51 protein-coding genes (1 of these 51 only partly in view) are annotated in these 57,204 nt (G+C 62.1%); 40 read left to right on the top strand and 11 right to left on the bottom strand.

The features are described 5' to 3' along the window. Positions 1-1,124: part of a MacB family efflux pump subunit coding region (locus ACK59L_RS09550; protein ID WP_409273220.1), annotated on the bottom strand (this coding region is incomplete at its 3' end). Its footprint begins 817 nt before the window's first position; the window shows 1,124 of its 1,941 annotated nt. Further along, a complete protein-coding gene (locus tag ACK59L_RS09545) occupies positions 1,125-2,291 on the bottom strand; it encodes an efflux RND transporter periplasmic adaptor subunit (protein WP_409273218.1) in 1,167 nt (388 codons plus the stop codon). It lies immediately after the preceding gene. Positions 2,292-2,502: 211 nt separating this feature from the next. Between ACK59L_RS09545 and ACK59L_RS09540 the strand changes: the two genes are divergently transcribed. The 3 genes from ACK59L_RS09540 (at position 2,503) to ACK59L_RS09530 (ending at position 5,000) form a co-directional block, all read left to right on the top strand. After that, positions 2,503-2,979 (top strand): sigma-70 family RNA polymerase sigma factor, encoded by a 477-nt coding sequence (locus ACK59L_RS09540; protein ID WP_058602651.1) that lies wholly within the window; start codon positions 2,503-2,505, stop codon positions 2,977-2,979. Between the two features lie 153 nt (positions 2,980-3,132). After that, a complete protein-coding gene (locus ACK59L_RS09535; protein ID WP_058639751.1) occupies positions 3,133-3,606 on the top strand; it encodes a response regulator in 474 nt (157 codons plus the stop codon). 74 nt (positions 3,607-3,680) lie between these two features. After that, positions 3,681-5,000, top strand: coding sequence for an MFS transporter (locus tag ACK59L_RS09530; RefSeq protein ID WP_409273215.1), 1,320 nt, complete (start codon positions 3,681-3,683; stop codon positions 4,998-5,000). Between the two features lie 99 nt (positions 5,001-5,099). Here ACK59L_RS09530 and ACK59L_RS09525 read toward each other — a convergent pair whose 3' ends face one another. Further along, positions 5,100-6,764: an electron transfer flavoprotein-ubiquinone oxidoreductase gene (locus tag ACK59L_RS09525; RefSeq protein ID WP_409273213.1), complete on the bottom strand. Its 1,665-nt coding sequence runs from the start codon at positions 6,762-6,764 to the stop codon at positions 5,100-5,102. Positions 6,765-7,349: 585 nt separating this feature from the next. Here ACK59L_RS09525 and ACK59L_RS09520 point away from each other — a divergent pair. The 9 genes from ACK59L_RS09520 to ACK59L_RS09480 all read left to right on the top strand — a co-directional run bounded on the left by ACK59L_RS09520 (position 7,350) and on the right by ACK59L_RS09480 (position 14,382). Further along, positions 7,350-8,099 (top strand): electron transfer flavoprotein subunit beta/FixA family protein, encoded by a 750-nt coding sequence (locus tag ACK59L_RS09520; protein ID WP_023533596.1) that lies wholly within the window; start codon positions 7,350-7,352, stop codon positions 8,097-8,099. Continuing rightward, a complete protein-coding gene (locus tag ACK59L_RS09515) occupies positions 8,100-9,029 on the top strand; it encodes an electron transfer flavoprotein subunit alpha/FixB family protein (protein WP_058602655.1) in 930 nt (309 codons plus the stop codon). It abuts the gene before it with no gap. Positions 9,030-9,103: 74 nt separating this feature from the next. After that, positions 9,104-9,925 (top strand): substrate-binding periplasmic protein, encoded by an 822-nt coding sequence (locus ACK59L_RS09510; RefSeq protein WP_409273211.1) that lies wholly within the window; start codon positions 9,104-9,106, stop codon positions 9,923-9,925. A gap of 9 nt (positions 9,926-9,934) precedes the next feature. Then, positions 9,935-10,288, top strand: coding sequence for a DUF4398 domain-containing protein (locus ACK59L_RS09505; RefSeq protein WP_409273209.1), 354 nt, complete (start codon positions 9,935-9,937; stop codon positions 10,286-10,288). Further along, positions 10,288-11,097, top strand: a complete 810-nt coding sequence (locus tag ACK59L_RS09500) for an OmpA family protein (protein WP_409273207.1) — start codon at positions 10,288-10,290, stop codon at positions 11,095-11,097. The genes ACK59L_RS09505 and ACK59L_RS09500 overlap by 1 nt, the downstream gene beginning before the upstream one ends. Before the next feature lie 293 nt (positions 11,098-11,390). Continuing rightward, entirely contained in the window at positions 11,391-12,833 is a 1,443-nt protein-coding gene (locus ACK59L_RS09495; protein WP_058602659.1) for a PLP-dependent aminotransferase family protein, read from the top strand. A gap of 64 nt (positions 12,834-12,897) precedes the next feature. Next, positions 12,898-13,362 carry a hypothetical protein gene (locus ACK59L_RS09490; RefSeq protein WP_100851929.1) on the top strand — a complete coding sequence of 155 codons (465 nt, stop codon included), beginning with the start codon at positions 12,898-12,900 and terminating at the stop codon, positions 13,360-13,362. 126 nt (positions 13,363-13,488) lie between these two features. Then, positions 13,489-13,743, top strand: coding sequence for a YkgJ family cysteine cluster protein (locus tag ACK59L_RS09485; RefSeq protein ID WP_027916297.1), 255 nt, complete (start codon positions 13,489-13,491; stop codon positions 13,741-13,743). Positions 13,744-13,776: 33 nt separating this feature from the next. Further along, positions 13,777-14,382 carry an START domain-containing protein gene (locus ACK59L_RS09480; protein ID WP_409273222.1) on the top strand — a complete coding sequence of 202 codons (606 nt, stop codon included), beginning with the start codon at positions 13,777-13,779 and terminating at the stop codon, positions 14,380-14,382. Positions 14,383-14,490: 108 nt separating this feature from the next. On the opposite strand, the gene gltA is transcribed toward ACK59L_RS09480, so the two are convergent. Then, positions 14,491-15,780, bottom strand: coding sequence for a citrate synthase (gene gltA / locus ACK59L_RS09475; protein WP_409273204.1), 1,290 nt, complete (start codon positions 15,778-15,780; stop codon positions 14,491-14,493). Positions 15,781-16,132: 352 nt separating this feature from the next. On the opposite strand from gltA, the gene sdhC reads away from it, so the two are divergent. From sdhC to ACK59L_RS09420, 11 genes are all read left to right on the top strand, one after another. Then, positions 16,133-16,519 (top strand): succinate dehydrogenase, cytochrome b556 subunit, encoded by a 387-nt coding sequence (gene sdhC, locus ACK59L_RS09470; RefSeq protein ID WP_088523617.1) that lies wholly within the window; start codon positions 16,133-16,135, stop codon positions 16,517-16,519. Next, positions 16,513-16,881, top strand: coding sequence for a succinate dehydrogenase, hydrophobic membrane anchor protein (sdhD, locus tag ACK59L_RS09465; protein WP_023533603.1), 369 nt, complete (start codon positions 16,513-16,515; stop codon positions 16,879-16,881). Before sdhC ends, sdhD begins: the two co-directional genes overlap by 7 nt. A 3-nt stretch (positions 16,882-16,884) precedes the next feature. Then, positions 16,885-18,657, top strand: coding sequence for a succinate dehydrogenase flavoprotein subunit (sdhA, locus tag ACK59L_RS09460; protein WP_058602663.1), 1,773 nt, complete (start codon positions 16,885-16,887; stop codon positions 18,655-18,657). A gap of 11 nt (positions 18,658-18,668) precedes the next feature. Beyond that, entirely contained in the window at positions 18,669-19,373 is a 705-nt protein-coding gene (locus ACK59L_RS09455; RefSeq protein WP_023533615.1) for a succinate dehydrogenase iron-sulfur subunit, read from the top strand. A gap of 239 nt (positions 19,374-19,612) precedes the next feature. Continuing rightward, the gene (locus tag ACK59L_RS09450) at positions 19,613-22,444 is read left to right on the top strand and encodes a 2-oxoglutarate dehydrogenase E1 component (protein ID WP_058602664.1); all 2,832 of its coding nucleotides are present in this window, start codon (positions 19,613-19,615) and stop codon (positions 22,442-22,444) included. A gap of 42 nt (positions 22,445-22,486) precedes the next feature. Next, positions 22,487-23,707, top strand: coding sequence for a 2-oxoglutarate dehydrogenase complex dihydrolipoyllysine-residue succinyltransferase (gene odhB / locus ACK59L_RS09445; RefSeq protein WP_078478823.1), 1,221 nt, complete (start codon positions 22,487-22,489; stop codon positions 23,705-23,707). A 94-nt stretch (positions 23,708-23,801) separates the two neighbouring features. After that, the gene (gene lpdA / locus ACK59L_RS09440) at positions 23,802-25,238 is read left to right on the top strand and encodes a dihydrolipoyl dehydrogenase (protein ID WP_058602666.1); all 1,437 of its coding nucleotides are present in this window, start codon (positions 23,802-23,804) and stop codon (positions 25,236-25,238) included. Between the two features lie 172 nt (positions 25,239-25,410). Continuing rightward, positions 25,411-26,577 carry an ADP-forming succinate--CoA ligase subunit beta gene (gene sucC, locus ACK59L_RS09435; RefSeq protein ID WP_023533614.1) on the top strand — a complete coding sequence of 389 codons (1,167 nt, stop codon included), beginning with the start codon at positions 25,411-25,413 and terminating at the stop codon, positions 26,575-26,577. Beyond that, positions 26,577-27,461 carry a succinate--CoA ligase subunit alpha gene (sucD, locus tag ACK59L_RS09430; RefSeq protein WP_004376004.1) on the top strand — a complete coding sequence of 295 codons (885 nt, stop codon included), beginning with the start codon at positions 26,577-26,579 and terminating at the stop codon, positions 27,459-27,461. The genes sucC and sucD overlap by 1 nt, the downstream gene beginning before the upstream one ends. A gap of 408 nt (positions 27,462-27,869) precedes the next feature. Next, positions 27,870-29,183 carry a branched-chain amino acid transport system II carrier protein gene (gene brnQ, locus ACK59L_RS09425; RefSeq protein ID WP_058602667.1) on the top strand — a complete coding sequence of 438 codons (1,314 nt, stop codon included), beginning with the start codon at positions 27,870-27,872 and terminating at the stop codon, positions 29,181-29,183. Between the two features lie 236 nt (positions 29,184-29,419). Then, a complete protein-coding gene (locus tag ACK59L_RS09420) occupies positions 29,420-30,169 on the top strand; it encodes a DUF599 domain-containing protein (RefSeq protein ID WP_058602668.1) in 750 nt (249 codons plus the stop codon). Between the two features lie 67 nt (positions 30,170-30,236). Here ACK59L_RS09420 and ACK59L_RS09415 read toward each other — a convergent pair whose 3' ends face one another. Then, complete coding sequence (locus ACK59L_RS09415) at positions 30,237-30,512, bottom strand: hypothetical protein (RefSeq protein ID WP_058602669.1); 276 nt, start codon at positions 30,510-30,512, stop codon at positions 30,237-30,239. 433 nt (positions 30,513-30,945) lie between these two features. Between ACK59L_RS09415 and htpG the strand changes: the two genes are divergently transcribed. From htpG to ACK59L_RS09400, 3 genes are all read left to right on the top strand, one after another. Next, positions 30,946-32,850 carry a molecular chaperone HtpG gene (htpG, locus tag ACK59L_RS09410; protein WP_409273198.1) on the top strand — a complete coding sequence of 635 codons (1,905 nt, stop codon included), beginning with the start codon at positions 30,946-30,948 and terminating at the stop codon, positions 32,848-32,850. A 65-nt stretch (positions 32,851-32,915) separates the two neighbouring features. Beyond that, complete coding sequence (locus tag ACK59L_RS09405) at positions 32,916-33,641, top strand: dienelactone hydrolase family protein (RefSeq protein WP_409273196.1); 726 nt, start codon at positions 32,916-32,918, stop codon at positions 33,639-33,641. 108 nt (positions 33,642-33,749) lie between these two features. Next, on the top strand, positions 33,750-34,754 hold the full coding sequence (locus ACK59L_RS09400) for an amidohydrolase family protein (protein WP_409273194.1): 1,005 nt from the start codon (positions 33,750-33,752) through the stop codon (positions 34,752-34,754). A gap of 94 nt (positions 34,755-34,848) precedes the next feature. Here ACK59L_RS09400 and fabB read toward each other — a convergent pair whose 3' ends face one another. From fabB to ACK59L_RS09375, 5 genes are all read right to left on the bottom strand, one after another. Next, positions 34,849-36,069: a beta-ketoacyl-ACP synthase I gene (gene fabB, locus ACK59L_RS09395; protein WP_058639738.1), complete on the bottom strand. Its 1,221-nt coding sequence runs from the start codon at positions 36,067-36,069 to the stop codon at positions 34,849-34,851. A gap of 11 nt (positions 36,070-36,080) precedes the next feature. Then, the gene (gene fabA, locus ACK59L_RS09390) at positions 36,081-36,596 is read right to left on the bottom strand and encodes a 3-hydroxyacyl-[acyl-carrier-protein] dehydratase FabA (protein ID WP_023533607.1); all 516 of its coding nucleotides are present in this window, start codon (positions 36,594-36,596) and stop codon (positions 36,081-36,083) included. A gap of 207 nt (positions 36,597-36,803) precedes the next feature. Then, positions 36,804-38,735, bottom strand: a complete 1,932-nt coding sequence (locus tag ACK59L_RS09385) for an ATP-binding protein (protein ID WP_196136675.1) — start codon at positions 38,733-38,735, stop codon at positions 36,804-36,806. Next, positions 38,732-39,622, bottom strand: coding sequence for an ABC transporter substrate-binding protein (locus tag ACK59L_RS09380; protein WP_409273191.1), 891 nt, complete (start codon positions 39,620-39,622; stop codon positions 38,732-38,734). The genes ACK59L_RS09385 and ACK59L_RS09380 overlap by 4 nt, the downstream gene beginning before the upstream one ends. Beyond that, positions 39,622-41,736, bottom strand: a complete 2,115-nt coding sequence (locus ACK59L_RS09375) for a TonB-dependent receptor plug domain-containing protein (protein ID WP_409273189.1) — start codon at positions 41,734-41,736, stop codon at positions 39,622-39,624. Before ACK59L_RS09375 ends, ACK59L_RS09380 begins: the two co-directional genes overlap by 1 nt. Before the next feature lie 201 nt (positions 41,737-41,937). On the opposite strand from ACK59L_RS09375, the gene ACK59L_RS09370 reads away from it, so the two are divergent. The 14 genes from ACK59L_RS09370 (at position 41,938) to ACK59L_RS09305 (ending at position 55,942) form a co-directional block, all read left to right on the top strand. Beyond that, positions 41,938-42,963 carry an NAD(P)H-dependent glycerol-3-phosphate dehydrogenase gene (locus tag ACK59L_RS09370; RefSeq protein ID WP_409273188.1) on the top strand — a complete coding sequence of 342 codons (1,026 nt, stop codon included), beginning with the start codon at positions 41,938-41,940 and terminating at the stop codon, positions 42,961-42,963. 36 nt (positions 42,964-42,999) lie between these two features. Then, the gene (locus ACK59L_RS09365; RefSeq protein ID WP_058602678.1) at positions 43,000-43,347 is read left to right on the top strand and encodes a DUF4389 domain-containing protein; all 348 of its coding nucleotides are present in this window, start codon (positions 43,000-43,002) and stop codon (positions 43,345-43,347) included. Next, complete coding sequence (sixA, locus tag ACK59L_RS09360; RefSeq protein ID WP_058602679.1) at positions 43,344-43,802, top strand: phosphohistidine phosphatase SixA; 459 nt, start codon at positions 43,344-43,346, stop codon at positions 43,800-43,802. The genes ACK59L_RS09365 and sixA overlap by 4 nt, the downstream gene beginning before the upstream one ends. 130 nt (positions 43,803-43,932) lie before the next feature. Then, positions 43,933-44,307, top strand: coding sequence for a hypothetical protein (locus ACK59L_RS09355; protein ID WP_167338825.1), 375 nt, complete (start codon positions 43,933-43,935; stop codon positions 44,305-44,307). 91 nt (positions 44,308-44,398) lie between these two features. After that, positions 44,399-45,187 carry an alpha/beta fold hydrolase gene (locus tag ACK59L_RS09350; RefSeq protein ID WP_409273185.1) on the top strand — a complete coding sequence of 263 codons (789 nt, stop codon included), beginning with the start codon at positions 44,399-44,401 and terminating at the stop codon, positions 45,185-45,187. Then, complete coding sequence (locus ACK59L_RS09345) at positions 45,184-46,038, top strand: alpha/beta fold hydrolase (RefSeq protein WP_409273183.1); 855 nt, start codon at positions 45,184-45,186, stop codon at positions 46,036-46,038. Before ACK59L_RS09350 ends, ACK59L_RS09345 begins: the two co-directional genes overlap by 4 nt. Positions 46,039-46,147: 109 nt before the next feature. Further along, a complete protein-coding gene (locus tag ACK59L_RS09340; protein WP_409273181.1) occupies positions 46,148-46,942 on the top strand; it encodes a DUF4892 domain-containing protein in 795 nt (264 codons plus the stop codon). A gap of 11 nt (positions 46,943-46,953) precedes the next feature. Further along, complete coding sequence (locus ACK59L_RS09335) at positions 46,954-48,003, top strand: AI-2E family transporter (RefSeq protein WP_196136683.1); 1,050 nt, start codon at positions 46,954-46,956, stop codon at positions 48,001-48,003. Positions 48,004-48,137: 134 nt separating this feature from the next. Then, a complete protein-coding gene (kdpF, locus tag ACK59L_RS09330) occupies positions 48,138-48,227 on the top strand; it encodes a K(+)-transporting ATPase subunit F (protein WP_058639621.1) in 90 nt (29 codons plus the stop codon). Between the two features lie 10 nt (positions 48,228-48,237). Continuing rightward, complete coding sequence (gene kdpA / locus ACK59L_RS09325) at positions 48,238-49,932, top strand: potassium-transporting ATPase subunit KdpA (RefSeq protein WP_409273178.1); 1,695 nt, start codon at positions 48,238-48,240, stop codon at positions 49,930-49,932. Positions 49,933-49,941: 9 nt separating this feature from the next. Next, positions 49,942-51,996 carry a potassium-transporting ATPase subunit KdpB gene (gene kdpB, locus ACK59L_RS09320; protein WP_409273176.1) on the top strand — a complete coding sequence of 685 codons (2,055 nt, stop codon included), beginning with the start codon at positions 49,942-49,944 and terminating at the stop codon, positions 51,994-51,996. 10 nt (positions 51,997-52,006) lie between these two features. Further along, positions 52,007-52,573: a potassium-transporting ATPase subunit KdpC gene (gene kdpC, locus ACK59L_RS09315; RefSeq protein ID WP_409273174.1), complete on the top strand. Its 567-nt coding sequence runs from the start codon at positions 52,007-52,009 to the stop codon at positions 52,571-52,573. Positions 52,574-52,595: 22 nt separating this feature from the next. Continuing rightward, positions 52,596-55,250 (top strand): DUF4118 domain-containing protein, encoded by a 2,655-nt coding sequence (locus ACK59L_RS09310; protein WP_409273172.1) that lies wholly within the window; start codon positions 52,596-52,598, stop codon positions 55,248-55,250. Beyond that, positions 55,247-55,942 carry a response regulator gene (locus ACK59L_RS09305; protein ID WP_409273170.1) on the top strand — a complete coding sequence of 232 codons (696 nt, stop codon included), beginning with the start codon at positions 55,247-55,249 and terminating at the stop codon, positions 55,940-55,942. The genes ACK59L_RS09310 and ACK59L_RS09305 overlap by 4 nt, the downstream gene beginning before the upstream one ends. 10 nt (positions 55,943-55,952) lie before the next feature. On the opposite strand, the gene ACK59L_RS09300 is transcribed toward ACK59L_RS09305, so the two are convergent. After that, positions 55,953-56,858, bottom strand: coding sequence for a LysR family transcriptional regulator (locus ACK59L_RS09300; RefSeq protein ID WP_144965122.1), 906 nt, complete (start codon positions 56,856-56,858; stop codon positions 55,953-55,955). Between the last annotated feature and the right edge of the window lie 346 nt (positions 56,859-57,204).

Here is a 57,204-nt window from a genome sequence, read left to right as displayed (position 1 = left end):
ACGTAGAACATCTGGCTGGTGTTGTTCTGGCGCACCATGAGCTTTTCCCCGATAACGGGCATGACGTGCTTGACCTGCGGCAATTGGCCGATGGCGGCGACATCGTCCAGGGTGACGGTACCTGCCGGCTCGCCGAGTGTCGCCGGCTTGCCGTTGAGATAAAGGATGTTGGAGCCGAACGCGGCCATCTGCGCCATCACCTGGCGCTTGCTGCCTTCGCCCACGGCCAGCATGACCACCACCGAGGCTACGCCGATGACGATGCCCAGCAAGGTGAGCGCGGTGCGAAAGCGATTGATCCACATGATGCGCCAAGCTGCCTGGAGTGCTTCGACCAGCTCGCCTTTCCAGGCACCGCGCAACTGCGCCCCCTGGCCCAGGCGCTGACGCAGATCATCGGCCTGCAGGCCGGGGTGGCGGGCTGCGCCGTCGCGCTGGTCGGCCGAGTCGCTGATCATGAGGCCGTCGCGAATTTCGATGACCCGGTGCGCGCGGGCCGCGACATCGCGGTCGTGGGTGATCAGGATGATCACATGGCCTTGGCTGGCCAACTCGTCCAGCAGTGCCATGACTTCCTTGCCGCTGTGGCTGTCCAGGGCACCGGTGGGCTCGTCGGCGAGGATGATGTGGCCACCGTTCATCAATGCGCGGGCAATCGACACCCGCTGCTGCTGTCCACCCGAGAGTTGATGCGGGCGGTTGGCAGTGCGGCTTGCCAAGCCTAGCCGGTCCAACAGGGCCGCGGCGCGCACCTGGCGCTCCTGGGCCGGGATGCCTGCGTAAATGGCGGGCATTTCGACGTTTTCCAGCGCAGAGCCGGAAGGGATCAGGTGGTAACCCTGAAAGACGAATCCGAACGCCTCGCGGCGCAGCCACGCCAGTTCATCGTTGCCCAGCTCGGCCACGTCCATCCCCGCGAAGTGATAGCTGCCGCGGGTGGGACGGTCCAGGCAACCGAGGATGTTCATCAGGGTCGACTTTCCGGAGCCCGAAGCGCCAACGATGGCAACGAATTCACCGGGATGAATACGCAAGCTGATACCCCGCAGCACGTCCACCCTGGGGGTGCCGAAGCCGCCGTAAGCCTTGCAGATGTCGCGCAGTTCGATCAGGGGCGTGGTCATCTAGCCTCCACTGCCTTGGCCGATCAGTAACCGCTCACCTTCGCCCAGGCCATCGAGCACCTGCACACGCAGGCGATCGCTAAGCCCTGTTCGTACCTGACGCGGTTGCACCCGACCATCGGGGGCGAGTACCTGGGCGATGTGCATGCCATCGCGTTCGTCCAGCGCGGCCAGGGGTACGGTCAGTACACCGCTGGCCTGCCCGGCGACGAAGAACACTTGCGTGGTCATTTCGGCCATCAGCGCACCGTCAGGGTTCTCCACATCCAGCAAGACGGTGTACTGCACCACCTGAGTACCGGTGGCGCCATTGGTCGCGCTCGCCGGGCTACCGCCACCGCTGCTGGTTTGCTCCAGCGGCTTGGGTGGAATCGGCAGGATCTGCCTGACGCGGCTGCTCCAGCGGCGCTTGCCGCCTGCCAGTGTCGTGAAATAGGCCGTCATGCCGGGCTTGACCTTGCCGATGTCGGCCTCCGATACCTGCGCCCACACCGTCATCGGCGAGAGCTTGGCGATGCGCAGAATCAACGGGGTTTGCTGCTGGGCATTGAGTGTCTGGCCTTCACGGGCATCCACCGCGACCACGGTGCCGTCCATCGGGGCGTAGATGCGGGTGTAGCCCAATTCGGCTTCGTCACTGCGCAGGCTCGCCTGGGCCTGACGGATCTGCGCCTGATACATGTCGATACGCGCCTGGGTGACGCTGAGCTGCGCATTGGCCGCCTGCACATCCTCTTCGCGGGTGGCGCCGGCATCGGCCAGGCTGCGCTGGCGGGCGAGCTGCTGCTTGGCCAGTTTGAACTGGGCGCGCTGCTCGGCGAGCTGCGCCTTGAGATTGTCGATGGAAAAGCGCCCGGCATCCACGCGCGCCTGCTGTGTTGACGGGTCAATCTCCACCAGCAGTTGTCCCTTGCGCACGGTATCGCCGGCTTCGACGTGAAGCGTGCGAATCTGCCCGGAGGCTTGTGCGCCAACATCCACATAGCGCCTGGGTTGCAGCGTGCCCAGCGCGGTGACGCTGCTTTCGATGTCTGCACGCGTCACGGTGACGGTATTGGCCGGTACCGCGCCCAGGGGCAGGGTGCTCCAGGCCAGAAGACTGCCCAGGCTCAGCAGGGCGAAGCCGCCCAGAAGCAGGCGGTGGCGAGTAGCGGGTGCACGTCTCATGGGGACTTCCAGCCGAAGTGGGCCTGAGCGCAAGCAATGCCTGTGCGCAGGCAGGTCCCCGTTAAACGAAGGTCATGGTGTTGAATTTAGCCTTGGCAGGCGACCGACGTCGGTTGCTGCGGGTAATGATAATTTGTAAGATTCCAATTTGATATCACCTGCGACCCTCTGGGCTGCGCGGGGCCGTCATCGGGCGATTCAGGGTGCCGCCGTGGAACACTATTATCGCGAGTTGGTCAATTTTCTGAGCGCACGCCTTGGCAGCCGCCAGGCTGCCGAAGATGTGGCCCATGACGCCTACGTTCGGGTACTGGAGCGTGTCGATGCGCAAGTGATCGAGCACCCTCGCGCGTTTCTTTATCGCACCGCGCTCAACCTGGTGGTGGATCGACATCGGCGCCACTTGATTCGCCAGACCGAACCGCTGGAAGTGCTCGACGAGGGCGTTCAGTGGCAGCACACGGTCTGGTCCCAGGACATGCACCACGCCCAGCGGCTGGACCTGCTCAAGCGCGCCTTGGACGAATTGCCCAAGCCATGCCGTGACAGCTTTCTGCTGCGCAAGCTCGAAGGCTTGTCCCACCCGCAGATCGCCGAGCGGCTGGGCCTGTCGCGTAGCCTAGTGGAAAAGCACATCGTCAATGCCATGAAACACTGCCGGCAACGCATGCGCCAGTGGGAGTCCTGACGGCACGCCGCGCAAACTGCACATTCTGTTGGGCCGCCGCTTGCTTTCCGAGGGTTTCCCGGCTTGTATCTAGGGGTATCAATGCCGGACCTGGCATGGGCTTGACGGGCTCGGCCAGGTCTTGGGCGCTCCTACCACTGTCCAGGTTCGACCATGGCCAACAAGTCCTTGCGTATCCTGATTGCCGATGCCCACCCGCACCAACGCCTGCAACTGGAGCGTATGCTCAATGGCCTGGGGTATTACCGTATTGCCCCTGTCGACAGTTTCGAGGAGCTGCAGCGCCTGGTACTCGGTGCCCTGCAGCCCTTCCACCTGCTGCTGGGCAACATCGAATTGGCCAGCCACGCAGGCGTAGACCTGGTACGGTTTTGCCGGGTCAGCACGCAGATCCAGCATGCCCTGCTTTACCATTGCGCCCAGCTGAAGGTGCCTGCGGTGCCCCAGGCCGAGCGCCAGGCGGTCAGCCTGAGCCTGCCCCACGTACCTGACGATGACGCCCTGGCGTCGTTCATGTCCATCATCGACGCACCTGTGGTGGTGGGCACCTTGCCTATGCCGGACGGGCTACGCAGGGCGGGCCCCAGAGCGCCCGGCAACTTGGCCCAGACGGTCTTTCATCGCTGAGCCGGGCAGGGTAGGGGGCAACCGGGTCGCTATTTGCTATCCTCCGGCCTTTGACCATTGCTGCGAAACCTGCCATGACTGCCACCGATACTGCTCGTCCACCCCGGTTCACCCGCCGTGACCACCGGACGCTGGGCCTGGCTGCGCTGGGCGGCGCGCTGGAAATCTACGATTTCATCATCTTCGTCTTTTTTGCCCTGACCCTCAGCCAGCTATTCTTCCCGCCCGAAATGCCTCAATGGCTGCGGCTGCTGCAAAGTTTCGGCATCTTCGTCACCGGTTACCTGGCCCGGCCGTTGGGTGGCATCCTGATGGCGCATTTCGCGGATCACCTGGGCCGCAAGCGCGTTTTCAGCCTCAGCATTCTGATGATGGCGCTGCCTTGCCTGCTCATCGGCGTCATGCCGACGTATGCCGACATCGGCTACGCGGCGCCGTTGCTGCTGCTGGCTCTGCGCATTCTGCAGGGGGCTGCAGTCGGCGGTGAAGTGCCCAGTGCCTGGACCTTCGTTGCCGAACATGCACCGCCCGGGCGACGCGGCTATGCCTTGGGTTTTCTGCAGGCTGGGCTCACGTTCGGCTATCTGCTGGGCGCCCTGACGGCAACCTTGCTGGCCCACGTGTTCTCGCCCGAGGAAATACTCAGCTACGCCTGGCGTTATCCGTTCCTGCTGGGGGGCGTGTTCGGGGTCATCGGCGTGTGGTTGCGCCGCTGGCTGAGTGAAACACCGGTTTTTGTGGCCTTGCGCAGCCAGCAGGCCCCGGTGAAGTTTCCCTTGCGACAGGTGCTTGGCGAACATAAACGTGCCTTGGCGCCAGCGGCGTTGCTGACCTGCGTGCTGACCTCGGCAGTGGTGGTGCTGGTGGTGATCACCCCGACGGTCATGCAGCAGCGCTTTGGCATGAGTGCCGGGGATACCTTTGCCCTGAGCAGCGTGGGCATCGTGTTTCTGAATCTGGGCTGTGTGCTTGCCGGGTTGCTGGTCGACCGCGTGGGCGCGTGGCGGGCGCTGCTGCTGTACAGCGTGCTGCTACCCCTGGGGGTCGGCGTGCTCTATGCCAGCCTGATCGGGCACTGGGGCATGACATGGGTGGCCTATGCCCTGGCGGGCTTGTCGTGCGGCGTGGTGGGCGTGGTGCCCTCGGTCATGGTCGGGCTGTTCCCCGCGCAGATTCGCGTATCGGGCATTTCGTTCACCTACAACGTGGCCTATGCGCTGTGGGCCAGTATCACGCCCTTGGCGCTTATCGCACTGATGCCATGGAGCCCTTGGGTATGTGTGGGTTTCTGTCTGGTGATGGGCGGGGTGGGGGTAATGACTGCGGTGTACTTCGGGCGACGAGAGCCCTTGGCGGCGGGTGAACCTGGGCTTGAGCTCTCGCGCACGGCCTGACACGTGTGACCCTGCCGTTTCCGAGCACGCCCTGGCCGATATAAAAAGCCCCCGGTTCGAGAGAACCGGGGGCTTCTTGTATCGGCCAGGGCGAGGTGACTACATGTTCGGGTAGTTGGGCCCGCCAGCGCCTTCGGGCGTGACCCAGGTGATGTTCTGGGCCGGGTCCTTGATGTCGCACGTCTTGCAGTGCACGCAGTTCTGCGCGTTGATCTGGAAACGCTTGCTGCCATCTTCCTGAGTGACTACTTCGTAGACGCCTGCCGGGCAATAACGCTGGGCAGGTTCGTCATACAGCGGCAGGTTGCTGGCGATCGGAATGGTCGGGTCGGCCAGCTTCAGGTGGCAGGGCTGCTCTTCTTCATGGTTGGTGCTGGACAGGAACACCGAGCTGAGCTTGTCGAAGCTGAGCTTGCCGTCAGGCTTGGGGTACTCGATCTTTTGCGAATCTGCGGCCAGCTTCAGGCAGGCATAGTCAGGCTTGGTGTCGCGCAGCGTGAAGGGCAGCTTGCCGGCGAACCAGTTCTGGTCGATGTAGTTGAACGCAGCACCCAGCAACGGGCCGAACTTGTGCATGGCCGGGCCGAAGTTGCGGCTGGCGAACAGCTCTTCATGCAGCCAGCTGGCCTTGAAGGCGCTGACATAGCCGTCTAGCTGGTCACCGCCCTCACTGCCGGCGATCAGGGCGTCAGCGACGGCCTCTGCAGCGAGCATGCCCGACTTCATGGCCGTATGGCTGCCCTTGATCTTGGCAACGTTCATGGTACCCAGGTCGCAACCGATCAGGGCGCCGCCCTTGAATACCATCTTGGGCAGCGAGTTGATGCCGCCCTTGGCCAGCGCGCGCGCACCGTAGCTGATGCGTTTGCCGCCTTCGAGGTACTGGCTGATCACCGGGTGGTGCTTCAGGCGCTGGAACTCGTCGAAGGGCGACAGGTAGGGGTTGGCATAGGACAGGTCGACGATCAGCCCGACGACCACCTGGTTGTTCTCCAGATGGTAGAGGAACGAGCCACCGGTGTTGTCCTTGGCCATGACGTCCAGCGGCCAGCCGGCGGTGTGCACCACCAGGCCTTGCTGGTGTTTGGCTGGGTCGATTTCCCACAGTTCCTTGAGCCCGATGCCGTAGTGCTGCACGTCCGAATCGCTGTCCAGTTTGAAGCGCTTGATCAGTTGCTTGCCGATGTGGCCACGGCAGCCTTCGGCGAACAAGGTGTATTTGGCGCGCAATTCCATGCCTGGCGTGTACAAGCCTTCCTTGGGCTGGCCTTCGCGATCAACCCCCAGGTCGCCCGTGACGATGCCGCGTACGACGCCGTCTTCGTCGAACAGCGCTTCCTGGGCTGCGAAGCCTGGGTAGATCTCGACACCCAGGTTCTCGGCCTGCTGGGCCAGCCAGCGGCACAGGTTGCCCAGCGAGATGATGTAGTTGCCCTGGTTGTGCATGGTCTTGGGCACGAACAGGTCAGGTACCTTGGTGGCGCTGCCGGCATCCTTGAGCACGTAGATGTCGTCACGCTTGACCTTGGTGTTCAGCGGCGCGCCCAGCGCCTTCCAGTCCGGGAACAGCTCGTTCAGGGCGCGTGGCTCAAACACGGCGCCGGAGAGAATATGGGCACCGACTTCGGAGCCTTTTTCCACCACGCAGACGCTGATTTCGCTACCGGCTTCGGCGGCCTTCTGCTTCAGGCGGCAGGCGGCGGACAGGCCCGCCGGGCCGGCGCCGACGATGACCACGTCGAATTCCATGTATTCGCGTTCCACAGGTTCTCTCCTACTCATCAAGGCTCATAGCTGTTGCTTTGTCTTATGGGTGCGCGGGCATTCGCAGCGGTGGCCAGGCCACCAGGTTGTAGCTGGGCAAATGACGAACTACACCGTTTTGTCTTGGACGCGCATTATATCTACACCACTTGACCGGTCCAATACAAACGTTTGTTTGAATTTGCCGCAGCCCAGTAAAATCAAAGGAAGGCGGCTGGAAGGTGACCGATTTGCCGTATTGACCGGATGGGGTGATACGGTCAAGATACGAGCGGTTTTACGTTCGCCGTAGGCTTGCAGCCGGGCGCAGGTACACCTCTAAAGACCAGGTGTGGAGCAGGGTTTTCAAGCGTTCAAGCGGTTTGTAGTGAAGTCTACACGCCACGACAGCAAATGACCCGCGTGCATTTTTGCCCCAGGCATGTGCACATCAGTGATGGGTCGGCGAACGCCGGGGCGCACTGGGTTGCGTTCACCATGAAAACTTCGTCTGCGGCTTGTTTCCAGAGGTGCCCTTGTACCCACGCGTATCGCAGGGCCTAGTCCCAGGCGACTATCTATTCACCGGAGAGTAACGAGGAATCCATGAAGGTTCTTGTAGCTGTCAAACGAGTGGTCGACTACAACGTCAAGGTTCGCGTCAAGGCGGACAACTCCGGCGTCGACCTTGCTAACGTCAAGATGTCCATGAACCCCTTCTGCGAAATTGCCGTGGAAGAGGCCGTTCGCCTGAAAGAAAAAGGCGTTGCGACCGAGATCGTCGTCGTATCCGTCGGCCCGACTACCGCCCAGGAGCAGTTGCGTACCGCCCTGGCGCTGGGTGCCGACCGCGCCATCCTGGTCGAAGCAGCCGACGAACTGAACTCCCTGGCAGTGGCCAAGGCGCTCAAGGCCGTGGTCGACAAGGAGCAGCCGCAGCTGGTCATCCTCGGCAAGCAGGCCATCGACAGTGACAACAACCAGACTGGCCAGATGCTCGCCGCACTGACCGGTTACGCCCAGGGCACTTTCGCGTCCAAGGTCGAAGTCGCTGGCGACAAGCTCAACGTCACCCGTGAAATCGACGGCGGCCTGCAAACCGTCGCGCTCAACCTGCCGGCCATCGTCACCACCGACCTGCGCCTGAACGAGCCGCGCTACGCGTCGTTGCCCAACATCATGAAGGCCAAGAAGAAGCCGCTCGAGACCCTGACGCCGGATGCGCTGGGCGTTTCCCTGGCCTCTACCAACAAGACCCTGAAAGTGGAAGCACCCGCTGCCCGTGGCGCTGGCATCAAGGTCAAATCGGTGGCCGAACTGGTCGAGAAGCTGAAGAACGAAGCGAAGGTAATCTAAATGACTATCCTGGTTGTCGCTGAATACGAGAACGGTGCCGTAGCGCCGTCCACCCTCAATACCGTTGCTGCTGCCGCCAAAATTGGTGGTGATGTGCACGTACTGGTCGCCGGTCACAATGTAGGTGCCATTGGCGAATCCGCCGCCAAGATCGCCGGCGTGGCCAAGGTTCTGGTCGCCGATAATGCCGCTTACGCCCATGCGCTGCCCGAGAACGTTGCGCCGTTGATCGTCGAGCTTGCCCAGGGCTACAGCCACGTGCTGGCCCCGGCCACCACCAATGGCAAGAACACCCTGCCGCGCGTTGCAGCGCTGCTGGACGTCGATCAGATCTCCGAAATCATCTCGGTCGAATCTGCCGACACCTTCAAGCGCCCGATCTACGCGGGTAACGCCATCGCGACCGTGCAGTCGAGCGCCAGCGTGAAGGTCATCACCGTGCGCACGACCGGCTTTGATGCCGTGGCTGCCGAGGGTGGCGCCGCCGCTGTCGAGGCAGTGGGTGCTGCCCACGATGCTGGCATCTCGGCGTTCGTTTCCGAAGAGCTGGCCAAGTCCGATCGTCCCGAGCTGACTGCTGCCAAAATCGTCGTTTCCGGCGGGCGCGGCATGGGTAACGGCGATAACTTCAGCCACCTGTACAGCCTGGCCGATAAACTGGGTGCCGCTGTTGGCGCTTCCCGTGCAGCGGTCGATGCGGGCTTCGTGCCCAACGACATGCAGGTCGGCCAGACCGGCAAGATCGTCGCTCCGCAGTTGTACATCGCCGTCGGTATCTCGGGCGCCATCCAGCACCTGGCCGGTATGAAGGATTCCAAGGTGATCGTGGCGATCAACAAGGACGAAGAGGCACCGATCTTCCAGGTGGCCGACTACGGCCTGGTTGCCGACCTGTTCGAAGCCGTGCCGGAGCTGGAAAAGCTGGTCTGATCCGCTGGCTTCACTTATAAAGAACCCGGCCCTCTTGTTGAGGGCCGGGTTTTTTTATGGTCGAGGAGTGTGGGATGAGGTTGGGTGCAACGGGCAGGGCGCTGGCCTGCATGACAGTTCTGGTATCGCCACTGGCGATGGCGGCAGGCAAGTGCGAACGCCTGGTGGCCACCGGCAGCCCCGACGCGCCGCCCTATTCGTGGCAGGATCCTAAAGACCCTAAGCACCTGATTGGCGCCAACGTCGACTTGCTGCGCCAAGTCGCGGGCGAGCTGGGTATCAAGGTGGAAGTGCTCAATGCCGGCCGGCGCGACCAGGCCCTTGAGGAGGTGCGCAGCGGGCGCATGGATCTGCTGCTCGATGCGCCGTTGCAAGTTGAGCAATTGACATCGCTGGACTATATCCACCCGCCGTTGCAGCTCAACGAGTATTTGGTATGGACGCGTCACGACGCCGAGTTGACCTTCGAAGGCCCAGCCGACCTTGCACGGTATCGGGGCAGCCTTTCGGAGCGAGCGCGTTTGACCCCCGCGTTCACTGCGTTTGCCAAAGACCAGTTGAAACCGGTGATGGCGCAGAACCTGACCCAGGCCTTTCAGAAGTTGGTGCTCGGCCAAGTGGACTATGTGCTGGCCGGTCGTTACTCGGGCATGGCCATGGTCCAGAGCCTGTGCATGAACGATGCCCTGATTGCCCGCGGCCTACCCGTTGATCGACCCGGGCTATACGTGGCGCTGTCCCATGACTCGGCGTGCAACGACAGTTGGCTGCGTGGGCATTTGGCGAAAAAACTGACAGAATTGCCCATCTCCGGTACGTCCGATGCTGTGCTGCAGACCAATCTCGAGCGCTGGAAGGCGCAATTGCAGGTGCAGGGCGACGCCCCCAAACACTAGGAAGATCGCGTGAAAACCCAACCTTTGATCCTTGCCATGGCCGTGCTTGCCCTGGCTGGCTGTGCCAACGACCCTGCCCCGGATGAGCAGATGCGCCTCTCCGAACAGGCCCTGGAACAAGCAAAAGCGGTTGGTGCTACCGACCAGGTCGAAGCGTTCAAGCTGGCCGAAGACAAACTGGGACGTGCTCGTACAAACATGCTCACACAGGATTTTCGCGACGCTCGCATGCGCGCCGAACAGGCTGAACTCGATGCTCGGCTGGCCGAGGCACAAGTGTTGAATCAAAAGAGCGATGAGCAGTTGCAACTGCTGCAATCGAAGATCAAGCGCCTGCGCAAACAATTGGAGGTGCAGCCATGATGGCGCGTGGTTCTTTCACGGTACTGACGTTGCTGGCCCTTGCAGCAGGCCTGACCGGTTGCGCCAGCCAGCGCAGCACGGCCGCGCTGGATCAAGCCGCTGCCAGCTTCCAGAAGGTCAAGGATGACTCGGATGTGCTGCGCAGCGCGCCGCGTGATGTGATCCGCGCCGGCGAGTCGCTGTCGCGCGCCGAGCGTTTGTCCAGCTACATGGGTACCGGTGCCGATGTGCGCCATTACGCCTACCTCAGTCAACGCTACAGCGAAATTGCCAGTGAGCACGCCAAGCTTGCGCTGAATCAGGAGCGCCAGGCCAAGCTCGACTTGGAACGCCAACGGCTGCAACTGGCGCTGCGCGAGGCCAAGCTGGCCAGCGTGCAGCAACAGGGCAAATGGGTCGAGTCGCAGATCGTCGCACTGGCGTCGGAGCAGCCCGACCGTGGCTTGGTCATGACGCTGGGTGACGTACTGTTCGATACCGGCAGCGCCGACCTCAAGAACTCGGCCAGCCGGACGGTGCTCAAGCTTGTGCAGTTCCTCCAGCTCAACCCCCGCCGCATAGTGCGCATCGAAGGTTATACCGACAGCACTGGCACGCCTGAAGAGAATCTCAAGCTGTCCCGCGACCGGGCGCAGGCCGTGGCCGATATGCTGGCCGACCTGGGCATCGATGAAAAACGGATGCTAGTCGAGGGCTATGGCGACCAATACCCGGTTGAGGTCAACGCCTCGGAGCGGGGCAGGGCGCAGAATCGACGGGTTGAGATCGTGTTCTCCGACGACAAGGGCAAGCTCGCGCCAGCACGCTGATGGGTGGGTGTCAGGCCCGGGCAATGGGTCATGCTGGCCGTCGAAATGGGCAGTGCATGGCAGCCGTTGCCCCTGCGCGTGAATGACTTTAGGGCGCTTGCCACCTGCCGGATAGGCTCATGACCAGCATGCCCGCACACCGTTTACGTGCCGGTGCTGCAAATCGCTTCCAAGCACGTGTACCGTTGACTATTCTGTCATCTGTCCCAGTACACTTTGCAACTGTTCCGGTATCCTGAACCGCAGTGAGCGACACAAGAATAATGAGCCTGTCCGCGCGTCGAGATCCAGTCATGACCAACCTGCTGTTATACCAGCGTATCGCCCAGCAACTGGCCGAAGACATCCGGCGCGGTGTCTACCAGCCAGGCGAACGGGTGCCTTCGGTGCGCAAGATGAGTGCGCAGCTCAATGTCAGCCATGCCACCGTCCTGCAAGCGTATGCCAACCTGGAGGACCAGGGGTTGATTCGCGCGCGTCCCCAGTCTGGCTACTATGTGCACCAGACCCCGGCGCTAACGGCGCCCACGCCGGACATCGCGCGCGTGGAGCGCCCCGGTCTGGTGACCCGGGCCAGCATCATCCAGCAGGTGCTGACCGAGGCGCGCCGCGATGGCGTATTCGCCTTCGGCGCGGCCGTGCCACATGTCGACTATCTGCCCGTGCGAGCCTTGCACCAGCAACTGGCCAAGGTGACACGCTTTCACAGCCCGCGCGCCTTCAGCTACATGTTCAGCCCAGGCTTCGAGCCCCTGCGTCGGCAGATCGCCATTCGCATGCGCGACGCCGGCGTGCTGGTCGACCCACAGGAGGTGATCGTCACCCATGGCTGTGTCGATGCCTTGCAGATGTCGCTGCGTGTGCTCACCAAGCCCGGCGACCTGATCGCGGCCGAGTCGCCGACCTACTACGGTCTTCTGCAATTGGCGGACTTGCTCGGGTTGAAAGTGATCGAGATCCCCAGCGACCCCTCGACCGGCATCAGTCTCGAGGCCTTGCAGTTGGCCGCCAACCAATGGTCCATCAAGGCGTTGGTGTTAACCGCGCGGTTGAGCAACCCGCTAGGAGGGACCGTTCCTGAAGAGCGGCAAAAGCAGTTGCTGCGCCTGGCATCGGACTACGACATCCAGATCGTCGAAGATGACATCTATGGCGAGTTGATGTTCGAGCAGGGCAAGACCAAGGCTTTGAAAGCGTTCGATCGTCTGGACAGGGTCATCTACTGCTCAAGCTTCTCCAAGACGCTCTCGCCTGGCGTGCGAGTGGGCTGGATGATTGCCGGCCGCTACCAGGACGAGATCCAGCGCTTGCAGACCTTCACCACCCATTCGGCGTGCAGCGTGACCCAGATGGCGGTAGCGGCTTACCTGGAAAACGGTGGTTATGATCGCCATCTTCGCTTCATTCGCCAGGAGTACCGCAAGAACCTCAGTGCGTATCAGTTGGCGGTGCAGCAGCACTTCCCGGAGGGCACGCAGATGACGCGCCCAACGGGCGGCTTCATTCTGTGGGTGAGCTTGCCTGGCCGGGTCAATACCCAGGAGCTGCACGTGCGGGCGCTGGAGCAGGGGATCAGCATCGCGCCGGGGCTGATTTTCAGCAACACCGAGCAGTTCAACCACTGTATCCGCCTGAACTGCGGGATTCCATGGAACAAGGAGGCCGAGCGCGCAGTCATCACCTTGGGACTACTGGCACAACAATTGTGCAGGGAGCCTGCAACCCCACTTTTGTGAGGCTTGCCAGGCGGCTGCAGAACAGGGAGCATACGCATTTTCCATGGGGTTCTGTCCATTTGCCATGAACGCACTGCGCCGGTATCTGATGGTCTTGTGTCTGCTGCCTGTGGTTCTGCCGGGCAGCCCAGCCCAGGCTGCCCAGCCAGCAAGCCAGGCACAGTCCGCTACAGGTAAAGCGCAAGTCAAGCCCAAGGCACAGCAAAGTGCTCGCAAGGCAGTCAGCAAGCGCGCTAAATCGACGCACAAAAAGGTCAGCAAGCAAGTGGCCAAGCCATTGCCGAAAGCCAACCTCGACCTGAGCTTGCCGACCGAGCTGGTGGATAACCTGCAGCCGAATGTGGGTGAGCCATCGCCCATCAAGAAGCGCAAGCCCTTGCTGCCGCCGTTGTTCGTTGAAAAGTCTGAAGCCGACAGTCCGTTTCAACTTAACGGCCGCTTGATCAGCAACGAAATGCAATTGCAGCTTCGCAACGACAGCCGCCGGGATGTCGAAGGCGCCGCCATCGATTTCGAGTACCGTCAGTGAGCGGGGACTGACCGGCCAGTCAGTGGATTTTCATCTGGGTGGCAATTTCAAACGTCTGTTTGAGCGGTTACTATCCGTGTGTGCCGCCCTATCCCGTTCTCTGGAGTCCTGATTCACTTGAATGCCATGAAATGCCGCGAAGGCTGCGGCGCCTGTTGCATTGCGCCATCCATCACCTCAGCCATGCCACTGATGCCCGAGGGCAAGCCGGCAGGGGTGAGGTGTCTGCACCTTACCCCTGCGAACCTGTGCGACCTGTTCGGCAAGCCCGAGCGGCCGGCGGTCTGTGGCGGTTTCAAGGCCGATCCCGAGGTGTGCGGCGCTGACAATGAAGAGGCGATCAGGATTCTGGGCTGGTGGGAGCGGGTAACGGCGGCGTGACAGGCTGGATCTTCGACAACAAGGATAAACATGATGAGATCGTTCAAGCGTATTGCGCTGCTGTGTGGCGTCAGTGTTCTGTTTGCACCTGTTGCCTTGGCTGAAAACTGGCAGGTGGCCAAGGACGAGGAGGGCATCAAGGTTTCTCTCAGTGAAGTGCCGGGTTCCAAGTACAAGGCTTACCGAGGCGTGACCGTCATCAAGGCGCCGCTGATCAAGGTTCAGGCGTTGCAGGAGGATGTGGCCGGGGCTTGTGCCTGGATTCACGAGTGCAAGCTGCAGAAACTGCTCAAGCATGAGGGTGACCAGAGCTGGACCTACACCCAGTTCAATACTCCCTGGCCTGTGACGCCACGCGACTCCGTACTGCGTGTAACCACGGTCAAGAGTGCCGATGGCAGTCTAACGCGCAACCTCGTCGAAGAGCCTGCCTACGTGCCCGAGGAGAAGGGCTTCGTGCGGGTGGCGAAGGTAGACGGTTTCTGGAAGCTGGTGCCCAAGGGTGACAGCACGGAGGTCACGTACCAGGTGCATACCGAGCCAGGCGGCAGTGTGCCGGCGATGGTTGCCAACAAGTTCGTGGTGGAAGCGCCGTTCAATACGCTCAAGGCGCTTCGGGCGCGCGCTGAGAAAAACTGACGTTTCTCTGCCGGAAGGGTGAAGGCCGCCTGTCACAAGAGGCGGTCAGCACTGGACATACGAAAAAGGCTGCCCGAGGGCAGCCTTTTGGCATTGGGCGTTGAACGCTTACTTGCGGTCGCTCAGTGCCACGATGTCGCGCTTCGCCTCGCCAGTGTACAGCTGGCGCGGACGGCCGATCTTGTACGGGCTGGAGAGCATTTCCTTCCAGTGCGAAATCCAGCCTACGGTGCGCGCCAGGGCAAAGATCACGGTGAACATGCTGGTCGGAATGCCGATGGCCTTCAGGATGATGCCCGAGTAGAAGTCGACGTTCGGGTACAGCGAGCGCTCGATGAAGTAAGGATCGGTCAGGGCGATCTCTTCCAGGCGCATGGCCAGTTCGAGCTGCGGGTCGTTCTTGATGCCCAGCTCGCGCAGGACTTCGTCGCAGGTCTGCTTCATCACGGTGGCGCGCGGGTCGCGGTTCTTGTAGACACGATGACCGAAGCCCATGAGCTTGAACGGATCGTTCTTGTCCTTGGCCTTGGCGATGAAGGTGTCGATGTTGGACACATCGCCAATCTCATCGAGCATGGTCAGTACCGCTTCGTTGGCACCGCCGTGGGCCGGGCCCCAGAGTGCCGCGATGCCGGCAGCGATGCAGGCGAACGGGTTGGCACCCGACGAACCTGCCAGGCGCACGGTGGAGGTGGAGGCGTTCTGCTCGTGGTCGGCGTGGAGGATGAAGATCCGGTCCATTGCCTTGGCCAGCACCGGGCTGATCGGTTTGATCTCGCACGGGGTGTTGAACATCATGTGCAGGAAGTTTTCCGCATACGACAGGTCGTTGCGCGGGTACATCATGGGCTGGCCCATGGAGTACTTGTACACCATCGCGGCCAGGGTCGGCATCTTGGCGACCAGGCGCACCGCGGAAATTTCGCGGTGTTGCGGGTTATTGATGTCCAGGGAGTCGTGGTAGAAGGCCGACAGGGCGCCGACCACACCGCACATCACCGCCATCGGGTGAGCGTCGCGGCGGAAGCCGTTGAAGAACGTCTTGAGCTGTTCGTGAACCATGGTGTGGTTCTTGACGGTGCTGACGAACTGGGCTTTCTGCTCGGCATTGGGGAGTTCGCCGTTGAGCAGCAGGTAGCAGGTCTCGAGGTAGTCGGACTGTTCGGCCAGTTGTTCGATGGGATAGCCGCGATGCAGCAGGATACCCTTGTCGCCGTCGATGTAGGTGATCTTCGACTCGCACGAGGCGGTTGCCATGAAACCAGGGTCGAAGGTGAAGTGACCAGTGGTCCCCAACCCGCGGACGTCGATTACATCAGGACCAACCGTGCCGGTTAAAATGGGCAGCTCGACGGGGGCAGTGCCCTCGATGACCAACTGCGCTTTTTTGTCAGCCATGTGGCCTCCTATTAATGCTTGAAATCATCAGACAGACCCCCCACGCAGGGCCCGCACCACTATAGAGGGATAAATTCAGATGTCAATTTGCCTAAAGGCTTGTTGAATCAGCTGTTCAAGCCTGATTTTTCCCGAAATTCTCGCCCATTTACGCCTTTTCCTCCTTAAAGGCAATGCGCTATTCGGGCTACCCCCTCACGTTGTCATGAGCAGCCTAACTGTCTATACTCGGCACCCGACCGCCAGGGGCTTGCAAGCCCGACCTGCTGGGGGTCGCCGTTCCCTGGGTGGTGGGTACCTGACCAGTACACTTACCAACAACTTTGCCCTGATTCGCTAGGGGCTCTTCAGTGTGAAAAAAGCCGTGAAAAGCCAACGACCTGTAAACCTAGACCTAAGGACCATCAAGCTTCCTGTCACCGCGTACACGTCCATCCTGCACCGTATCTCCGGCGTCATTCTGTTCATCGGCCTTGCCATCATGCTGTATGCACTGGGCAAGTCGCTGGGTTCGGAGGAAGGCTTCGGTGAAGTGAAGGCGTGTCTGACCAGCCCGCTGGCCAAGTTCGTGACCTGGGGCCTGTTGTCCGCCCTGCTTTATCACCTCGTGGCAGGTGTTCGTCACCTGATCATGGACATGGGTGTCGGCGAGACGCTGGAAGGCGGCAAGCTGGGCTCGAAAATCGTGATCGTCATCTCCGTGGTGCTGATCGTTCTGGTGGGAGTTTGGGTATGGTAACCAACGTCACGAACCTGTCGCGTTCGGGCCTCTATGACTGGATGGCGCAGCGCGTCTCGGCGGTCGTTCTCGCGGCTTACTTCATCTTCCTGATCGGCTACGTGGTCGCCCACCCAGGCATCGACTATGCCCAGTGGCATGCCCTGTTCTCCAACAACGCGATGCGGATCTTCAGTCTGCTGGCCCTCGTTGCCCTGGGCGCTCACGCCTGGGTTGGCATGTGGACCATTGCTACCGACTACCTGACGCCTATGTCGTTCGGCAAGTCGGCAACTGCGATTCGTTTCCTGTTCCAGGCGGTATGCGGCGTTGCGATGTTCGCTTACTTCGTCTGGGGTGTGCAGATTCTCTGGGGTATCTGATCCATGGCTAGCATTCCAACCATTTCCTTCGACGCCATCATCATCGGTGGCGGCGGCGCCGGCATGCGCGCAGCGCTGCAGCTGGCCCAGGGCGGTCACAAGACTGCCGTGGTCACCAAGGTCTTCCCGACCCGTTCGCACACCGTATCCGCCCAGGGCGGCATCACCTGCGCCATTGCTTCGGCCGACCCGAACGACGACTGGCGCTGGCACATGTACGATACCGTCAAGGGCTCAGACTACATCGGTGACCAGGACGCTATCGAATACATGTGCCAGGAAGGCCCGGCTGCGGTCTTCGAGCTGGACCACATGGGCCTGCCGTTCTCGCGTACCGAAACCGGCCGTATCTACCAGCGTCCGTTCGGCGGCCAGTCCAAGGACTTCGGTAAAGGTGGCCAGGCTGCCCGTACCTGTGCCGCTTCCGACCGTACCGGTCACGCGCTGCTGCACACCCTGTACCAGGGCAACCTGAAAGCCGGTACCACCTTTCTCAACGAATACTATGCCGTTGACCTGGTGAAGAACCAGGAAGGCGCCTTCGTCGGCGTGATCGCGATCTGCATCGAAACCGGCGAAACCATGTACATCAAGTCCAAGGCCACCGTTCTGGCCACTGGCGGTGCTGGTCGTATCTACGCCTCCACCACCAACGCCCTGATCAACACCGGTGACGGCATCGGCATGGCCCTGCGCGCCGGTGTTCCGGTGCAGGACATTGAGATGTGGCAGTTCCACCCAACCGGTATCGCCGGCGCCGGCGTGCTGGTCACCGAGGGCTGCCGCGGTGAGGGTGGTTACCTGATCAACGCCCACGGCGAGCGCTTCATGGAGCGCTACGCACCGAACGCCAAAGACCTGGCCGGCCGCGACGTGGTTGCCCGTTCCATGGTCAAGGAAATCATCGCCGGCAACGGCGTGGGCCCGAACAAGGACCACGTACTGCTGAAGCTGGACCACCTGGGCGAGGAAGTGCTGCACAGCCGTCTGCCAGGCATCTGCGAACTGTCCAAGACCTTCGCCCACGTTGACCCTGTCGTTGCGCCAGTGCCGGTCGTTCCGACCTGCCACTACATGATGGGTGGCGTTGCCACCAACATTCATGGCCAGGCCATCACCATGGACGAAGAAGGCAATGATCACATCATTCCTGGCCTGTTCGCCGTAGGTGAAGTGGCGTGCGTATCGGTTCACGGTGCAAACCGCTTGGGCGGCAACTCGCTGCTCGACCTGGTGGTATTCGGCCGTGCTGCCGGCCTGCACCTGGAGAAGGCGCTGAGCGACGGCATCGAGCACCTCGACGCCAGCGACACCGACATCGACGTTGCCCTGAATCGCCTGAACAAGCTCAACGAACGCTCCACCGGCGAAGACGTAGCCAGCCTCAAGCGCGAATTGCAGAGCTGCATGCAGAACTACTTCGGTGTGTTCCGTACCGGCGAGTACATGCTCAAGGGTATCGAGCAACTGGCTGGCCTGCGTGAACGTATTGCCAACGTCAAGATCAACGACAAGTCCCAGGCCTTCAACACCGCGCGTATCGAAGCGCTGGAGCTGCAGAACCTGCTGGAAGTTGCCGAAGCTACCGCCATCGCGGCCGAAGCCCGTAAAGAGTCGCGCGGCGCTCACGCCCGTGAAGACTTCGAAGACCGTGACGACGAGAACTGGCTGTGCCACACCCTGTACTACCCGGGTGTCAAGCGCGTTGCCAAGCGTGGCGTCAACTTTGCGCCGAAGACCGTGCCGGCCTTCGAACCAAAAATCCGGACCTACTAAGGGTGGCTGCTATGTTGAAAGTCGAAGTTTATCGCTACAACCCCGACACCGACGCGGCCCCCAAGATGGAGTCGTTCGACGTCGATACCGGCGGCAAGGACCTGATGGTTCTGGATGTATTGGCGCTGATCAAGGAAAAGGACGAGGGCTTCTCGTACCGTCGCTCCTGCCGTGAAGGCGTGTGCGGTTCCGATGGCATGAACATGAACGGCAAGAACGGCCTGGCCTGCATCACCCCGCTGTCGGGCGTGGTCAAGGGCAACAAGCTGGTACTGCGTCCGTTGCCTGGCCTGCCGGTCATTCGTGACCTGGTCGTGGACATGAGCATCTTCTACAAGCAGTACGAGAAGGTGAAGCCGTTCCTGCAGAACGATACGCCGCCTCCGGCCATCGAACGTCTGCAGTCGCCGGAAGACCGTGACAAGCTGGACGGCTTGTACGAGTGCATCCTGTGCGCGTGCTGCTCCACGTCCTGCCCGTCGTTCTGGTGGAACCCGGACAAGTTCCTGGGCCCCGCCGCGCTGTTGCAGGCCTACCGTTTCCTGGCCGACAGCCGTGACACCAAAACCCAGGAGCGCCTGGCGTCCCTGGATGACCCGTTCAGCGTATTCCGCTGCCGCGGGATCATGAACTGCGTCAACGTTTGCCCTAAAGGTCTCAATCCGACCAAGGCGATCGGCCACGTACGTAACATGCTGCTGCAAAGCGGCACCTGATACACGTTGTACCTGCAGTACGCCGACGTGCGGGTGTAACACCCGCACCGAGGTAAAACCCGAACGGGGCTCACAAAGCCCCTGTTCATTACCTATGAAGATGAGACCAGCAGGGGCTTTCCGGGCTGGTACCCGGAAAATCAGCAGGATCCAGGTGGCGTGGTTCAGTCGCTGTTTTCGGACCGTTCCAGGTTTTCATGGCTCTCGCCGATCAGTCCCCTAATCGAGGGTGACCAAGCATGCAAGAAAGCGTGATGCAGCGCATGTGGGAAAGCGCCCACCTTTCAGGTGGTAACGCTGCATATGTGGAAGAGCTCTACGAACTCTACCTGCACGACCCTAACGCTGTGCCAGAAGAGTGGCGCACCTACTTCCAGAAGTTGCCCGCCGACGGCAGCACCGCTACCGACGTATCGCACTCCACGATCCGCGATCATTTCGTACTGCTGGCAAAGAACCAGCGCCGCGCCCAGCCGGTATCTGCCGGGAGCGTGAGCAGTGAACACGAGAAGAAGCAGGTTGAAGTGCTGCGACTGATCCAGGCCTATCGTATGCGCGGCCATCAGGCTGCCAAGCTCGACCCCTTGGGGTTGTGGCAGCGCCCTGCGCCCGTAGACCTGTCGATCAATCACTACGGCTTGACCAATGCCGATCTTGATACGACCTTCCGTGCCGGCGACCTGTTCATCGGCAAAGAGGAGGCGAGCCTACGCGACATCCTCGATGCGCTCCAGAAGACATATTGTCGCACCATTGGCGCCGAGTTCACCCACATCGTCGATTCCGAGCAGCGCAGCTGGTTCCAGCAGCGCCTGGAAAGCGTGCGTGGCCGTCCTGAATTCTCCGCCGACGTGCAGTCCCACCTGCTCGAGCGCGTCACCGCAGGCGAAGGCCTGGAGAAATACCTGGGTACCAAGTACCCGGGCACCAAGCGTTTCGGCCTGGAAGGTGGCGAAAGCCTGATCCCGATGCTGGACGAAATGATCCAGCGCTCCGGCTCCTACGGCACCAAAGAAGTCGTCATCGGCATGGCCCACCGTGGTCGCCTGAACGTGCTGGTCAATACCTTCGGCAAGAACCCGCGCGAGCTGTTCGACGAGTTCGAAGGCAAGAAGATGAACGAGCTGGGCTCCGGTGACGTGAAGTATCACCAGGGCTTCTCTTCGAACGTGATGACCCCGGGCGGCGAAGTCCACCTGGCCATGGCGTTCAACCCGTCCCACCTTGAAATCGTGTCGCCTGTGGTCGAAGGCTCGGTGCGCGCCCGTCAGGACCGCCGCAACGACAGCGTTGGCGACAAGGTGCTGCCTATATCCATCCACGGCGACGCGGCCTTCGCAGGCCAGGGCGTGGTGATGGAAACCTTCCAGATGTCGCAGACCCGCGGTTTCAAGACCGGCGGTACCGTGCACATCGTGATCAACAACCAGGTTGGCTTCACCATCAGCAACCCGCTCGATGCGCGCTCGACCGAGTACGCCACCGACGTGGCCAAGATGATTCAGGCGCCGATCCTGCACGTCAATGGCGACGATCCGGAAGCGGTGTTGTTCGTCACCCAGCTGGCCGTCGACTACCGCATGCAGTTCAAGCGTGACGTGGTCATCGACCTGGTTTGCTACCGTCGCCGCGGTCACAACGAGGCCGACGAGCCCAACGGCACCCAGCCGCTGATGTACCAGCAGATCACCAAGCAGCGCACCACCCGCGAGCTGTACGCAGAAGCCCTCATCCAGGCAGGCCGCATCGACGCCGAGCGCGCCCAGTCCAAGATCGACGACTACCGCAGTGCGCTGGACAACGGCCTGCATGTGGTCAAGAGCCTGGTCAAGGAGCCGAACCGCGAGTTGTTCGTGGACTGGCGCCCCTACCTGGGTCACGCCTGGACGGCTCGCCACGACACCCGCTTCGACCTCAAGACTCTGCAGGAGCTGTCGGCAAAACTGCTGGAGCTGCCCGAAGGTTTCGTGGTCCAGCGTCAGGTCGCCAAGATCTACGAAGATCGTCAGAAGATGCAAGCCGGTGGCCTGCCGATCAACTGGGGCTACGCCGAAACCATGGCCTACGCCACGCTGCAGTTCGAAGGGCACCCGATCCGCATGACCGGCCAGGACATCGGGCGCGGCACCTTCTCCCACCGTCACGCGGTGCTGCACAACCAGAAGGACGCCAGCACCTACGTACCGCTGAAGAACCTGTACCCGGGCCAGCCACGCTTCGAACTGTACGACTCCTTCCTGTCCGAGGAAGCGGTGCTGGCATTCGAGTACGGCTACTCCACCACCACGCCGAACGCGTTGGTGATCTGGGAAGCTCAGTTCGGCGACTTCGCCAACGGTGCGCAAGTGGTGATCGACCAGTTCATCACCAGTGGCGAGCACAAGTGGGGCCGTCTGTGCGGCTTGACCATGCTGCTGCCGCACGGTTATGAAGGCCAGGGCCCAGAGCACTCCTCGGCGCGCCTTGAGCGATACCTGCAGCTGTGTGCAGAGCAGAACATCCAGGTCTGTGTGCCGACCACGCCGGCGCAGATCTACCACCTGCTGCGTCGTCAGGTCATTCGCCCACTGCGCAAGCCGCTGATCGTGCTCACGCCCAAGTCGCTGCTGCGTCACAAGCTCGCCGTCTCGACGCTGGAAGACCTGGCGGAAGGTTCGTTCCAGACCGTCATTCCGGAAATCGACACCCTCGATCCGGCCAAGGTCGAGCGCCTGGTGCTGTGCGGTGGCAAGGTCTATTACGACCTGCTGGAAAAACGTCGTGCCGAAGGCCGCGAAGACATTGCGATCGTGCGTATCGAGCAGTTGTATCCGTTCCCGGAAGACGACCTGGTCGAAATCCTGGCGCCGTACACCAACCTCAAGCACGCGGTCTGGTGTCAGGAAGAGCCGATGAACCAGGGCGCCTGGTACAGCAGCCAGCACCACATGCGTCGTATCCTGGGCCGCCACAACAAGGCGCTGAACCTGGAATACGCCGGTCGCGAGGCTTCTGCCGCGCCAGCCTGTGGTTACGCTTCCAAGCACGCCGAACAGCAGGAACGACTGCTGCAAGACGCGTTCACCGTTTAACGCCTTCGCGCATCTGAAACCGAATTTAAGGAAACACTGATAATGGCTATCGAGATCAAAGCCCCAACCTTCCCGGAATCGGTTGCCGACGGCACCGTTGCCACCTGGCACAAGCAGCCAGGCGACGCCGTCAAGCGGGACGAGCTGATCGTCGACATCGAGACCGACAAGGTCGTGCTGGAAGTGCTGGCCACTGCCGACGGCGTGTTGGGTGACATCGTCAAGGGCGAGGGCGATACCGTCCTGTCCGACGAAGTGCTGGGTTCGATCGTGGAGGGCGGCGCTGCTGCCGCTGCACCTGCTGCTGCGCCTGCCCAGGCCGCCGCACCGGCCGCCGCCGCTGCCGACGCCGGTGAAGACGACCCGGTCGCTGCCCCTGCTGCCCGCAAGCTGGCAGAAGAAAATGGCATCGACCTGGCCAGCGTGTCGGGTACCGGTAAAGGCGGTCGCGTGACCAAGGAAGATGTGGTCGCTGCCGTTGCCAATAAAAAGTCGGCGCCTGCCCCGGCGGCCAAGCCTGCTGCTGCAGCACCGGCACCGGTCGTGACCGCCGCTGGCGATCGTACCGAGAAGCGTGTGCCGATGACCCGTCTGCGCGCCAAGATCGCCGAGCGCCTGGTCGAAGCCCAGTCCAACATGGCCATGCTGACCACCTTCAACGAAGTCGACATGACCGAAGTCATGGCCCTGCGTTCGAAGTACAAGGACCTGTTCGAGAAGACCCACAACGGCGTGCGCCTGGGCTTCATGTCGTTCTTCGTCAAGGCTGCGACCGAAGCGCTCAAGCGCTTCCCGGCAGTCAACGCCTCGATCGACGGCAACGACATCGTCTACCATGGTTACGCGGACGTCGGTGTAGCGGTCTCCAGCGACCGTGGCCTGGTGGTCCCGGTACTGCGCAACGCCGAGTCCATGAGCCTGGCCGAAATCGAGAACGGCATCGCCACCTTCGGCAAGAAAGCCCGTGACGGCAAGCTGGCCATCGAAGAAATGACCGGCGGCACCTTCACCATCACCAACGGTGGTACCTTCGGTTCGATGATGTCGACGCCGATCGTCAACCCACCACAAGCCGCGATCCTGGGCATGCACAACATCATCCAGCGCCCGATGGCCATCAATGGCCAAGTGGTGATTCGCCCGATGATGTACCTGGCGCTGTCCTACGATCACCGCCTGATCGACGGCAAGGAAGCGGTGACCTTCCTGGTGACCATCAAGAACCTGCTGGAAGATCCGTCCCGCCTGCTGCTGGACATCTAATCGCGCAGCTGTAAGCTGCGAGCGGCAGGCTTCAGATCGAAGCCTGTCTGTCTTGCGGCTTGCAGCGGCCGCTTGAGCTAACAAGGAATCTTTTATGACCCAGAAATTCGACGTGGTAGTGATTGGTGCCGGTCCTGGCGGCTATGTAGCTGCTATCAAGGCCGCCCAACTTGGTCTGAAGACTGCCTGCATCGAGAAGTACACCGACGCCGAGGGCAAGCTGGCCCTGGGCGGCACTTGCCTCAACGTAGGCTGCATTCCTTCCAAGGCGCTGCTGGACAGCTCCTGGAAATACAAGGAAGCCAAAGAGAGCTTCAACGTCCACGGTATCTCCACTGGCGAAGTGAAGATGGACGTACCAGCGATGGTTGGCCGCAAGGCAGGCATCGTCAAGAACCTGACCGGCGGTGTCGCCACCCTGTTCAAGGCCAACGGCGTGACCTCCATCCAGGGCCACGGCAAGCTGCTGGCGGGCAAGAAGGTCGAAGTGACCAAGGCCGACGGCACCAGCGAAGTCATCGAAGCGGATAACGTCATCCTGGCTTCCGGCTCGCGCCCGATCGACATTCCGCCGGCTCCGGTCGACCAGAACGTGATCGTCGACTCCACCGGCGCCCTGGAATTCCAAGCCGTGCCCAAGCGCCTTGGCGTGATCGGCGCTGGTGTGATCGGCCTGGAACTGGGTTCGGTATGGGCGCGTCTGGGCGCAGAAGTGACCGTACTCGAAGCCCTGGACACCTTCCTGATGGCTGCCGACACCGCCGTCTCCAAGGAAGCCCAGAAGGTTCTGACCAAGCAAGGCCTGGACATCAAGCTGGGTGCGCGCGTCACCGGTTCCAAGGTTAACGGCGACGAAGTCGAAGTGACCTACACCAACGCCGAAGGCGAGCAGAAGATCACCTTCGACAAGCTGATCGTTGCGGTGGGCCGCCGTCCAGTGACCACCGACCTGCTGGCTGCCGACAGCGGTGTGAACATTGACGAGCGTGGCTACATCTACGTCGATGACCAGTGCGCGACCAGCGTGCCGGGCGTCTACGCCATCGGTGACGTGGTGCGTGGCCTGATGCTGGCGCACAAGGCCTCGGAAGAGGGCATCATGGTCGTCGAGCGCATCAAGGGTCACAAGGCCCAGATGAATTACGACCTGATCCCATCGGTCATCTACACCCACCCGGAAATCGCGTGGGTCGGCAAGACCGAACAGTCCTTGAAGGCCGAGGGTGTTGAGGTTAACGTGGGCACCTTCCCGTTCGCGGCCAGCGGCCGTGCGATGGCGGCCAACGACACCGGTGGTTTCGTCAAGGTCATCGCCGATGCCAAGACCGACCGCGTACTGGGTGTGCACGTGATTGGCCCATCGGCTGCCGAACTGGTACAGCAGGGCGCAATCGCAATGGAATTCGGCACCAGTGCCGAGGATCTGGGCATGATGGTCTTCAGCCATCCAACCCTGTCCGAAGCGTTGCATGAAGCAGCGCTGGCGGTGAATGGTGGTGCCATTCACGTCGCCAACCGTAAGAAGCGTTAATCATAAGAAACCACGGCGGGCTGCCCGTCGTGAGTCTTGCGTGCATGACTCACCGCGGAAAGTCCGCCGGACCGGATCACATGGGATAACCCGGGGTCAACGGTCACAGGTGGTGCGGCGCCAGTGATGGCGCAGCGCCGAAGCGCAGTACCTAACGAAGACGGTAAAAAGCATGAATCTTCACGAGTATCAGGGTAAGCAGCTGTTCGCTGAGTACGGCCTGCCAGTTTCCAAGGGTTTCGCGGTCGACACCCCTGAAGAAGCGGCAGAAGCCTGCGACAAGATCGGCGGGAACGAGTGGGTCGTCAAAGCCCAGGTTCACGCTGGCGGTCGCGGCAAAGCGGGCGGCGTCAAGCTGGTTCGCAGCAAGGAAGACGCCAAGGCGTTCGCTGCACAGTGGTTGGGCAAGAATCTGGTCACCTACCAGACCGATGCCAACGGTCAACCCGTCTCCAAGATTCTGGTCGAATCCTGCACCGACATCGCCAAAGAGCTGTACCTGGGCGCTGTGGTCGATCGTTCGAGCCGCCGCATCGTGTTCATGGCCTCCACCGAAGGTGGCGTGGACATCGAGAAAGTCGCTCACGACACACCTGAAAAAATCCTCAAGGCCACTATCGATCCACTGGTCGGCGCTCAGCCGTTCCAAGGTCGCGAGCTGGCGTTCCAGCTGGGTCTGGAAGGCAAGCAAGTGCAACAGTTCGCCAAGATCTTCGTGGGCCTGGCCAAGCTGTTCAAGGATCACGATCTGGCCCTGCTGGAAGTGAACCCGCTGGTGATCAAGGCCGACGGCGACCTGCACTGCCTCGATGCCAAGATCAACATCGATGCCAACGCCATGTACCGTCAGCCGAAGCTGAAAACCTTCCACGACCCGTCCCAGGACGATGCCCGTGAAGCCCACGCTGCCAAGTTCGAACTGAACTACGTTGCCCTGGAAGGCAACATCGGCTGCATGGTCAACGGTGCTGGCCTGGCCATGGGTACCATGGACATCGTCAACCTGCATGGCGGCAAGCCAGCCAACTTCCTCGACGTGGGCGGCGGTGCTACCAAGGAACGCGTTACCGAAGCGTTCAAGATCATTCTGTCCGACAGCAATGTCGCGGCCGTTCTGGTCAACATCTTCGGCGGCATCGTTCGCTGCGACATGATTGCCGAAGGCATCATCGGTGCTGTGAAGGAAGTCGGCGTGAAGGTGCCGGTCGTCGTTCGCCTTGAAGGCAACAACGCCGAACTGGGCGCTAAAGTACTGGCAGAAAGCGGTTTGAACATCATTGCTGCAACCAGCCTGACCGACGCTGCTCAACAAGTTGTCAAAGCTGCGGAGGGCAAGTAATGAGCGTCCTGATCAATAAAGACACCAAAGTCATCTGCCAGGGCTTCACCGGCTCGCAGGGTACTTTCCACTCCGAACAAGCCATCGCCTACGGCACCAAGATGGTCGGCGGCGTCACTCCAGGCAAGGGTGGCACCACCCACCTGGGCCTGCCGGTGTTCAATACCGTCAAGGAAGCCGTTGAGGCGACCGGCGCCGATGCTTCGGTCATCTACGTACCAGCGCCGTTCTGCAAGGACTCGATCCTGGAAGCAGCGTTTGGCGGCATCAAGCTGATCGTGTGCATTACCGAAGGCATTCCGACCCTTGACATGCTGGACGCCAAGGTCAAGTGCGACGAGCTGGGCGTGACCCTGATCGGCCCTAACTGCCCAGGCGTTATCACGCCGGGCGAGTGCAAGATCGGCATCATGCCGGGTCACATTCACTTGCCAGGCAAGGTCGGTATCGTGTCGCGCTCCGGCACCCTGACCTACGAAGCTGTCAAGCAGACCACCGACGCCGGCTTTGGCCAGTCGACCTGTGTCGGCATCGGCGGTGACCCGATCCCGGGCTCCAACTTCATCGACATCCTGAAGCTGTTCCAGGAAGACCCAAAGACTGAAGCGATCGTCATGATCGGTGAGATCGGCGGTTCGGCTGAAGAAGAAGCCGCAGCCTACATCAAGGCCAACGTCACCAAGCCTGTCGTTTCCTACATTGCCGGTGTTACCGCACCTGCGGGCAAGCGCATGGGCCACGCTGGCGCCATCATTTCGGGCGGCAAGGGCACTGCAGACGAGAAGTTCGCAGCCCTGCAGGACGCAGGTGTCAAAACCGTACGTTCGCTGGCTGACATCGGCAAGGCCTTGGCCGAGCTGACCGGTTGGGAAGTGAAGAAGTAATATTGCTGCACCCCCCACGCGCACAGAGGCCACCTTCGGGTGGCCTTTGTCGTATAGAGACGCCGATTAATCTCGTGAAGATGTGCTCGTCAGGTTAGGGGACCAAAGGGATTAGGTTTCTTCGATAGCTGTGATAGGAATTTTCGTACATACACCCTGTTCAACCAGCGGATAATACCGATCGTTCCGTTCACGCAGACGACAATGACGTACGCACATCGGACAACACGCACTGTGCCAGTGCGTTTGAAGGGTAAACCGGTTAATCTACGCGACTATTTTGTGCCCGTGCCCCAAAAGGGAACGACACGCTAAACGGGTCTGGCCTACCAAGCCGGGCAGCATTTCCCTCACCCATGGGGAAATCCCCTCACGAATCCCGATTTCAGCAGTGTGGTACTACCTCAAATGAAAGTTCTCAAAGGCCAGGATATCCTGGCGCTTGGCTTTATGACGTTCGCGCTTTTCGTAGGCGCTGGCAATATCATCTTTCCGCCCATCGTCGGCCTGCAATCCGGCCCGCACGTGTGGATGGCTGCGCTGGGCTTTTTGGTCACGGCGGTGGGGCTGCCTGTGATCACCGTGGTCGCCCTGGCCAAGGTCGGCGGCGGCATGGATGCGCTGAGCAGCCCGATCGGCAAGTTCTTTGGTGGCCTGCTGGCCGCCGTTTGCTACCTGTCGGTCGGCCCCTTGTTCGCAACACCGCGTACCGCCACGGTATCGTTCGAAGTGGGTGTAGCGCCGTTGACGGGTGAAAGCCCGCTGGCGCTGTTCATCTACAGCCTGGTCTACTTCATCGTGGTGTTGGCGGTGTCGATGTACCCTGGCAAGCTGCTGGACACCGTGGGTCGGTTCCTGGCACCGCTCAAGATCATCGCGCTGGCCGTGCTTGGCATCGCGGCCTTCGCCTTGCCAGCGGGCACCATTGGCGAGGCGCAGCCTGCCTATGCTGCTGCCGCGTTCTCCAAGGGCTTCTCCGATGGCTACCTGACCATGGATACGCTCGGGGCGCTGGTATTTGGCATCGTCATCGTCAACGCCATCCGCTCGCGCGGCGTGGAGTCGCCCAAGTTGATCACTCGCTATGCCATCATTGCCGGATTGATTGCCGGTGTTGGCCTGGCGCTGGTGTATATCAGCCTGTTCCGCCTGGGCGCCGGTAGCCACGAAATCGCGGCAGGGGCCAGCAACGGGGCGGCTGTGCTGCACGCCTATGTGCAACATACCTTCGGCTCGTTGGGCAGCGGCTTCCTGGCCGTGTTGATCGCACTGGCGTGCCTGGTGACTGCCGTGGGCTTGACCTGCGCCTGTGCCGAGTACTTCAGCCAGATCCTGCCGTTGTCCTACCGCGCGCTGGTCGTGATCCTGGCAGGCTTCTCGCTGCTGGTGTCCAACCTCGGGCTGACCAAGCTGATCATGTTCTCGATCCCTGTGCTCACCGCCATCTACCCGCCGTGCATCGTCGTGGTGGGGCTGAGCTTCGTGAACGAGCTGTGGAACTCGCCAACGCGCATCCTCGGCCCGGTGATGCTGGTCTCGTTGCTGTTCGGCATGGTAGATGCCGTCAAAGGTAGCGACATTGCCCACGTACTCCCGGACTTCATGGCTCACTTGCCCTTGAGCGATCAGGGCCTGGCTTGGCTGGTGCCGTCGGTGGTGACCTTGGTGGGTGCAGTGGTATGCGATCGCATGCTCGGCAAGCCCCGCCAGGCCATGGCATGAGTTGCTAAGCCCAGGGTGCGGCATCGGCCACAAGCCATGAGATGCTGGACCCACCGCTTGGCACTGCAAGCCCCGCATTCGCAAGGATGCGGGGCTTTTGTTCGTATGCACCTTGGCAAACGGCGCAAGCGAGCCGCCTTGGAAATTATTCGCCGGAGTTCGCGTGCCTTTTGCGGCTTGCCAGCGTCGAAAGACGGTCTTTATGCTTTCGGCACATGGCACCTACGGATCTCTGCATGAACTTCATCCTGAGCAACCTCAATAACCTCATAGCGGCATGCTGGTTCGTGCTGTGCTGGGGCGGCTATACGCGCTATGCCATCTGGAAGGGGCGAGACACCGCATGCCTGGCCAGCGTGTTGCATTTGTACCGTGAAGACTGGATGCGCAGGATGCTGCTGCGTGACAACCGCATTGCCGATGCCAGCGTCATCGGCAACCTGGAACGCAACGCCTCCTTTTTCGCCTCCAGCACCCTGATCATCCTGGCGGGTATCTTGACTGTGCTGGGGGCTTCCGACCGCGCGCTGTCGTTGCTGGCGGATCTGCCGCTGGTGCAGCAGGCATCCCAGGGCATGTCGGAGATCAAGTTGCTGTGCCTGGCCACGGTGTTCGTGTATGCCTTCTTCACGTTCAGCTGGTGCATGCGTCAATACAACTTCGCTGCCGTACTGGTGGGCTCGGCGCCCATGATCGGCGAGCGTCAGGTAAGCGAACTAGAGCGCAAGGCCTTTGCCTTGAGGGCGGCCAGGGTGCTGTCATTGGCGGCCAACCAATTCAACTTCGGGCTGCGCGCTTATTACTTCGGCATGGCCATGTTGAGCTGGTTTATCAACCCCTGGTTGTTCATGGCGGTAAGTGTAGGGGTTGTGCTGATCCTTTATCGCCGCGAGTTCCATTCAGACGTGCTTGACGTCATGGTGTTCACCCCCACCGAAAGTTCGACAGGCGAGTTGCACGCCCCACAGTCCACGTTGCCCAACTGAAACGATTAGTCCACGAATGACAGGCACAAAAAAACCCGACAATGTCGGGTTTTTTTGTTCGGTTCGATTACTGCTTGGCAGGATCGGCCGGAGTAGTGGTGGTCGCTGGCGTGGCTGGGGCAGCCTCTTCGGCAGCCTTGCGATTGGCTTCGGCCTGGTCTTGGGCAGCTTCGGCGTTTTCCTTGGCGGCTTCGTTCATCTTGTCCTGTGCGTCACCCATCTTCTCCTGGGCTTCTTCACGGTGTTCTTGTGCGTCCTGGGCTTTGTCTTCGCTCGCTTTATCGCAAGCAGCCAGGCCCATGGCAGCAGCCAGCATCAGAGCAAAAGCAAATGGTTTACGCATGAGGGTGTCTCTCCTTGGTGGAATAAGTTGACTTGATGCTTCGAGTCGGGCCCTGCTGGATTAGTTCCACCGTCATTACGCAGATATTAAATATCTTGAAACTGAACTTCCGGCCATGGCGAGTGTTTCGCACTAAGGCGGGTTAACGGCCGCGGGCAACTGCAACTACGCCGGTATGGCAGTGCACGGCAGGTACGCACATGCACGTCACTTCGTTGCGTCAGTATCGGCACCCGTCTGAACCTGGAAACGATCTACCGCCTGCGGCCAGCAGGGCGGCTAAGCAGCTCGCCACGACCCGCTCGGATTTGAAGATCGAATCGGGCAAGCCCTTGAAATCAATTCGGCAGCCCCCATCTGCATGACATCCGCCGCCAACGCAGCCATCCATGCCGCTTGGCGACCACTGTCATCTGATCGGAGTTTGAAGAACATGAGCGTGGAGACTCAAAAAGAAACGCTGGGCTTCCAGACCGAGGTAAAGCAACTGCTGCACCTCATGATCCATTCCTTGTACTCGAACAAGGAGATCTTCCTGCGCGAACTGATCTCCAACGCCTCCGACGCCTCCGATAAGCTGCGTTTCGAGGCGCTGGCAAAGCCCGAACTGCTCGAAGGCGATGCGGACCTGAAGATTCGCCTGAGTTTCGACAAGGAGGCCGGTACGGTCACCCTCGAGGACAACGGCATCGGCATGAGCCGCGACGACGTCATCGCTCACCTGGGTACCATTGCCAAATCCGGCACTGCCGACTTCATGAAGAACCTCACCGGCGATCAGAAGAAAGACTCGCACCTGATCGGTCAGTTTGGCGTGGGCTTCTACTCGGCATTCATCGTGGCTGACCAGGTCGATGTCTACAGCCGTCGCGCGGGCCAGCCCGCCAGCGAAGGCGTGCACTGGTCGTCCAAGGGCGAGGGCGAGTTTGAAGTCGCGACCATCGACAAGCCTGAGCGCGGTACCCGCATTGTTCTGCACCTGAAAAAGGACGAGCTGGAATTCGCCGATGGCTGGCGCCTGCGCAACGTGGTCAAGAAGTACTCCGATCACATTGCCCTGCCAATTCAGTTGCCCAAGGAACAGACAGCAGCCGAAGGCGAAGAGCAGCCAGCCCAAGAGTGGGAAACCGTCAACCGTGCAAGCGCCCTGTGGACCCGTCCGCGTACCGAGATCAAGGACGAGGAATATCAGGAGTTCTACAAGCACATCGGCCATGACTTCGAAAACCCGTTGGCCTGGAGCCATAACAAGGTCGAAGGCAAGCTTGAATACAACTCGCTGCTGTACGTGCCTGCCCGCGCCCCGTTCGACCTGTACCAGCGTGAAGCGCCGCGTGGCTTGAAGCTGTACGTTCAGCGCGTGTTCATCATGGATCAGGCCGAGTCGTTCCTGCCGCTTTACCTGCGCTTTATCAAGGGTGTCGTGGACTCCAACGACTTGTCGCTGAACGTGTCGCGGGAAATCCTGCAGAAAGACCCGATCATCGATTCGATGAAGACCGCGTTGACCAAGCGCGTGCTGGACATGCTCGAAAAACTGTCCAAGAACGAGCCAGAGCAGTACAAGAGCTTCTGGAAGAACTTCGGTCAGGTGTTGAAAGAGGGCCCCGCCGAAGACTTTGCCAACAAGGAAAAGATCGCTGGCCTGTTGCGCTTTGCGTCTACCCACGACGAAATCGGCGAGCAGAGCGTGTCGCTGGCCGACTACCTGGCCCGCGCCAAGGAAGGGCAGGACAAGATCTACTACCTCACCGGCGAGTCCTACGCGCAGGTCAAGAACAGCCCGCACCTCGAAGTCTTCCGCAAGAAAGGCATCGAAGTGTTGCTGCTGACCGATCGCATCGACGAGTGGCTGATGAGCTACCTGAACGAATTCGACGGCAAGGCGTTCGTGGATGTGGCCCGTGGCGATCTGGACCTGGGCAAACTGGATACCGAAGAAGACAAAAAGGCCCAGGAAGAAGTCGCCAAGGATAAGGAAGGCCTGGTAGAGCGCCTGAAAAGCGCATTGGGCGAAAACGTCGCCGAGGTCCGCGTCTCCCATCGCCTGACAGATTCGCCAGCCATTCTGGCCATCGGCGAGCAGGACCTGGGGCTGCAGATGCGCCAGATTCTGGAAGCCAGCGGCCAGAAAGTGCCCGATTCCAAGCCCATCTTCGAGTTCAACCCGACTCACCCGCTGATCGAGAAGCTCGATCACGAACAGAGCGAGGACCGCTTCGCCGAGCTGTCGCACATTCTGTTCGACCAGGCCGCGCTGGCAGCCGGTGACAGTCTGAAAGACCCCGCAGCCTACGTGCGGCGCCTGAACAAGCTGTTGGTCGAGTTGTCTGCTTGAATTGACGTATGGCTAAAGCCCGCTTCGGCGGGCTTTTTTCATGGTGCAGCTTTAAGGAGTACAGCATGAGCGAAGTAGTCGTCGAATCACTGGTCCACCACCTGTCCGGCAAGACCTTCGAGAGCCGTTTGGCCTATGAGCCCGGCGCCCTGGATCGGCCTGGCCTGGTGATGGCGCCCAACTGGATGGGCGTGACAGAAGGGGCCGAGCGCATCGCCAAGGAAGTGGCAGCGCAAGGTTATGTGGTGCTGCTCGTCGATCTCTATGGTCAGACCGTTCGCCCGGCGAATGCCGATGAGGCGGGCGCTGCAATGATGCCGCTCAAAAATGACCGCGGCGAGTTGCGCAGGCGCATGGAAGGCGCCCTTGCGCAGTTGCTGGGCCAGTCCAAGGCGCCACTGAGCCCCGGCAAGGTGGCAACCTTCGGGTTCTGCTTCGGGGGGTGCTGTGCGCTCGAACTGGCACGTGCGGGGGCTGATCTGCGTGCAGCGATCTCCTTCCACGGCACACTGGACACGCCTGACCCTGAGGATGCCAAACGCATCAAGGGCTCGGTCCTGGTGCTGCATGGCGCATCCGACCCCTTGGTGCCCCAAGAGCAGCTCCCGGCGTTCGAAAACGAAATGAACGCCGCCAAAGTCGATTGGCAACTGGTGAGCTATGGCGGTGCGGTGCATTCGTTCACTGACCCGGATGCCAACGTGCCTGGCAAGACGCAGTACGACCGGCGCACCTCCGAGCGGGCCTTCCGGGCAATGCACAACCTGCTGGCCGAGGTATTCCAGCGCTAGCGCGCACGTGACCGGAGCGAGTGCCAGCGCTGCGTTGATGGCAGGGCTGGCGAACCGCACGCTGCCCTTGCAGGTCTAGTAGGTTTGCCCCTTACAAGGAAGCCAACCATGATCGCCAGAGCACTGGCCTGCGTAGCGTTCACCGCCTGGCTTGGCCCAGGTGCCGAGGCCCGTGAATACCGCTACAGCGACGCGCACCTGCATTACGTGGATTTCTTCCAGGAATCCGAAGGTATGCCGGCGCTGCTCAAGGCCATGGACGCTGCAGGCATCGATCAGTCGATGATCTCCGGCATCCCCGTTGCCAAGAAATGGCATGAAGACGAGCCCAAGCGCCCCCGCTATTACGCCGGCGACGATGCCGACGCCTATTGGTACAGTGCCACCGACACTTATGTGGCAGCGGCGCTGCAGCAGTTGTCGGGCGAACAGCGCAAGCGATTCCACCCCTTTCTGACCGGCTTCAATCCAGTCGACAAGAATGCCGTGAGCCATATCGAGCGCATGCTCGACCTTTATCCAGGCCTCTGGCAGGGTATCGGCGAGGTATTCACCCGTCACGATGACCTGACGGCGTTGACCAGCGGTGAAACCCCGCGTGCCAACAACGAAGCCATGACCCGGGTCTACCACCTGGCCGCCGAGCGCGACCTGCCGGTGCTGTTGCATTCCAACATCACCTCCAAGCGCGAGCGTAACCCTTTGTACCTGGCCGAGATCGAAGAGCCCCTGCGCAATCATCCGCATACGCGCTTCATCTGGGCACACGCTGGCAGCAGCATGGAAATTCACCGGCATCAGACACAGATGGATTTTCTGCTGCCCGTACTGACGCGATTGCTCGAGGATTACCCGAACCTGTACGTGGACCTGTCGTGGAGTGTGCTCAAGCCCTACCTGCTCGATGAGCAAGGCGTCCCACGCGAAGCCTGGCTGGCGCTGGTAAAGCGGTATCCGACGCGGTTCATGCTGGGCTCGGATATGGTCGGCCGCTTCGATAGCCTGGGGGAGGAGATGGACAGTTTCAGGCCATTTCTGGATGCCCTGCCCGAGGACGTGGCCACGCGCGTGGCCAAGGACAACTTCCTGGCTGTACTGCCCAAGGGGAAATGACACAGGTCACGTCGTGCCCAACGGGATCTTTTTTACAACGTAAATGAAAACGCCCCGAACCAGTCGGGGCGTTTTCTATTGGCGCGTCAGCGAATCACTTGCCTTCCCAGCGCTTGAGCACCAGGGTGGCGTTGGTGCCGCCGAAACCGAAGCTGTTGCTCATGACCGTATCGATCTTGGCATTTTCTTCGGTCTTGCGCAGGATCGGCAAGTCAGCGACCGCCGGGTCCAGCTCGTCGATGTTGGCCGAGCCGGCGATGAAGTTGTTCTCCATCATCAGCAGGCAGTAGATCGCCTCGTGTACACCGGCAGCCCCCAGGGAGTGACCGGACAAGCTCTTGGTCGAGCTGATCTTTGGTGCATTTTCGCCGAACACTTCACGAACGCCCTTCATTTCGGCAACGTCGCCCACTGGGGTAGAGGTGCCGTGGGTGTTCAGGTAGTCGATCGGCGTATCGACGGTCGACAGCGCCTGCTGCATGCAGCGGATGGCGCCTTCGCCGCTTGGCGCGACCATGTCATAGCCGTCGGAGGTGGCGCCATAGCCGACGATCTCGGCGTAAATCTTGGCGCCACGGGCCAGCGCATGTTCCAGCTCTTCGACCACCACCATGCCACCGCCACCGGCGATGACGAAGCCATCGCGGTCTGCGTCATAGGCACGCGAGGCCAGTTCCGGGGTTTCGTTGCGCTTGGTCGACAGGGCGCCCATGGCATCGAACAGGAACGACTGGCTCCAGTGCTCTTCTTCACCGCCGCCGGCGAACACGATGTCCTGCTTGCCCCATTGGATCTGCTCCAGTGCAGTACCAATGCAGTGGGCCGATGTAGCGCATGCAGAAGAGATCGAGTAGTTGATGCCCTTGATCTTGAACGGCGTCGCCAGGCACGCCGAAACAGTGCTGCCCATGGTGCGGGTTACCCGGTAGGGGCCTACACGCTTGACGCCTTTTTCGCGCAGGGTATCCAGCGCTTCCATCTGGTTCAGGGTCGATGCACCACCGGAGCCGGCAACCAGGCCGGTACGCGGGCTGGAGACCTGCTCTTCGGTCAGGCCCGAGTCCTTGATGGCGTCCTGCATCGCCAGATAGGCGTAGGCAGCCGCATGCCCGACGAAACGGAAGACCTTGCGGTCGATCAGTTCTTCGAGATTGAGGTCGATGGAGCCGGAAACCTGGCTACGCAGCCCCATTTCCTTGTATTCCGGGTTGTAACGAATACCCGGACGGCTGTTGCGCAGGTTTTCGGTGACGGTAGCTTTGTCATTGCCCAGGCACGACACGATGCCCAGACCAGTGATAACGACGCGGCGCATGCGAATAACCCTTAGAAGTTGTCAGTGGAGGTGAACACGCCGACCCGCAGGCCTTCGGCGGTGTAGATCTCGCGGCCATCGACACTGACCGAACCATCGGCGATGGCCATGTTCAGCTTGCCTTTGAGCACGCGCTTGATGTGAATGTTGTAGGTGACATTCTTGGCGGTGGGCAGCACCTGGCCGAAGAACTTCACTTCACCGGAACCCAGTGCACGACCGCGGCCCGGCAGGCCTTGCCAGCCCAGGAAAAAGCCGACCAGCTGCCACATGGCATCGAGGCCCAGGCACCCTGGCATCACGGGGTCGCCTTCGAAATGGCAGGCAAAAAACCAAAGATCAGGATTGATGTCCAGCTCGGCGACCAATTCACCTTTGCCGTACTTGCCGCCTTCTTCACTGATGTGGGTGATGCGATCGACCATCAGCATGTTCGGCGCGGGCAGTTGCGCATTACCTGGGCCGAACAGCTCACCGCGACTGCAGCGCAGCAGGTCTTCCCGAGTAAAGGCGTGTTGTTTGGTCATGCGAGCTCCTCAATAACCCCCTGCGGCAGGGGATGAATCTTCCCGGCCGGCCCGTCACGCATCGCGAGCGGGGCGGCAGCCTACAGGTAGACTATTGCGTTGTAGTGAAAGTCACAGCGCACCTGTCGAAAGAAGTACAGGTGTGCACTGAAACGTCTATTTTCAGGTCCGAAAGGAGTCCTGTCCAGTGTTTAAGACTGCCGCACTTTAGCATTTATCGCCAGTCGCGGTTGCCTGTCCTGGCAGCCAGCGCGCCAGCACTTGCTGCAATTCACTGCGGCGCAGGGGTTTGCTCAGGTAGTCATCCATCCCTGCGGCAAGGCACCGTTCGCGGTCACCCTGCAACGCATTGGCGGTTAGGGCGATGATCGGCACGTGCGCGCCGTTTGTCAGCAGGCGCAGTTGGCGCGTGGCCTCGTAACCGTCCATGTAGGGCAGGCCACAGTCCATGAAAACGGCAGCGAAACGCTGCAGCCTGACCTGCTCCACGGCCTGCTGGCCGTCATCGGCCGTGCTCACCTCAACGCCCAGGCTGCGCAACATGGCCTCGGTGACGCTCTGGTTGACGGCATTGTCTTCGACCAGCAATACCCTGGTGGGTTCGGTCCAGGCTAGCTGGCTGGGCGGCGCAACGCGGCGGGCCTGGCGCGTCAATGCTGGCAATGCCAGGGGCATTTCCAGCGTAAAGGTCGAGCCATGGCCTTCGAGGCTCTGGCCATGCAGGTGCCCACCCATGCGTTCGGCCAGGGTACGCGCGATGGACAGGCCCAAGCCGGTGCCGCCGTAGCGACGGGAAATCGAGCTGTCGGCCTGCTGGAACGCGACGAACATCATTTCCAGTCGATCATTGTCGATGCCAATGCCCGTGTCCTGCACGCTGCATGTCAGCCAGATGCGCTGCTCATCCATCACCTGCCAACGGGCCTCGACCCGCACCTGACCCTGTTCGGTGAACTTCAGGGCATTACCGATCAGGTTCAGGAGAATCTGCCGGATCCGGGTAGGGTCGCCGTTCACCTGCAACTGGGCGGTGTTCTCGGCCAGGCTCAAGTCCAGCGCCAGCCCTTGTTGCTGCGCTGCATGCTGGAATGACTGGACGCAGTGGGTGATGAGCTCGCCGAGGTTGAAATCGATGTGCTCGAGCTGCAAGGCCGCCCGTTCAATCCGCGAGAAATCGAGGATGTCATTGATGACCCGCAGCAGATGCCCCGTCGACTCGCTCGCCACTGCGGTGTAGTCGGCCTGCTCGCTGCTCATCGAGGTGGTTTCGAGCAATTGCAGCATGCCCAGTACACCGTTGAGCGGTGTGCGCAGCTCGTGGCTCATCATGGCCAGGAAATCGGACTTGGCGCGGTTGGCCTGCTCGGCCTCTTCGCGTGCCTGGATCAGCTCGGCAATGGCTTTCTTCTGCTCGGTACTGGCCTGCTCGAGCGCGCGGGCCAGATTATTGATGTGCCGGGCCAGATGCCCCAGCTCGCTGTCGTCCACCACCGGAACGGGCGTATCGTAGTGACCCTGCTGGATGGCCTTGACGGCATGGCCCATGTCGCTGATGGGTTTGGCCAGGCTCAGGGCCAGGCGGCGAGCCAGCAAGAAGGTGAACAGTAGTGCGAACAATGCCAGCACGGCGGCCTTGATCACGATCTCCTGCTGACGCTGACTGAACGCATCGTCCGACATGCCGACGATGACCCGCCCCAGGTAGTCATCGCCAATAGCCGGGGCAGCCGCCAGGCCTTCCTGGAGGAAATCGCTTTCGAGTCGAATCTGTTGCAGACGAATCGGCGCCTGAAACACCTCCACCTGCTGGGCGCGGTTGGTGCTTTCGTCAGACTGCTCGACGTACACCAAAATATGGTTGCGGCTGTCCTGCACCTCCAGAAACCGCACGTGGGGAATGCTCAGGGTGGCGCGCATCAGGCCTTCGAGCACTTCATTGTTGCCTGAGATGACCCCGTATTCGGACGCGGGCGCAAGCTGGTTGGCAATCAATTGGCCGGTGTGGTTGAGCTCCTGACGCAAATCCTGGATGCGCACGAACGTGAAGAAGCTGATCAAAAGCAGCGTCAGCAGCAGCGCCGGGCCTAGGCTGATGATCTGTGTGCGCGTATGAATGTCCCAGTTCAGGCCCTTGGTCATGGGGTGCGCTCCCCAGCAGCCAGGGCTTGGGCGGCGGCGTCGGGATCAATGGGCTCCAGGCCCAGCGCCCGTGCCACCTGCTGATTGCCGCTGACCCCGAAATGAGCTGGGTAGAGGCTGCGGGGCCAGCGCGCAGGCGATTGCCCGAGCAGGCTGTCGAGCACGCCCAGCCAATCTTGCTGGTCGCTGTAGGTGCTGGCCAGCGCGCCGGCTCGAACGAACCCGGCATTGGGTCCGATCAACGCCATTTGACGGCCGTAACTGCTGAGCAACAGGTTTTTCGCTGTCTTGGAATTGTACAGGTCCGGATCATCGAGCCCGAGCAGCACGTCACTGCTGCCCAGAAGGTATTGCAAGGGGCGGCTGTCACGCGGGTCGGGCCAAGCCTGTGCCACGATCTCCAGGCCAAGCGGTTGCGCGGCACGGCGCAGCTCATCCAGCAGAAAACCACTGTGTTCACCGTACAGCACCCCGATGCGCCTGGCTTGCGGCAACAGGTAGCGGGTCAGGCGCAGTTGTCGATCCAGCGGCGGGTCGCTCCACAGCAAGGTGAGAAACCCGGGGCGCGACTTTCCCAGGCGCTGTTCCACCTGCACCCGGCTGACCCTCATGGCCAGTGCCGGTGGCCCGGCGGTTTGCGACAGGCGCCATTGCAATGCCTCATCGTCCAGCAACACCAGGCGCAGGTCCAGGTCAAGCCGGCCCGGCGCAGGCAGCTCGCTGGCAGCCTGGAAATGCACGTGGTCATTGGGGCGTCGACTTTCCAGGGCAGCGATGAAGCTGCGGATACCCGGCTGGTCCTGGGCGCCGACCAGCAGGATTTCGCTAGCGGACAACTGCCCCAATGGCCACAGCCATAGCACCAACAGGCGCAGCAACCGAACCATCAGAACTCCAGCTCCGCGCTCAGGCTCAGCCGATGCCGGCTGTCGTAGCGGTTCTGCACGGCGGTGGTGGGCTCATCATCCAGGCGTTGCTGCCACAGGGCTGCCAGTTCCAGGTTGCTCTCGTGCACGCGCCAACGCTTGGCCACGCGCAGGTCCAGGCGTTCGTAGCGGTACTGATTCAGGGCATCGTCTCCATAATAGAAAGCACCACTGGACCAGCCGTGGCCCCAGTCCCTCATCCAGCCGACAGAGCCGCTGTTGCTGGCGCTGAGGTTGCGGTCGGCAGGATTGCTGGCCCACGCGTCGACATGGGCGAAGGTCAAGCGCAGCCGGTCGCGCAGGGTAGGGCGCCAATCGAATTGGGCCTCGCTGCCGCTGAAGCGCGCGCGGTTCGCATTGCTGGCGATGTACTGATTGTTCTTGAGCGGCTCGCTGATCATGCCGGTGATCTCATCAAAGAACACCTTCAGGTCCATGCTCAGGTCCAGGTCGCTGAAGTAGCCGTTGTAGCCCAGCTCACGCGAGCGCATGTGCTCCTGCTCCAGGTCACCAGGGCCGCGGGTCTTGACGAAGTATTCGCCATGCTGCTGGCCGAAGGCGTAGGGCATCAGGTTCTTGACGGTGTAGCTCCAGTTGACGTTGTTTTCGAACATGTCAGGCGAACGTACCGCCTCGGAATAGACGGCGCGCAGGCCATGGCGCGGGGTGATCAGGTAATTGACCGCCAACCGTGGCGTAAGCGAGCTGCCAGAGAGCCGCGAATCCTCGAACATGGCGCCGCCCTGCACGATCCAGTGCTCGTCGGCTCGCCACTCCAGTTGCCCGAAAAGCCGCCAGGTCTGATCGTCCACGCTGCCATTGAAGTAGGTCTGCGAGTCGGCACGATCATAGCGATAGTTCATGCCGCTGAGCAGGCGCAGGCTGTCGGTCAGGCTGTAGGTGTCCTGGATTTCCAGGTCATAGCGGGTTTCACGCGTGCTCTGGTCGACATCGCCGCACACCACGTCACTGCCGCCCTGGTTGTTCCACTGCTCCTTGATCGCATCGACCAGGGCCTGCTCCTGGGGGGTGCTGCTAGGGGGCGGGTTGTTCGCGCCGCGGGCTACCCGTTCGGCGTAATTGGGGTTCATTTGCCAGAGGCGGGTGAGTTCGGGGCTGAAGGACAACGCCGCGTCGCAGGCCCGCCACACTTGCTGGCGGTCGAAGTGCTGCGCCGAACCCTGGACGTACAGGCTGTGTTCAGCGGCAAAGTCGATGTTCCAGCGCACCGAGCCTGCATAGTCCATGGCCTTGACGTCGGCATCCTTGCCGCGCTGGGTCACGAACGGGAACACTGGCTGGTAGGTATAGGGCCGCTGGTTGGTGCCTTCTTTGGCGGCCAGTTGCCAGTCCAGTGTCTGGTCCTGTGCCAGGACATGGCTGGCGCTCAGGTTCAAACGTGTGGCGCGGCGGCTGTCACGGTAGTGCTGGCCGAACTGGTCATGGTCGAACCCATCATCCTGCAGGCCCGAGATGGACAGACGCATATCGCCGTTGTCCCAGCCAAAGCCTTGGCTGGCATAGAAGTCGTCGATGCCGTTTTGCCCGCGCGTGACTTTCAGGCGCGTGCCGTGGCTGTCGGCAGGATTGCGGGTGAGGATGTTCACCACGGCCATCAGGGCATTGGCGCCATAGCTGACCGTGTTCGGCCCTCTGAACACCTCGATTCGGTCGATGTCTTCCAGCGCCAGCGGGATATCGCTCCAGTCCACCGTCGCCAGCCCGGCCCGATACACCGAGCGGCCGTCGATCAGCACCTGCATGCGGCGCGCTTCGTTGACGTTGCTGCCGTGGTAATTGACGGTCGGTTGATTGCCAGCCAAATAGCCCACCATCATCCCTGGCACGAGCCTGAGCAGCTCGGGAATGTCACGCGCACCGCTGGCCCGGATCAAGGCGCCGTCGAGCACGGTCATGCTCCCTGGCACCGCAGCCGGGGATTGTTTGAGGCGTGTTGCAGTCAAAACCTGTGGCAGGTCGCTGTTGTCGATGAACAAGTCATCTGCCAGCGCAGGTGCACCGAGCAGGGCGGTCAACAGCAACAGCCGCGGGTAGGGAGGCGAGCCAGGGAGCACGGAGCGGCCTTGTATCGTGGGTAAACCGGCATGGTAAATGAACTTTGCCGTTTTGCCAGTGATCTGCGGCGGTATTGATGCTGGCCGATCGGTGGGCATGCACCTGGCCTGGGCGAGCAATGCCCGACCGGCCTTGGCGCGGGGCAGGTGACCCGTATAATGCGCCGGTCGCCATTTATTTTAGGTGTTAACGGATTGGATATGACTGATCAGCAACCTGTTGCAGTTCTGGGCGGCGGCAGCTTCGGCACGGCCGTGGCAAACCTGCTGGCACAGAACGGTGTGCCAGTGCGCCAATGGATGCGCGACCCGGCACAGGCCCAGGCGATGCGCGAGCATCGCGAGAACCCGCGCTACCTCAAGGGCATTGGGCTGCACGAAGGGGTAGAGCCGGTCAATGACCTGCTGGCCACGCTCCAGGCGTGCGACCTGATTTTCGTGGCCTTGCCCTCCAGTGCCTTGCGCAGCGTATTGGCGCCCCATGCCGACCTGCTGCGTGGCAAAGGACTGGTCAGCCTCACCAAAGGGATCGAGGCCCAGACGTTCAAGCTGATGAGCCAGATCGTCGAGGAGATCGCCCCGCAGGCGCGCATAGGTGTGCTCTCCGGGCCCAACCTTGCCCGGGAAATTGCCGAGCACGCCCTGACTGCCACTGTGGTGGCCAGCGAAGACGAGCGCCTGTGCCAACAGGTGCAGGCTGTGCTGCATGGCAGGACCTTCCGCGTGTACGCCAGCAGCGACCGTTTTGGCGTGGAACTCGGTGGCGCCCTGAAGAACGTCTACGCCATCATCGCTGGCATGGCCGTGGCGCTGGGCATGGGCGAGAACACCAAGAGCATGTTGATTACCCGCGCACTGGCCGAGATGACCCGCTTTGCGGTCAGCCAGGGCGCCAACCCCATGACCTTCCTGGGCCTGGCCGGCGTGGGCGACCTGATCGTCACCTGCTCCTCACCTAAGAGTCGTAACTACCAGGTGGGCTACGCGCTCGGCCAGGGGCTGAGCCTGGATGAGGCGGTGAGTCGGCTGGGGGAAGTGGCAGAGGGCGTCAACACCCTCAAGGTACTCAAGGCCAAGGCACAGCAGGCGCAGGTGTACATGCCCCTGGTCGCTGGCCTGCATGCCATCCTGTTCGAAGGCCGCACGTTGAATCAGGTGATCGAGCACCTGATGAGCGCCGAGCCGAAGACCGATGTCGATTTCATTTCCATCAGCGGCTTCAACTGAACCCTGATAACCCTGGCAAACGGCAAGGAGCGACACATGAACGATACCCCCGAACATGCCCAGCGCGAGTCCCTGATCCTGCGCGTGGTCTGGATGCTGGTTTTCCTGGTGGTCTGGCAATTGGCCGAGTTGCTGCTGGCCGGTCTGGTAGTAGTCCAGTTGATCTATCGACTGATCTACGGTGCGCCCAGCGCCAGCGTGATGGACGTTGGCGATAGCCTGAGCCAGTACCTGGCTCAGATCGGACGTTTCGGCACCTTCCATACCGATCAGAAGCCCTGGCCGTTTGCCGATTGGCCAGCACCACGCCCGGCGGACGGCGAGGCGCCCCATGTGGCGCGCGCGCCTGCGCCTGCTGAACCTGACCGAGAGCCCAAGCTGTGAACCTGTGGGTGTTGCGCCACGGTGAAGCCGAGCCGCGAGCCACCCGCGATGCCGAGCGGCGCTTGACCGCGCACGGTCGCGAGCAGGTTCTGCACAGCGCCGCACACCTGGCAGGCAAGCCACTGCAGGCGATCATTGCCAGCCCTTATGTTCGGGCGCAGCAGACCGCTGCGTTGGTCCATGAGGCGCTGGGGTTTAGCGAGCCGGTACGCACGGTGCCGTGGCTGGCCCCCGAGAGTGATGTGCAACACGCGATCGGCCAGATCGAACGCCTTGGTCTGGATCACGTGCTGTTGGTCAGCCACCAACCGTTGGTCGGCCACCTGGTCGGGCTGCTCGAACACGGTCACCTGCAACGGCCGGCAGCCATGGGCACGGCTAGCCTGGCGGAACTTGAGGGGGATTGGCCCCTGGCGGGATTGATGACGCTGCGCGCCTTGCACATGTCCTGCTGATTGCCCGGTGGCTTCGTCATACAGGTTGGCAATGGAGGCAACTGGCATTTTTGTCAGTTGTTTCAATCGATTGCGACTTGCTAGCTTAGTCACAAAGAACAGGCATAAGGTTGGGTCGATGACGGGCGAAATGTGGAAATTGTTGTGCTCGCTGAACCTGCAAACCACCACGGAGAAGGTCGAACAAGGCATCGCCCTGGACCACGCCCAGCACAGCTTGCTGCGGGAGGTCGCCGACGCCAAGTTCTATCACCTGATGCGCAAGATCGAGGCGAACACGGCGCTTGAGGAAGGTCGACGTCAGCAAGCCGAGCAGGAACTGCTTGCCTTGCAGCTAGCCTGCACCCGCGTGGCCCACCTGATACAAACCAGCTGCCTGGCGCTGCGCAGATTGGACCTGGACGCTGAAGACCAGCGTCTGGCGCGCGAGGCGCTGGAAAGCCATCAAGCCTTCATCAAGGCGTGTCTGCGCCGCTCGCTGGGTAGCTTTGATCGATCGGCATGACCTGATCGCCCTTGCCGATGACCTTTCCGAACGTTGCCTGGGGCTTGGTGGACAACCACAATGGGCCACTCTCTGCGCCCGGAAGCCCACCATGCCGCAACCGATATTCTTTGCCCATGCCAATGGGTTTCCGTCGGCAACCTACGGCAAGTTGTTCGCCGCCCTGGCGCCGGATTACTCTGTGCAGAGCTTGCCCCAGCACGGCCATGATCCGCGCTTTCCGGTAGACGCCAACTGGCAGAGCCTGGTGGACGAGCTGTTGTACCACCTTGAGCAGCAGCCAGGCCCAGTATGGGGCGTGGGACATTCGCTAGGGGGTGTTCTGCATTTGCATGCCGCCCTGCGGCAACCTGAGCTCTACCGGGGTGTGGTCATGCTCGACTCGCCCGTGCTGACCCGCGCAGACCAGTGGCTGCTGCGTGCTGCCAAGCACCTGGGCTTGATCGACCGCATTACCCCGGCCGGCCGGACGCTAGGTCGGCGCGCCGAATTCGAAGATCGGCTCAGTGCCCGCTCCTATTTCGCCAGCCGATCACTGTTCCGCCACTTCGACCCCGACTGCCTGGATGCCTACGTCGAACATGGCCTGCACGAGCATCAGCACGCGCTGTGCCTGCGCTTCGATCCTGCTACCGAAATCAGCATCTATCGCAACGTACCCCACCTGAGCCCTGCGCCTGTCCAGCAGTTGCACCTGCCGCTGGCCATGGTCCGTGGTCAGGCCAGTACCGTGGTGCGTCGTCATCATGCCTTGGCGGTGCGGGGCATGCCGAAGGGGGAATACCACAGCGTTCCGGGTGGCCACATGTTCCCGCTTGAGCACCCGAAAGATACCGCCAGCCTGATCAAGGGCCTGTTCGATCGGTGGGGTCAGGCATGAATATCCAGGTCGAAGACATACGCTTGAACCTTGGCCATATCGAGCTGGCCGGCCACGTGTTCGGCCCCGAGGACGGCCTGCCGGTGATCGCATTGCACGGCTGGCTGGACAACGCCAACAGCTTCGCGCGCCTGGCGCCCCGCCTTCGGGGCCTGCGCATCGTGGCCTTGGACATGGCCGGTCATGGCCATTCGCAACATCGTCCGCCGGGTGCCGGCTACGCGCTGGCCGACTACGCCTACGACATCGTGCGCGCAGCCGAGCAACTTGGCTGGGAGCGCTTCGCCCTGCTGGGGCATTCGCTTGGCGCCATCATCAGCGTGCAACTGGCCGCCGCATTGCCCGAGCGTGTCAGCCACCTGGCGCTCATCGATGGCCTCATCCCGCCTACCGGCGAGGAGCAGGATGCTGCCGAGCGGCTGGGGATGGCGCTGCGCGCACAGATGCGCCTCGATACCAAGCGCAAGTCGGTGTACAGCACCCAGGACCAAGGCGTGGAGGCACGCATGAAGGGCATGATCGCGGTGAGCCGCGAAGCGGCCGAGCTGCTGGCCCAGCGTGGGCTGATGCCCGTGGCGGGGGGCTACAGCTGGCGCAGCGACAGTCGCCTGACCTTGCCCTCGCCGGTGCGCCTGACGCAAGCCCAGGCGATGGCCTACGTGCGGCACGTCAAGTGCCCCGGCTGCCTGGTGGTGGCAGCGCAGGGTTTGCTGGCGCGTCGCGAGGGGTTGCTTGAGCAGCTACCCTTTGAACAGGTGACCTTGCCCGGTGGCCATCACCTGCACCTGAACGATGAGCAGGGCGCAACGCTTGTAGCAGACTGTTTCAATCGCTTCTTTGGCTTTGCTTGACTTGCACCGGACAAGTGTCGAGGCTTGGCGGGTTGATCAGGGAGACAACCATGCAATTGCCAGACATGTACATGCTTCACCTTGACGCCGAGCGCCGCGTGGGCCGCCTATGAATGCGCCTGCCGCCTTGCGTTGCCTGTTGGCCGTCAGCGCGCTGCTCGCCAGCACCACGCTCTGGGCCGGCAGCCTGCCAGTGCCAGTGGACGCCAAGGTTGTCGATCAGCGCCCGGCTGTGGAGCAGGAGCGCATCTATCCATTGGGGCCACTGCGCAAGATCAGCGGCCGCCTGCGGGTGGAGGACAAAGTAGAGAGCCGTGGCCAGGTCAGTTCCACCACCTATGAGCTGCCGGTTGAGCGCTCCGCGCGGGAGGCTTTCACGCGCGCGCGCGAGGCCTTGCAGCAGGACGGCGGGTACCCGTTGTTCTGGTGCCAGGGCCGCGACTGTGGCGAGGCTAGCCTGTGGGCCAACGATGTCTTTGCCAATGCTCGGCTCAATGGTGGCGATGAGCGCCAGGCGTTCATCCTGCTGCGCCGCTCTGCCGAGCAGGCCGATACGTTGGTCGCACTCTACAGCGTGACCCGTGGTAACCGCCGGGCCTACCTGCATGTGGAGGAGTTCGTCGCCGCCAGCCCATTGGGTGAACTGCTGCCTACTGCTGCAACCGTGCTGCGTGAAATGCGTGACACCGGCAAGCTCGATTATCCTGATCTGAGCGAGCTGCAGCCGGCCTGGGCAACCCTGCTTGCACGCAGCCTCAACCTGGACAGCACCTTGCGCGCCACCCTGAGCGGCGCCCAGGCCGAGGCCTGGCGTGAAGCACTGATAAAGGCCGGTGTACGCAGCGCGCGCCTGGAGCTCGGCGATTCGCCCACCGATGGCCTGCACCTCGAACTGATCCGTTGACGGGCAAGACCATGGTTGACAATGATCGCCTGCTGATCCAGATCCTTTTGCTGGCATTGCTTGGCGCCGGCCTGTGGGTCATGGCCCCCTTCATTTCGGCGCTGCTGTGGGGCGCCATCCTCGCATTCGCCAGCTGGCCCTTGATGCGTGTCCTGACCCGTGTGCTGGGTGGGCGCGAAACCCTTGCCGCCGGATTGTTGACCAGCGCCTGGATCCTCATCGTGGCGCTGCCTTTGGTCTGGCTGGGCTTCAACCTGGCCGACCACATTCGTGATGCGACCTTGTTCGTGCGTGATGTGCAGGTCGATGGCCTGCCGGATGCGCCTGTGTGGCTGGTCGACATCCCGTTGGTAGGCGAACGCATGGCCAGCTGGTGGTCGTCGCTGGACCAGCAGGGCGCCGCGCTGCTGGCATCGGTCAAACCCTACTTGGGGCAGGTGGGCAACTGGCTCCTGGCCCGCAGCGCGCAGATCGGCAGTGGCGTGCTGGAACTCACCCTGAGCCTGGTCTTCGTGTTCTTCTTCTACCGCGACGGGCCGCGGCTCTCGGCGTTCGTGCTTCGGCTGCTGCACCGGCTGACCGGCGAGCGCGCCGAGTATTACCTGAACCTGGTAGCCGGCACGGTACAACGGGTGGTCAATGGCGTGATCGGTACGGCGGCGGCGCAAGCCCTGCTCGCGTTGATCGGCTTTCTCATCGCAGGCGTGCCGGGTGCCATCGTGCTTGGTTTGATCACCTTCATGCTCAGCCTGATCCCCATGGGCCCACCGCTGGCCTGGCTGCCGGTGACCGGCTGGCTGATCTGGAAGGGTGACTACGGCATGGCGATCTTCATGGGTATCTGGGGCACCTTCGTGATCAGTGGCGTGGACAACGTGCTCAAGCCCTACCTGATCAGCCGTGGCGGCGACTTACCGCTGGTGATCGTGTTGCTCGGCGTGTTCGGCGGCCTGATTGCCTTCGGCTTCATCGGCCTGTTCATCGGCCCGACGTTATTGGCCATCGGCTACAGCCTGCTGCTGGACTGGAGTCGCAACGTGCAGCCTACCCCGACTGCCTAGGCCTGCCGCCTGGTCGAGCAGGTTTCTTTACGTGTTCTTTATGCCAGGCCTGCCCCCACGATCTCGAGCCTTTACGCTGGCCTGACCGAAAATCCCCATAAAGCGGCCGCAGCCGCATCAACGGGGATTGATTCATGAACTTGCTCGAAGGGTTGTCACTGCTGATCGCGGTGGCCATGGCGGTGTACCTGCTGACGGCGCTACTACGCGCCGATCGCAGCTAAGGGGGCGCCAATGCACGCCTACGATATCGCCTTGCTGCTGGCCTTCTTCGCCATTGTCCTGCTACCGGCCCCTTGGCTGGGAAGGTTCTACTTCAATGTCATGGAAGGCCGGCGCACCTGGCTTACGCCATTACTGGGACCAATCGAAAATGCCTGTTATCGGGTGGCCGGGGTCTGCCCATCGCAGCAGCAGGGCTGGCGCCACTATGCCCTGGCGCTTCTGATCTTCAATTTGGTTGGGTTCCTGCTGCTGTTCGGCGCGCTGTTGGCCCAAGGCCTTCTGCCATTGAATCCGCAGCGCTTACCCGGCCTTGAGTGGTCGCTGGCCTTCAACACCGCGGTCAGCTTCGTGACCAACACCAACTGGCAGGCCTACAGTGGCGAGGCCTCCATCAGCTACCTGAACCAGATGCTCGGCCTGACCGTGCAGAACTTCGTCAGTGCGGCCACGGGCCTGGCCGTGCTGGTAGCCTTGTGCCGTGGTATCGCCCGTCGCAGCAGTGCGGCCTTGGGCAATTTCTGGGTGGACATGACCCGGGCCACGCTTTATGGGCTGTTACCCCTGTCCCTGCTACTGGCGCTGCTGTTGGTGTGGCAGGGCGTGCCCCAGACCTTCAGCGACTACGCCCATGCCCTGACATTGCAAGGGGCCGAGCAGATGATCCCGCTCGGCCCGGCAGCCAGCCAGATTGCGATCAAGCAACTGGGTACCAACGGCGGTGGCTTCTTCGGCGTCAACTCGGCGCATCCGTTTGAAAACCCGACAGCGTGGAGCAACCTGTTCGAGGTGTCGGCGATCATCCTGATTCCCGTGGCGCTGGTGTTCATGTTCGGCCATTACGTGAAAGACCTGCGCCAGAGCCGCGCCATTGTGGCCTGCATGCTTGCATTGTTTCTGGTCGGCGGCGCATCGGCTTTGTGGTCCGAACACCAGCCCAACCCGGCGCTGCACGTCAGCGAGGTGGAGCAGGCAGCCCCTTTGGAAGGCAAGGAAAGTCGCTTCGGTACCACGGGTTCGGTGTTGTGGACAGTCACTACCACGGCAGCCTCCAACGGTTCGATCAATGCCATGCACGACAGCCTCAACCCACTGACCGGCATGGTGGCCATGGTCAACATGATGGTCGGCGAAGTCATCTTCGGCGGCGTCGGGGCAGGCCTGTACGGCATGTTGCTGTTCGTGCTGATCGCAGTGTTCCTGTGCGGGCTGATGATCGGCCGCACGCCGGAGTACCTGGGCAAGAAGCTTCAAGCCCGCGAGGTACAGCTGTTGGTGGCGACGTTGCTGGTGATGCCGGTCGGCGTGCTGGTACTGGCCGCCGTCGCTGCCAGCCTGCCAGGGCCGGCCGCAGCGGTGAGCAACCCTGGCGCCCATGGCTTCAGCCAGTTGCTTTATGCCTATACCTCCGGGGCCGCCAATAACGGGTCGGCCTTCGCAGGCTTTGGCGCCAACACGGTGTTTCACAACCTCATGATCGGTCTGGCGATGCTGATCGGCCGTTTCGGTTACATCCTGCCTGTCCTGGCGCTGGCTGGGAGCCTGGCAGCCAAGCCACAGGCACCTCAAGGCCCCAACAGCTTTCCCACCCATGGGCCACTGTTCACCCTCCTGCTGCTGCTGACCATCCTGCTGGTAGGCGGGCTGACCTTCCTGCCGACCTTGGCCTTGGGGCCAATTGCCGACCATTTGAGCCAGGCCTATTGAGAGATGACCATGAACATGCCCATTCCAGAGATCAAGGCCCAACCAGACCCAGCAGCCCAGACGCGGCTGGCCGCGCTGTGGCGGCCGGCGTTGCTGCAGGCGTTGCTCAAGCTCGATCCACGTCAGCTCAAACGCTCACCGGTCATGCTGGTGGTGGCCATTACGGCCTTACTGACCACCGTGCTGTGCCTGGCCCCGGCCAATGGCGTCACCCCAGGCGTTGCGGTGCAGATCGCAGCCTGGCTGTGGTTCACCGTGCTGTTCGCCAACTTCGCCGAGGCCTTGGCCGAAGGCCGGGGTAAAGCCCGGGCCGACAGCCTCAAAGCCGGCAGCCAGGGGCTCTCGGCCAGGCGTCGCAATCCGGATGGCAGCTTCGACAACGTGCCGGCCGTATCCCTGCGCAAGGGTGATGTAGTCCGGGTGGAGGCTGGCGAGATGATCCCCGCCGACGCCGAGGTGATAGAAGGTATCGCTGCCGTCAACGAGGCAGCCATCACCGGGGAATCTGCGCCCGTCATTCGGGAGTCAGGCGGCGATCGTTCGGCGGTGACCGGTAATACCCGTCTGGTGTCGGACTGGCTGCTGATCCGCATCGCCAGCAACCCCGGTGACTCCACCCTGGACCGTATGATCGCCCTGGTCGAGGGCGCGCGCCGGCAGAAAACGCCCAACGAGATCGCCCTGGACATGCTGTTGATCGGCCTGACCCTGGTGTTTCTGATTGTGGTGGTGACCCTGCAACCCTTTGCTCACTTCGCTGGGGGCAGCTTGCCGCTGATTTTTCTGGCCGCGTTGCTCGTCACACTCATTCCCACCACCATCGGCGGCTTGCTCTCTGCCATCGGCATCGCCGGCATGGACCGCCTTGTGCGCCTCAACGTCATCGCACGTTCAGGGCGCGCCGTGGAAGCCGCAGGCGACGTGCACACCTTGATGCTGGACAAGACCGGTACCATCACCTTCGGTAACCGCCGCTGCAGCGCACTGTACGCCGCGCCCGGTGTGACCGCCCGTGAGCTGGGTGAGGGGGCCTTGCTGGCTTCGCTGGCCGATGACACGGCAGAGGGCAAGTCGATCGTCGAATACCTGCACCAGCTTCATGATTTCGTCGAACCGGCGGCCGGGCACTACCAACCGGTAGCCTTCACGGCCCAGACACGCCTGTCTGGTATCGACCTGGGGCCACGTCGTTATCGAAAAGGCGCCGTCGATGCGCTCCTTGCCTTCGTCGAGATGCAGCGCGCGGACATGCCGACAGCCCTTGCCCGAGAGGTAGAGCGCATTGCCCAGTCAGGCGGTACGCCGTTGCTGGTGTGCCTCGACAAGCGTCTGCTGGGCGTGATTCACCTCAAGGATGTGGTCAAGCCTGGCATTCGCGAACGCTTTGCCGAACTGCGCAAGCTGGGTATCAGGACCGTCATGGTCACTGGCGACAACCCGCTCACGGCAGCCGCCATCGCGGCCGAAGCGGGCGTGGATGATGTGTTGGCAGAGGCAACACCGGAGAAAAAACTGGCGCGCATTCGCCAGGAGCAGCAAGACGGCCGTCTGGTGGCCATGTGCGGCGATGGTGCCAACGACGCGCCAGCTCTGGCCCAGGCGGATGTGGGTATGGCCATGAACGATGGCACCCAGGCTGCACGGGAGGCGGCCAACATGGTCGACCTGGACAGCGACCCGACCAAACTGTTGGACGTGGTGCAGGTTGGCAAGGCGCTGCTCATCACCCGTGGGGCGTTGACCACCTTTTCCATCGCCAACGACGTGGCCAAGTATTTCGCCATCCTGCCAGCGTTGTTCGCGGTGATTTATCCGCAGCTGGGGGTGCTCAACGTCATGCAGCTGGCAAGCCCGCAGAGCGCGATCCTTTCGGCCATCGTGTTCAACGCACTGATTATCGTCATGCTCATTCCGTTGGCCTTGCGTGGGGTGCAGGTACAGGCTGCCAGTGCTGCGCAGCTGCTCAGGCGCAACCTGCTGATCTACGGGCTGGGCGGCATCATCGTACCGTTCGCCGGCATCAAGGTCATCGACCTGTTGCTCAACGCTTTGCACCTGGTCTGAGGAGGCCATCATGACTGCATACCTACGCCCGGCTCTGAGCCTGGTTCTGTCGATGACCTTCCTGACAGGTGCGCTGTACCCCCTGGCAGTCACCGGTATTGCCCAGGTGGCGTTCCCCTACCAGGCCAATGGTAGCCTGGTGCAAGACGAGCAGGGTCGCGTGCGCGGCTCTGCCTTGATCGCCCAGCGCTTCGAGGGTGACGGTTGGTTTCATTCCCGTCCCTCGGCAGGTGATTTCGCGACCGTGGCCAGCAGCGCCAGCAACCTTGCCCCTGGCAACCCAGCCTTGATGCAGCGTGTTCAGGCACAGGCGGCTGCGCTGCACCAGCCAGGGCAGGGGCCGGTCCCACTGGCGCTGGTCACAACCTCGGGCAGTGGGCTGGACCCACACCTGCCGCCGCTGGCCGTGGCCTATCAGTTGCCACGGGTAGCCGCCGCCCGACATCTACCCATCGAACGCTTGCAGCGTCTGCTCGAAGCCGCCACGCTGCGCCCATTGGTGGGCCCTGCGGTGGTCAACGTCCTGGCCCTGAATCAGGCGCTGGAACGGATGAGCCGTTCGGGCCAGGACTTGTGACCCTTGCTGTGAAGGAAACCCCATGAGTGATTCCGACCGCGCCGATGCGCTGCTGGCAGATTTCCCAAAGCCGGGGCGAGGGCGGCTGAAGGTGTTTCTTGGCGCCGCGCCCGGTGTCGGCAAGACCTTCGCCATGCTCACCCACGCCCATGCCCAGCAGCGCATGGGCCGCCAAGTGCTGGTAGGCGTGGTCGAAACCCACGGGCGTGCCGAAACCGAAGCCCTGTTGGCGGGCCTGCCCCAGCAACCGCTGTTGCGCACCCGTTACCGGGGCGTGACCCTGCACGAAATGGACCTGGATGGGGTGCTCAGCACCCCGGGCAGCCTTGTGCTGGTGGACGAACTGGCTCACAGCAACGCGCCGGGCAGCCGCCACGCCAAGCGCTGGCAGGATGTGCAGGAACTGCTAGCCGCCGGTATCGACGTCTACACCACAGTCAATGTCCAGCACCTGGAGAGCCTCAACGACAAAGTGCGCGACATCACTGGTGTTTTGGTGCGTGAAACGGTGCCGGACTGGGTGGTGCACGAAGCGTTCGATCTGTTGCTGGTGGACCTGCCGCCACGCGACCTGCTCGAACGGCTGCGCGAAGGCAAGGTGTACGTGCCTGAGCAAGCGCGGGCGGCCATCGACGCATTCTTTTCCCAGCGCAACCTCAGCGCGCTGCGCGAGCTGGCCATGCAGGCCGCTGCCGCCCAGGTCGATGCCGACGCCGCCCAGGGCTATCGCCAGGGCGGCACTGCAGCGCCAGCGCTGCGCGGGCGCTTGCTGGTCGGGGTCGATGGCGACGACCAGGCCGAGCGCCTGGTGCGTCATGCCAGCCGCGTGGCGCAGCGTCGGCACTTGCCCTGGAGCCTGGTCCACGTGGACAACGGGCGCCTGCACGACGAGAACGGGCGTCAGCGAATACAAGCCGCCCAGCAACTGGCCGAGCGCCTGGGTGGGGAGGTGGTCGTGCTGCGCGCTGCGGAAGTGGCCCGTACGCTGATCGAGCATGCCCGCGAGCGGCGTGCCAGCCTGGTACTGGTTGGGCAGTCCCGTGACCGGTGGCGCCGCCGCCTGTTCGGCGCAGGTGTAGCTGCACGGCTGCTGCGGGGCAGTCATGGTCTGGAGGTCAATGTGCTCGATCGCGACGTCCAGCGCTCGGCACCCAAGCCCGCAGCCCGGTATGTGTGGGCATGGCGACATTACCTGTTGGCGCTGACCGCGACCGTCCTGGCGGCGGGCCTGGCCTGGGCGGTGACCAGCGTGCTGGCGTTGCCCAACATTTCCCTTGTGTTTCTGGCAGCGGTGCTGCTGGTGGCAGTGCGCACCAGCCTTGGGCCCGCCCTGGCTTGTGCGATGCTGTCCTTCCTGGCGTACGATTATCTGTTCATTGCGCCCAACTTTTCCCTGAGTATCCAGCGCGAAGAGGACGTGCTGACCCTGGTGTTTTTCCTGCTGATGGCCGCGCTCACGGGTAACCTTGCCGCGCGCCAGCGCAGTCAGTTGCAGGCCCTGCGTGAAACCCAGGCGCAAACCATCCAGTTGCTGGACCTGTCTCGCCGCCTGACCGGAGCCACGGACCGTCAGGCGGTGCTGGAGGCTGCGCACCAGCACCTCGATGGCCGGCTTGGCTTGCAGGTCTGCATCCTGCAGCGCGACGAGCATGGCCAACTGCACGTAGCCAGCGGCGATCCCAGTTCTTTTACCGATAACGAGCGCGCAGCGGCGCAGTGGGCCTGGCAGCACGACCAGGCGGCCGGATTTGGCAGCGATACACTGCCCGAAGGGCGTTGGTGGTGGTGGCCCTTGACCGTGGACAGCCAGCCTTTGGCCTTGATGGGCGTGGCTCAGTGCGCAGGCCATGCGCTCAGTGGCCCCGAGCGGCGATTGCTGCGTGGCTTGGCGCAGCCAGTGGCCCAGGCCCTGGCCCGGGCACAGCTGTCCGAGCAGTTGGAGGCGGCGCGTCTGCACGGCGAGACCGAACAGCTGCGCAGTGCATTGCTGGCCTCCGTATCCCACGACTTGCGCACGCCGCTCACGTCCATGCGCGGCAGCATCGACAGCTTGCTGGCGTTGGGCGAGGCCATTGCCGAATCGGACCGACGTGAGCTGCTTGAAGGCACCCGCGACGAAGCCGAGCGGTTGGACCGCTATATCCAGAACCTGCTGGACATGACCCGCTTGGGGCACGGCAGTCTCAAACTGGCCCGCGACTGGGTAGCGCCTGCCGACATCGTGGGCAGCGCGCTGCATCGACTGCGGGCCGTGCTGGCACCCCTGAACCTGGATACCCAGGTGCCGGCCAACTTGCCACTGCTGTTCGTGCATGCCGCGTTGATCGAACAGGCCCTGGTCAACGTGCTTGAGAACGCCGCACGGTTTTCGCCTGCTCAGGGGCGCCTGCGTGTCGAGGTGGCGGTGCACGACCAGCAGCTGCATATCGCCGTCAGCGATGAAGGCCCTGGCATCGCCCTGGCGGACCGGGACAAGGTCTTCGACATGTTCTACACCGCTGCACGCGGTGATCGCGGTGGCCAGGGCACGGGCCTGGGCTTGGCGATCTGCCAGGGCATGGTCGGGGCGCATGGCGGTCAGGTTAGGGTTGGCGAGGGCATCGATGGTGTTGGCACCTGCATGACCTTATGCTTGCCGCTGCCTACCCAACCGGACACCGGAAGCGACATGCCATGAGCCAGACCGCCACCTTGCTGGTCATCGATGACGAGCCTCAGATCCGCAAATTCCTGCGCATCAGCCTGGCTTCCCAGGGCTATAAAGTCCTTGAAGCGGAGAACGGCACCCAGGGGCTGGCGCAGGCTGCCTTGGGTAAGCCTGACCTGGTGGTCCTCGACCTTGGCCTGCCGGACATGGACGGGCAGCAGGTGCTGCGCGAACTGCGCCAGTGGAGCACGGTGCCGGTGATGGTCTTGTCGGTACGCGCCAGCGAAGTACAGAAGGTCGACGCCCTGGACGCCGGCGCCAATGATTATGTGACCAAGCCGTTTGGCATTCAGGAGTTTCTCGCACGCGTTCGTGCGCTGCTCAGGCAGGTGCCGCAGACGGGCAGCGCGCCGGCCTGCGTCAGCATCGGGCCGCTGACCGTCGATCTTGCCTTGCGACGCGTGACCCTGGAAGACGCCGATGTGACTTTGACCCGCAAGGAATATGCTCTGTTGGCGCAACTTGCGAGCCATCCCGGGCGCGTCATCACTCAGCAGCAACTGCTCAAGGACATCTGGGGGCCAACCCATGTGGGTGACACGCATTATTTGCGCATCGTGGTCGGGCACCTGCGGCAGAAGCTTGGCGACGACCCGATGGCGCCGCGCTTCATCGCCACCGAGGCAGGGGTAGGGTACCGATTGCTCGCCCCGGTGCAGTGAGCGGCCTGGCTCAGGCCCGGGGCGGGTCCTTTTCGAATAGCTTGCGGACACTGTCCAGGTAGTGCCGTGCGCCGAGGCCCAAGGGTCGAGGCTTGATCCAGATGATGTCCACCCACAGGCGCAGGCGACTGGCCATGTTGTCAAAGCGCACCTCAGCCAGCGCGCCCGAGGCGATGAGCGGCTCGACCAGGGGCTGCGGCAGATAGGCCCAGCCAAGGCCTGAGTGCACCAGCTCCAGTGTGGCCAGGTAGCTGTCGGTCAGCCAGATGCGCCGGGACAGCACCATGCGCGGGTCGGAGCCGGTGGGGTTGCCGGAAGCGACGATGATCTGCCGCTGTTCGGCGAAGGTCTCTTCGGGCAGGGGCAAGGCGCCCTGCATGCCGGCGGGGTGACGGGGGGAGGCGACTGCCACCAGTAGCTGACTGCCGGCTTCGAGAAACGACTCACGCTCATCGATACCTGGGCGTTCGAAGACCAGTGCCAGTTGCACGGTGCCGTCATGCAGCAAGCGGATGGCCTCGCGCTGGCTGGCCGAGCGCACCTCCACTTCAAGGCCAGGAAAGGCCTGCGCCAAGGCGTGTAGTGGTTGGCTCCAGGGCCCTGTTTGCAGTTCGGGTGCCATGGCGATGGTCAGGCGTTTTTCCAACCCTTGATGCAGTTGCAGGGCCTGAGCATCGAGCAGGTTCAGCTGGCAGATCACCTGCCTGGCCTGCGGCTCCAGCGCCAGCGCTGCGCTGGTGGGTAAGGCTTTGCGGGTGGTACGGTCGAACAGCGGCAGGTCCAGTTCTGCCTCCAGTTGCGCGATGGCCATGCTGATGGCGGATGGCACCCGGCCTAGCTTGCGCGCTGCAGCGGAAAAAGACCCGGCCTCCAGCACGGCCAGGAAGATCGTCAGGGAGTCACTGGTGAAGGCCATGCGGGTGCCTGCTGATGAGCCGATTGGGTGGGGCGAGGGTAATGCTGGGGCGTGGAGATTGCTACCGCCTACCGGGCCTTCAATGCCCATCTATTAGATTCGTTCTGGAAATGGAGCTACAGTTTAAGCCCAAGATGCCGTTGCCGTTGCCGTTGCCGTTGCCGTTGCCGTTGCCGTTGCCGTTGCCGTTGCCGTTGCCGTTGCTTTGGCTTTTGCTTCTAAGCGCGGTAGTTCAGGCGCCGCAGATCGCGACTTCAGGAGGCCGAGCGCAGGGCTTGCGGAGGGAGGGGGCAACTCATACACGCCGGCCGCTCCCCTCCGCAGCCCCGTGGTCGTCCTCCCGCAG

Origin of the sequence: Pseudomonas sp. KCJK9111 (assembly GCF_046231935.1) — a bacterium.
Classification (GTDB): domain Bacteria; phylum Pseudomonadota; class Gammaproteobacteria; order Pseudomonadales; family Pseudomonadaceae; genus Aquipseudomonas; species Aquipseudomonas parafulva_B.
Note: the sequence above shows the minus strand (reverse complement) of the source record. Positions and strands in the feature narration are given on the sequence as shown.

What these genes read in the sequence shown, in the direction of transcription:
- ACK59L_RS09545 (WP_409273218.1), bottom strand. Translation starts at nt 2,291, where the DNA reads ATGAGACGTGCACCCGCTACTCGCCACCGCCTGCTTCTGGGCGGCTTC.
- brnQ (WP_058602667.1), top strand. Translation starts at nt 27,870, where the DNA reads ATGAAAGTTCTCAAAGGCCAGGATATCCTGGCGCTTGGCTTTATGACG.
- ACK59L_RS09500 (WP_409273207.1), top strand. Translation starts at nt 10,288, where the DNA reads ATGGCGCGTGGTTCTTTCACGGTACTGACGTTGCTGGCCCTTGCAGCA.
- htpG (WP_409273198.1), top strand. Translation starts at nt 30,946, where the DNA reads ATGAGCGTGGAGACTCAAAAAGAAACGCTGGGCTTCCAGACCGAGGTA.
- ACK59L_RS09380 (WP_409273191.1), bottom strand. Translation starts at nt 39,622, where the DNA reads ATGGTTCGGTTGCTGCGCCTGTTGGTGCTATGGCTGTGGCCATTGGGG.
- ACK59L_RS09355 (WP_167338825.1), top strand. Translation starts at nt 43,933, where the DNA reads ATGTGGAAATTGTTGTGCTCGCTGAACCTGCAAACCACCACGGAGAAG.
- ACK59L_RS09420 (WP_058602668.1), top strand. Translation starts at nt 29,420, where the DNA reads ATGAACTTCATCCTGAGCAACCTCAATAACCTCATAGCGGCATGCTGG.
- sucD (WP_004376004.1), top strand. Translation starts at nt 26,577, where the DNA reads ATGAGCGTCCTGATCAATAAAGACACCAAAGTCATCTGCCAGGGCTTC.
- ACK59L_RS09345 (WP_409273183.1), top strand. Translation starts at nt 45,184, where the DNA reads ATGAATATCCAGGTCGAAGACATACGCTTGAACCTTGGCCATATCGAG.
- sucC (WP_023533614.1), top strand. Translation starts at nt 25,411, where the DNA reads ATGAATCTTCACGAGTATCAGGGTAAGCAGCTGTTCGCTGAGTACGGC.
- sdhA (WP_058602663.1), top strand. Translation starts at nt 16,885, where the DNA reads ATGGCTAGCATTCCAACCATTTCCTTCGACGCCATCATCATCGGTGGC.
- ACK59L_RS09515 (WP_058602655.1), top strand. Translation starts at nt 8,100, where the DNA reads ATGACTATCCTGGTTGTCGCTGAATACGAGAACGGTGCCGTAGCGCCG.
- ACK59L_RS09405 (WP_409273196.1), top strand. Translation starts at nt 32,916, where the DNA reads ATGAGCGAAGTAGTCGTCGAATCACTGGTCCACCACCTGTCCGGCAAG.
- gltA (WP_409273204.1), bottom strand. Translation starts at nt 15,780, where the DNA reads ATGGCTGACAAAAAAGCGCAGTTGGTCATCGAGGGCACTGCCCCCGTC.
- ACK59L_RS09480 (WP_409273222.1), top strand. Translation starts at nt 13,777, where the DNA reads ATGAGATCGTTCAAGCGTATTGCGCTGCTGTGTGGCGTCAGTGTTCTG.
- ACK59L_RS09385 (WP_196136675.1), bottom strand. Translation starts at nt 38,735, where the DNA reads ATGACCAAGGGCCTGAACTGGGACATTCATACGCGCACACAGATCATC.
- ACK59L_RS09520 (WP_023533596.1), top strand. Translation starts at nt 7,350, where the DNA reads ATGAAGGTTCTTGTAGCTGTCAAACGAGTGGTCGACTACAACGTCAAG.
- fabA (WP_023533607.1), bottom strand. Translation starts at nt 36,596, where the DNA reads ATGACCAAACAACACGCCTTTACTCGGGAAGACCTGCTGCGCTGCAGT.
- odhB (WP_078478823.1), top strand. Translation starts at nt 22,487, where the DNA reads ATGGCTATCGAGATCAAAGCCCCAACCTTCCCGGAATCGGTTGCCGAC.
- ACK59L_RS09365 (WP_058602678.1), top strand. Translation starts at nt 43,000, where the DNA reads ATGAACGATACCCCCGAACATGCCCAGCGCGAGTCCCTGATCCTGCGC.
- ACK59L_RS09490 (WP_100851929.1), top strand. Translation starts at nt 12,898, where the DNA reads ATGAACGCACTGCGCCGGTATCTGATGGTCTTGTGTCTGCTGCCTGTG.
- ACK59L_RS09450 (WP_058602664.1), top strand. Translation starts at nt 19,613, where the DNA reads ATGCAAGAAAGCGTGATGCAGCGCATGTGGGAAAGCGCCCACCTTTCA.
- kdpC (WP_409273174.1), top strand. Translation starts at nt 52,007, where the DNA reads ATGACTGCATACCTACGCCCGGCTCTGAGCCTGGTTCTGTCGATGACC.
- ACK59L_RS09400 (WP_409273194.1), top strand. Translation starts at nt 33,750, where the DNA reads ATGATCGCCAGAGCACTGGCCTGCGTAGCGTTCACCGCCTGGCTTGGC.
- ACK59L_RS09485 (WP_027916297.1), top strand. Translation starts at nt 13,489, where the DNA reads ATGAAATGCCGCGAAGGCTGCGGCGCCTGTTGCATTGCGCCATCCATC.
- ACK59L_RS09300 (WP_144965122.1), bottom strand. Translation starts at nt 56,858, where the DNA reads ATGGCCTTCACCAGTGACTCCCTGACGATCTTCCTGGCCGTGCTGGAG.
- lpdA (WP_058602666.1), top strand. Translation starts at nt 23,802, where the DNA reads ATGACCCAGAAATTCGACGTGGTAGTGATTGGTGCCGGTCCTGGCGGC.
- ACK59L_RS09305 (WP_409273170.1), top strand. Translation starts at nt 55,247, where the DNA reads ATGAGCCAGACCGCCACCTTGCTGGTCATCGATGACGAGCCTCAGATC.
- ACK59L_RS09335 (WP_196136683.1), top strand. Translation starts at nt 46,954, where the DNA reads ATGGTTGACAATGATCGCCTGCTGATCCAGATCCTTTTGCTGGCATTG.
- sdhD (WP_023533603.1), top strand. Translation starts at nt 16,513, where the DNA reads ATGGTAACCAACGTCACGAACCTGTCGCGTTCGGGCCTCTATGACTGG.
- ACK59L_RS09530 (WP_409273215.1), top strand. Translation starts at nt 3,681, where the DNA reads ATGACTGCCACCGATACTGCTCGTCCACCCCGGTTCACCCGCCGTGAC.
- ACK59L_RS09495 (WP_058602659.1), top strand. Translation starts at nt 11,391, where the DNA reads ATGACCAACCTGCTGTTATACCAGCGTATCGCCCAGCAACTGGCCGAA.
- ACK59L_RS09350 (WP_409273185.1), top strand. Translation starts at nt 44,399, where the DNA reads ATGCCGCAACCGATATTCTTTGCCCATGCCAATGGGTTTCCGTCGGCA.
- ACK59L_RS09370 (WP_409273188.1), top strand. Translation starts at nt 41,938, where the DNA reads ATGACTGATCAGCAACCTGTTGCAGTTCTGGGCGGCGGCAGCTTCGGC.
- ACK59L_RS09455 (WP_023533615.1), top strand. Translation starts at nt 18,669, where the DNA reads ATGTTGAAAGTCGAAGTTTATCGCTACAACCCCGACACCGACGCGGCC.
- ACK59L_RS09310 (WP_409273172.1), top strand. Translation starts at nt 52,596, where the DNA reads ATGAGTGATTCCGACCGCGCCGATGCGCTGCTGGCAGATTTCCCAAAG.
- ACK59L_RS09510 (WP_409273211.1), top strand. Translation starts at nt 9,104, where the DNA reads ATGAGGTTGGGTGCAACGGGCAGGGCGCTGGCCTGCATGACAGTTCTG.
- ACK59L_RS09340 (WP_409273181.1), top strand. Translation starts at nt 46,148, where the DNA reads ATGAATGCGCCTGCCGCCTTGCGTTGCCTGTTGGCCGTCAGCGCGCTG.
- kdpB (WP_409273176.1), top strand. Translation starts at nt 49,942, where the DNA reads ATGAACATGCCCATTCCAGAGATCAAGGCCCAACCAGACCCAGCAGCC.
- kdpA (WP_409273178.1), top strand. Translation starts at nt 48,238, where the DNA reads ATGCACGCCTACGATATCGCCTTGCTGCTGGCCTTCTTCGCCATTGTC.
- ACK59L_RS09415 (WP_058602669.1), bottom strand. Translation starts at nt 30,512, where the DNA reads ATGCGTAAACCATTTGCTTTTGCTCTGATGCTGGCTGCTGCCATGGGC.
- kdpF (WP_058639621.1), top strand. Translation starts at nt 48,138, where the DNA reads ATGAACTTGCTCGAAGGGTTGTCACTGCTGATCGCGGTGGCCATGGCG.
- fabB (WP_058639738.1), bottom strand. Translation starts at nt 36,069, where the DNA reads ATGCGCCGCGTCGTTATCACTGGTCTGGGCATCGTGTCGTGCCTGGGC.
- ACK59L_RS09535 (WP_058639751.1), top strand. Translation starts at nt 3,133, where the DNA reads ATGGCCAACAAGTCCTTGCGTATCCTGATTGCCGATGCCCACCCGCAC.